35 protein-coding genes and 1 pseudogene are annotated in these 42,680 nt (G+C 46.0%); 31 read left to right on the top strand and 5 right to left on the bottom strand.

Translation table 11 applies throughout. The features are described from left to right. From A6049_RS34245 to A6049_RS26740, 12 genes and pseudogenes are all read left to right on the top strand, one after another. Positions 1-93 (top strand): annotated as a pseudogene (locus A6049_RS34245) (flagellin); the annotation flags it as partial. Positions 94-236: 143 nt separating this feature from the next. Then, complete coding sequence (gene fliB, locus A6049_RS26790) at positions 237-1,466, top strand: flagellin lysine-N-methylase (RefSeq protein WP_063567535.1); 1,230 nt, start codon at positions 237-239, stop codon at positions 1,464-1,466. Positions 1,467-1,564: 98 nt separating this feature from the next. Then, the gene (locus A6049_RS26785; protein ID WP_063567531.1) at positions 1,565-1,942 is read left to right on the top strand and encodes a flagellar protein FlaG; all 378 of its coding nucleotides are present in this window, start codon (positions 1,565-1,567) and stop codon (positions 1,940-1,942) included. Positions 1,943-1,957: 15 nt separating this feature from the next. Then, a complete protein-coding gene (gene fliD / locus A6049_RS26780) occupies positions 1,958-3,493 on the top strand; it encodes a flagellar filament capping protein FliD (RefSeq protein ID WP_063567530.1) in 1,536 nt (511 codons plus the stop codon). Positions 3,494-3,534: 41 nt separating this feature from the next. Further along, on the top strand, positions 3,535-3,939 hold the full coding sequence (fliS, locus tag A6049_RS26775) for a flagellar export chaperone FliS (protein WP_063567529.1): 405 nt from the start codon (positions 3,535-3,537) through the stop codon (positions 3,937-3,939). Beyond that, positions 3,932-4,267, top strand: coding sequence for a flagellar protein FliT (gene fliT / locus A6049_RS26770; protein ID WP_063567528.1), 336 nt, complete (start codon positions 3,932-3,934; stop codon positions 4,265-4,267). Before fliS ends, fliT begins: the two co-directional genes overlap by 8 nt. 944 nt (positions 4,268-5,211) lie before the next feature. Then, positions 5,212-6,453 carry a flagellin lysine-N-methylase gene (fliB, locus tag A6049_RS26765; protein ID WP_063567527.1) on the top strand — a complete coding sequence of 414 codons (1,242 nt, stop codon included), beginning with the start codon at positions 5,212-5,214 and terminating at the stop codon, positions 6,451-6,453. 162 nt (positions 6,454-6,615) lie between these two features. Next, positions 6,616-6,813, top strand: coding sequence for a cold shock domain-containing protein (locus A6049_RS26760; protein ID WP_024631599.1), 198 nt, complete (start codon positions 6,616-6,618; stop codon positions 6,811-6,813). A gap of 417 nt (positions 6,814-7,230) precedes the next feature. Next, positions 7,231-7,794, top strand: coding sequence for a ribosome hibernation-promoting factor, HPF/YfiA family (hpf, locus tag A6049_RS26755; protein ID WP_063567526.1), 564 nt, complete (start codon positions 7,231-7,233; stop codon positions 7,792-7,794). Between the two features lie 973 nt (positions 7,795-8,767). Further along, positions 8,768-11,272 carry a preprotein translocase subunit SecA gene (gene secA, locus A6049_RS26750; RefSeq protein ID WP_063567525.1) on the top strand — a complete coding sequence of 835 codons (2,505 nt, stop codon included), beginning with the start codon at positions 8,768-8,770 and terminating at the stop codon, positions 11,270-11,272. Positions 11,273-11,707: 435 nt separating this feature from the next. Further along, positions 11,708-12,821, top strand: a protein-coding gene (prfB, locus tag A6049_RS26745; RefSeq protein WP_097115779.1) for a peptide chain release factor 2 whose coding sequence is annotated in 2 segments (ribosomal slippage) — positions 11,708-11,779 and positions 11,781-12,821 — 1,113 coding nt in all. Because the reading frame shifts where the segments join, the coding sequence is not laid out codon by codon here. A 99-nt stretch (positions 12,822-12,920) separates the two neighbouring features. Beyond that, the gene (locus A6049_RS26740; RefSeq protein ID WP_063567523.1) at positions 12,921-13,826 is read left to right on the top strand and encodes a YitT family protein; all 906 of its coding nucleotides are present in this window, start codon (positions 12,921-12,923) and stop codon (positions 13,824-13,826) included. Between the two features lie 225 nt (positions 13,827-14,051). On the opposite strand, the gene cls is transcribed toward A6049_RS26740, so the two are convergent. Beyond that, positions 14,052-15,500, bottom strand: coding sequence for a cardiolipin synthase (gene cls, locus A6049_RS26735; protein WP_063567522.1), 1,449 nt, complete (start codon positions 15,498-15,500; stop codon positions 14,052-14,054). A 319-nt stretch (positions 15,501-15,819) separates the two neighbouring features. Here cls and argC point away from each other — a divergent pair, with 319 nt between their 5' ends. The 7 genes from argC (at position 15,820) to argH (ending at position 25,025) form a co-directional block, all read left to right on the top strand. Further along, positions 15,820-16,869, top strand: coding sequence for an N-acetyl-gamma-glutamyl-phosphate reductase (argC, locus tag A6049_RS26730; RefSeq protein ID WP_063567521.1), 1,050 nt, complete (start codon positions 15,820-15,822; stop codon positions 16,867-16,869). Positions 16,870-16,985: 116 nt separating this feature from the next. Next, entirely contained in the window at positions 16,986-18,224 is a 1,239-nt protein-coding gene (argJ, locus tag A6049_RS26725) for a bifunctional glutamate N-acetyltransferase/amino-acid acetyltransferase ArgJ (RefSeq protein ID WP_063567520.1), read from the top strand. A gap of 326 nt (positions 18,225-18,550) precedes the next feature. Continuing rightward, complete coding sequence (gene argB / locus A6049_RS26720; protein WP_063567519.1) at positions 18,551-19,390, top strand: acetylglutamate kinase; 840 nt, start codon at positions 18,551-18,553, stop codon at positions 19,388-19,390. 369 nt (positions 19,391-19,759) lie between these two features. After that, positions 19,760-21,016, top strand: coding sequence for an acetylornithine transaminase (locus A6049_RS26715; protein ID WP_063567518.1), 1,257 nt, complete (start codon positions 19,760-19,762; stop codon positions 21,014-21,016). A gap of 202 nt (positions 21,017-21,218) precedes the next feature. Beyond that, on the top strand, positions 21,219-22,187 hold the full coding sequence (gene argF / locus A6049_RS26710) for an ornithine carbamoyltransferase (RefSeq protein ID WP_063567517.1): 969 nt from the start codon (positions 21,219-21,221) through the stop codon (positions 22,185-22,187). Positions 22,188-22,280: 93 nt separating this feature from the next. Beyond that, positions 22,281-23,516, top strand: coding sequence for an argininosuccinate synthase (locus tag A6049_RS26705; protein ID WP_063567516.1), 1,236 nt, complete (start codon positions 22,281-22,283; stop codon positions 23,514-23,516). Between the two features lie 105 nt (positions 23,517-23,621). Beyond that, positions 23,622-25,025, top strand: a complete 1,404-nt coding sequence (gene argH / locus A6049_RS26700; protein ID WP_063567534.1) for an argininosuccinate lyase — start codon at positions 23,622-23,624, stop codon at positions 25,023-25,025. Between the two features lie 172 nt (positions 25,026-25,197). On the opposite strand, the gene A6049_RS26695 is transcribed toward argH, so the two are convergent. Beyond that, positions 25,198-25,986: an alpha/beta hydrolase gene (locus A6049_RS26695; RefSeq protein WP_063567515.1), complete on the bottom strand. Its 789-nt coding sequence runs from the start codon at positions 25,984-25,986 to the stop codon at positions 25,198-25,200. 221 nt (positions 25,987-26,207) lie between these two features. Here A6049_RS26695 and A6049_RS26690 point away from each other — a divergent pair, with 221 nt between their 5' ends. From A6049_RS26690 to A6049_RS26675, 4 genes are all read left to right on the top strand, one after another. Next, positions 26,208-26,831 (top strand): YhbD family protein, encoded by a 624-nt coding sequence (locus tag A6049_RS26690; RefSeq protein ID WP_063567514.1) that lies wholly within the window; start codon positions 26,208-26,210, stop codon positions 26,829-26,831. Between the two features lie 14 nt (positions 26,832-26,845). Further along, positions 26,846-27,571 (top strand): polymer-forming cytoskeletal protein, encoded by a 726-nt coding sequence (locus A6049_RS26685; protein WP_063567513.1) that lies wholly within the window; start codon positions 26,846-26,848, stop codon positions 27,569-27,571. 33 nt (positions 27,572-27,604) lie between these two features. Next, positions 27,605-28,300, top strand: a complete 696-nt coding sequence (locus tag A6049_RS26680; protein ID WP_143038172.1) for a hypothetical protein — start codon at positions 27,605-27,607, stop codon at positions 28,298-28,300. A 73-nt stretch (positions 28,301-28,373) separates the two neighbouring features. Next, a complete protein-coding gene (locus A6049_RS26675) occupies positions 28,374-29,933 on the top strand; it encodes an MDR family MFS transporter (protein ID WP_063567511.1) in 1,560 nt (519 codons plus the stop codon). 160 nt (positions 29,934-30,093) lie between these two features. Here the strand turns inward: A6049_RS26675 and A6049_RS26670 are convergent, their stop codons facing one another. Then, entirely contained in the window at positions 30,094-31,527 is a 1,434-nt protein-coding gene (locus tag A6049_RS26670) for a VanW family protein (RefSeq protein WP_063567510.1), read from the bottom strand. Positions 31,528-31,779: 252 nt separating this feature from the next. Between A6049_RS26670 and ftsE the strand changes: the two genes are divergently transcribed. The 5 genes from ftsE to A6049_RS26645 all read left to right on the top strand — a co-directional run bounded on the left by ftsE (position 31,780) and on the right by A6049_RS26645 (position 37,798). Next, the gene (gene ftsE, locus A6049_RS26665; RefSeq protein WP_024631580.1) at positions 31,780-32,466 is read left to right on the top strand and encodes a cell division ATP-binding protein FtsE; all 687 of its coding nucleotides are present in this window, start codon (positions 31,780-31,782) and stop codon (positions 32,464-32,466) included. Next, positions 32,456-33,373: a permease-like cell division protein FtsX gene (gene ftsX, locus A6049_RS26660; protein WP_063567509.1), complete on the top strand. Its 918-nt coding sequence runs from the start codon at positions 32,456-32,458 to the stop codon at positions 33,371-33,373. Before ftsE ends, ftsX begins: the two co-directional genes overlap by 11 nt. Before the next feature lie 153 nt (positions 33,374-33,526). Beyond that, positions 33,527-34,804, top strand: coding sequence for a murein hydrolase activator EnvC family protein (locus A6049_RS26655; protein WP_063567508.1), 1,278 nt, complete (start codon positions 33,527-33,529; stop codon positions 34,802-34,804). A gap of 134 nt (positions 34,805-34,938) precedes the next feature. Then, positions 34,939-36,408: a S41 family peptidase gene (locus tag A6049_RS26650; RefSeq protein ID WP_063567507.1), complete on the top strand. Its 1,470-nt coding sequence runs from the start codon at positions 34,939-34,941 to the stop codon at positions 36,406-36,408. Between the two features lie 64 nt (positions 36,409-36,472). Next, positions 36,473-37,798 (top strand): PDZ domain-containing protein, encoded by a 1,326-nt coding sequence (locus A6049_RS26645; protein ID WP_063567506.1) that lies wholly within the window; start codon positions 36,473-36,475, stop codon positions 37,796-37,798. Positions 37,799-37,850: 52 nt separating this feature from the next. Here the strand turns inward: A6049_RS26645 and A6049_RS26640 are convergent, their stop codons facing one another. Then, a complete protein-coding gene (locus tag A6049_RS26640) occupies positions 37,851-38,540 on the bottom strand; it encodes a response regulator transcription factor (RefSeq protein WP_063567505.1) in 690 nt (229 codons plus the stop codon). Between the two features lie 19 nt (positions 38,541-38,559). Then, positions 38,560-39,834, bottom strand: coding sequence for a sensor histidine kinase (locus tag A6049_RS26635; RefSeq protein WP_063567504.1), 1,275 nt, complete (start codon positions 39,832-39,834; stop codon positions 38,560-38,562). Between the two features lie 209 nt (positions 39,835-40,043). Between A6049_RS26635 and A6049_RS26630 the strand changes: the two genes are divergently transcribed. The 3 genes from A6049_RS26630 to A6049_RS34240 form a co-directional block, all read left to right on the top strand. Continuing rightward, the gene (locus tag A6049_RS26630; RefSeq protein ID WP_063567503.1) at positions 40,044-40,979 is read left to right on the top strand and encodes an ABC transporter ATP-binding protein; all 936 of its coding nucleotides are present in this window, start codon (positions 40,044-40,046) and stop codon (positions 40,977-40,979) included. Between the two features lie 11 nt (positions 40,980-40,990). Further along, entirely contained in the window at positions 40,991-42,181 is a 1,191-nt protein-coding gene (locus A6049_RS26625; protein ID WP_063567502.1) for an ABC transporter permease, read from the top strand. Then, on the top strand, positions 42,174-42,680 hold a 507-nt coding region (locus tag A6049_RS34240; protein WP_240321557.1), incomplete at its 3' end, for an ABC transporter permease. The genes A6049_RS26625 and A6049_RS34240, both read left to right, overlap by 8 nt.

Below are 42,680 nucleotides of genomic sequence, written 5' to 3'. Positions count from 1 at the left end.
CAAACCAAGAACAATATCTTGGCACAAGCTTCCCAAGCTATGCTGGCGCAAGCGAACCAACAGCCACAAGGTGTTCTGCAATTGCTTCGTTAATTTTAAAAGCTTGTTTAGAAGAATCAGAGCATCTAGCTCTGGTTCTTTTTTTTGTTTTATTTTCTTATAATAGGTTACGAGCTAGAGTGTTTTTTCCGATAATTATAGTAACGACTCTTCAAAAGAAAGGAAGAAATTTTTACATGACTCAAACTATTCTTTCAGCACAATATATGCAAAAATTTTCTTGTATTGGTTCTGCATGTGAAGATAGCTGCTGTTCCGGCTGGCGCGTAGATATTGATGAAAAGACCTATCAAAAATATCGTAAAGTTAAACACTCGAAATTAACTCCTATGCTCAAAAAATTCGTTTCCAGAAATCGTTCCAATCCGAATAGTCTCAGATACGCTAAACTAAAAATGGATGATCAGAAAAATTGCTCTTTTTTGAATGAAAATAAATTATGTTCGATTCAATTAGAATTAGGAGAATCTTATCTTTCTAAAGTTTGTAGCACATATCCACGAAATATAAATAGAGTGGATGAAGGACTTGAAAAATCAGCTACAGTGTCTTGTCCTGAAATCGCAAGATTAGCCTTACTTAATCCTGATGGAATTGAATTTGATCAAATTATTCAAAGTGGAGAGGCAGAATCTAGCCGTCATAGAGTGCTAAATACCCAAAATGAAAATACGGCTCCTATTGCTGAATATTTCTGGGATTTAAGAATTTTCACCATACAGATTTTGCAGGATCGAAACTATGAGCTTCAGAATCGATTGATTTTCTTGGGGATGTTTTATAAAAAACTTGATGAATATATGAAGGAAAGTCGCTATAAAGAAGTGCCTCATTTGATTTCTAGCTATAAAATTATGTTTAATGATTCAAGTTTGAAAAATTCTTTTGATGCAATCCCCGTGCAACAGGTAGTACAAATGGAGTTGATTAAAAAGATTGCTCAGCAAAGATTTGTTTACGGGATAGGAAGTAAGAGATACCTGGAACTATATGATAAGGTGATAAAAGGATTGGATGCTTCTGGAGATTCACTTTTGGACGAAAAAGCTGCTGCATATGATCGTGCTTTCCACTCTTACTATCGTCCTTTCATGTCAGAACACGAATATATTTTGGAAAATTATCTGGTCAACCATGTTTACCAAAATCTTTTCCCTCTTTCTGGTTTTGATGAGGTCTTCGACAATTACGTCTTGCTTGTAATCCACTATGCGATTATTAAATTGCATCTTATCGGACTTGCTGGTGCGGAAGAAGGTCTTAGTCAAGAGTCGATAATTGCTACAATTCAGGTTTTTTCCAAAGTAGTTGAGCATAATAGTTTGTTTTTAACTGGAATCTTTAATCTCTTAAAAGAGAACGGTTTTACAAGTATGGCTTACATGTCTGTATTGATCAAAAACTAACTTCAAAAAAGCAAATTTTCGGAATTCCTAAACCATTCACTTCTCATTGCCGATAATAAGGAGTAATGAGTGAATTTGAATGTCGGAGGGGTTCGGAGATGAATATTCAGTTTTCACTGTCAGCCAAAACTAAGTCTGAGGTTTCACCTGCGATTGCTGGCTTGGGCACTCTTGGAACAATTGTGTCCGCTTCCCATGGAACTAAGGATTTGAACAATCTTGTACAACAAGGACTTGTTACTGCTTCTTTAGGGCAAGAGCAATTGATTAGCCGCATCGAGAAGGCAGTAAAAGCGTTAGAAGGTCCGCAAACTACCCTGGACATTAGCATTCACGAAAAAACAAATCAAATCATAGTGAAAGTGCTTAACAAAGAGACTGGTGAGTTACTTCGTGAGGTTCCGCCTGAAAAGACATTGGATCTAGTAGCTAACATGATGGAGCTCGCTGGAATTATTGTTGACGAGAGAGTATAAGAGGGAGGGAAATTAATGGTTACAAGAGTTAATGGCTTTTCGGGTATGGATATAGATAGTTTGGTCAAAAGCATGATGGCATCCAAGCGAATTCCTTTGGATAAAATGAATCAAAATAAACAGGCTCTGCAATGGCAACGAGAGACTTACAGAGAAGTAAACAGCCAACTGTTTGATTTCGGGAAAAACAAGTTGACAGCTCAAACTAGTGGTTATCGTAATTCAGCTGCTCTCAACACGCAAATTGCAACTATGAAAGATAGCAGTGGCAAAATGGTTGATTCGGCAAGTTCTGCCGTTAAGGCTGAAGCACTGGCTTCGGCTAATGGTGTTCAGATGGCTGTAACAGTTACGAAGTTGGCTACAGCAGCCAAAATCGAAACACCTCCAAAGTCTGGAATTAAAAATATGGATACTTTAGCAACTCTAAAAGGCTCTACTGATCTTACTGAGCAGTTCAAGGTTACAATCAACGGAAAGACCCTTGATTTTAAGGCTACTGATCAACTTTCTTCTGTTCTTTCCAAAATTAATGCTGACCCGGATATGAAGGTTAAAGCTGCTTTTGATGATTTATCAGGGAAGCTCATACTTACGTCTAAAATAGAAGGCTCAGCTAGCACAATTGAGATTCCTGGGGCTTTAAAACCTGAAGTTAGCGGAGACTTTGCAGTAAACAATAGTTTTTTAACACTGTTCGATACACAGCAAAATTGGACTGACAAGGCAGTTGCAGCAAAGGGGGAGCAAGCCGAGTATTCAATTAATGGTGGGGAAGTATTGAAAAGCGATTCAAATTCTGTCACGCACAATGGAGTTAAATTGACGTTCCAGGGTTTAACTGCTGATAAAGGTCCTATTACTGTAACAACCCAAACGGACCCTACTAAAGCGCTTGAAACAGTCAAAACCTTCATTGATGATTACAATAAATTGATCAATAATTTAAATACGATGATCAGGGAAGAAAAATTCAAGGACTTTCCTCCTCTTACAGAAGAGCAACGTTCTACTATGAGTGAAACCGATATTACAGCTTGGGAGAAAAAAGCTAAAAGTGGTTTACTTAAGAATGATCCATTCTTAAAAACAATTCTTAGTGAGATGCGATCTGCCCTGCAGGTTCCTGGCTTAAGCTCAATGGGAATATCGACTAAATATTATTATGAGAATGGTAAACTCCACCTAGACGAACAGAAATTCAAAGAAGCTATTGAATCGAATCCGCAGCAATTAACTGAGTTATTCCTAGGGACAGGAGAAAACGTATCTCAATCCATATTCGGTAAATTAGCATCTGCTGCAGATAAGGCAATGGATAGTATTTCTAAGAGAGCGGGTACATCAAAGTTTGATGGAAGCACCACGGTTGCTTTTAAACCTGAAAGCATCATGGGTAAACAAATGGAAGACTATAATAGTCGTATTAAAAGAATGACAACTCAAATGAGTGCTGTTGAAGATCGCTATTACAAACAATTTGCAGCTATGGAAGCAGCAATGACCAAATATCAGTCGCAACTCTCACAGTTGACAGGATCAGTCGGTTAATTCAATTCACAATAATAATTATGTAAAGGGTGAATGAGAAGATGATGACTTCCCCACATGAGAAATATCGCCAAAATGCAGTTCAAACTTCTCCTGCACAACTTCTAATCATGACTTACGATGGAGCAATTCGTTTTGTGAAAACAGCGATTCATGGAGTCGAAAATGGAGATATTGAGAAAGCAAATCTCTTTTTCGGAAAGGCTCAGACGATCGTATCTGAACTTATGGCTACTTTAGACCGCTCTTATGAAATATCGAAAAGTTTATTTTCCTTATATGAATATATGAATCATCTTCTAATTCAAGCCAACATCAAAAAATCCAAAGAACTGGCCGAAGAAGCTCTCGGCTACCTGTGTGATCTAAAAGAAACCTGGATCGAAGCCAGCAAACTTGATTCTGCGACTCCGGCGCCTTCCGTAGGGAGTGCGGTTAATGTCTGATTCGATCAGACTTCTCGAAGAGCTGTCGGAAGATATCCAGAGCAGGCTGGGTGCGCTGACTTATGAAGAGCTCTCCGAACTGATGGATCGAAGACAGATCATCGTAGATCAGATCGAACAGAAAGCATCGGAAAGTCCACTAACAGAATCAGAAAAACAGTGCATAAGAGCGGTTATTGGCCGTGATATGACAATTCAAGTTCGCATTAATTTCTTACGCAACGAAGCGGCTCATTGGCTGAAGCAGCGCAATCAGGCTAAAGCACAACGAAGGACCTATGAAACAGCTTATACGCCAGATGCTTATCTGATGGATAGTCGGAAATAGAATGTAACAACAAGGCATCCGGTGCTTTGGAGACAAAGGAGATATGCAGCTTCTGTTTCCACTTGCCGGATGCCTTATTTATTTTGCTGGATATCGGAAGAACTTGATTTAAACTCTTAGATACCTTAGCTCGGATCATGTGTTAAGGTATTCTTGTTATATGGCTCTGCGGTATTCATTCGGAATTATGTAGATGTAAAAGTTTTGTTTTCCTACTGTATTAGTGATTTGCTTTTATGTGATATTTTGTATTGCCCTAATATATCCCTTATCAGATATATCTCAGCTTCATACTCATCGAGATGATGGAAGGAAAGTGTGTTAGACAGTACTTGTAGATCATAACATATCCACCTTCTGCTTCGTTCATATACTCATGCTGCGGCTTCCTGCCATAACTTTGCCGTATCAGGATACAGATATTGTTGCCCGGGAAACAGATTGAACACCATGACTCTTGAACAGTTATCCAGTTCATTCAGATAAGAATCAAAACCGATCGCGTTCTGAGTACAAGACACTGTTATTATAGGTCCTGAACTGTATCCTGGTATCAGACAGCATACGCACACCATTGGCAGGGAAGGAGTTATCAATCGTTTTACCTTTAGTATCTACGAATGTTAGCGGTTGTAATACGCTTGAGCGTACAATGAATGATTTAGCTAATTTGAAGTTAGAGGAACTCTAAACAGTAGTTAGCAGTAGATCTGGATTATCCTTTGATTTGGATCGCCACTACCATTCGTCTAGTGACTTGCTTGAATTGTTGGAAGTGGTTATTTATAGATATGGGCCATACACCGCAAGTTTAGTGAGGAATAAGTTTTTTTATGGAACCTACTATTAAAATGATCGGCAACTAGTAAGTACTCAAAGTAAGAGTGATTTGCAAAAATTAGTTTGCTTGAAAGAGATGAAATTATGAATAGGAGTGAAATATTATGAATGCTCCAAAGGCACTTGTACCAACATATATGCTGGACTTTAAATGTATCGGTTCTGAATGTGAAGATAGCTGCTGTATAGGATGGAAGGTGCGAATTGACAAGAAAACCTATAATAATCTAACAAGTATTCCGCAGAAAGCGTTAAGAGAAAAACTTAAAAATGGTATGGAAAGATTAGAACCCTCTAATAGAACTAATGAACATTTTGCACAAATGGAGATGGATAGGAGAACAGGATGTTGTTCTATGTTAGATGAACAGAAGCTTTGTACAATACAGAGATCTCTTGGAGAGAGGTATTTGGCACCAATATGCGCTACTTATCCACGTAATATATTTTGGGTAAATAACGAACAGGAGATTTCTGCGGTGATGTCCTGTCCAGAAGTGGCCAGATTAGCATTATTAAACCCTGAAAAAATGGAGTTTACGTATACAGAGCCTATGGTGCAAGCTAATGCACAAATAAAGGAAAGGGTTACTACTCAATACAATTCTTCTTTTATGAATTTCTTCTGGGAAATAAGAATTTTTGCTATTGAAATTATCCAAAATAGACAATTCAGTTTTTCACATAGATTGATCTTATTAGGATTGTTTTGTGAACAATTACAACAATTAATAAATCAAAACTTAGAAGATGAAACTAATGTTAAAGGACTTATAGAAAAGTTTAAAGTAATAATGGATGATGATGAAGTATTACAAGATTACGATACTTTCCCCGCCGATCATGAATTTCAATTTATAACGTTGAATAATATCATTTCTAAAAATCTCGGCAATATTGGATCGGACAGTAGGTTTGCGTCGTGTGTACAAGATTATTTAGAGGGCCTTAATGAGCAAAAAGAGTTGGGTAAACTTGTTGATCTAGTGAGTTTCTACCAAAACGGATACCTTGATTACTATAAACCCTTTATGGATGACCATGAATTTATTTTTGAAAACTATGCAGTGAATTATATTTACTCTCACTTATTCCCTAAGAGTGAAAAAAGAAATGTGTATAGAATATACACTATATTAGTAAGTCATTATACGCTTTTGAAACTCCTTCTTATTGGGATTTCTATAAAAAATAAAGGATTGACAAAAGACGAAGTTGTAAAAGTTGTCCAATCATTCACTAAAACAGCGGAACATACAAATGTGTATGTGAAAAATATAATTGAATTTCTGGAAAATGAAAAATATGAAGCAATGGGATATCTATGTTTGCTCATTAAGAATTGATATATTCAATGAAGTGTATTCAACAAAAATCTACAAAAAATTCCAAGAAAACATTTACTTTACCAATTGACAATGGATAACTTTGGATGGTATTATCTGAGTTGTGGGCAAGGGTCTTTGACACAACCTCACTTCATTTGATGACGAAGGGAATGTTAGTGCATGCAAGGTAAAGTAAAATGGTTCAACGCAGAAAAAGGTTACGGTTTCATTGAAACTGAAGACGGCGGCGACGTATTCGTACATTTCTCCGCAATTCAATCCGAAGGATTCAAAACTTTGGAAGAAGGTCAATCCGTAGAATTCGACATCGTCGAAGGCGCGCGTGGACCGCAAGCAGCTAACGTAATCAAATTATAATCATCCGGACAATCCGACCTACATATATGGTTAGATGGTTACCAATTGAATTATCGCTAGCATCAGACTCCGGTTTTTCCGGGGTCTTTTTTTGTTTTAATAGATTCGAAATTTGAGAATCAGCCATAGAACATTATTCATATAAATTTGATAGATTCAAGACATAGTTTGTATTCATTTTACATAATAGATTGAAGGAGCTCAGAAACGGTTAATTACATCATCAAGCGCCTAATAAGACCATCCATGTTAATTAACGATTATGCCTCAAAATGGTGAAATATCGCGAAATATGGCGGTAAGCCTATGTTGGCTGATGTGGCTTGAACAGATGTCATTATTCGGTCACCGGGAGTTTTTACATGGCGCTTACATTCGTGTTATAATGAAGTGGCAAAGGAAAAGGAGGAGTGCCCTATGAATTTAAGTATTCGAGGTCAACAAATCGAGGTTACCGATGCTTTGAAGGATTATGTCGACAAAAAGTTGAGTAGACTCGAGAAGTATTTCGATGCACCCCTTAACTCTGACGGTGCTGTTACCCTGAGCACGACGAGAGGCTTGCATACAGTAGAGGTGACGATCCCTTTGAAAGGCATTGTGCTCCGCGCCGAGGATGAGAGCGACGATATGTACGCTTCCATTGATTCCGTGGTGGACAAGCTGGAACGTCAGATCCGTAAACACAAAACGAAAATTAACCGTAAGTTCCGCCAGGAAGGCAGCCTGAAAACGCTCTTCGTCGAAGATCCGACAGGTACAGTGGCTACCGCTGAACTGGATTCGGAAACCGAAGATGATGACTTGGAAGTGGTGCGGACGAAACGGTTTATGTTGAAACCAATGGACGTGGAAGAGGCTATCCTCCAAATGAACATGGTCGGCCACAATTTCTTCGTATTCTCCAACATTGAGAACGAAGAAGTCAGTGTTGTGTACAAACGGAACGATGGTAAATACGGTTTGATTGAACAAGGTTGAACCAATGAATTGAAATGAAAAATGATTCCTTAATGATAACGAATGAAGACAGGGATACTTTCGATTCCTGTATTGGATTAAACTAACAAGAGCCTCCATCCATTATGGGATGGGGCTCTTTTGTGCGTAGATGGACTGGAAAAAAGTCGCTGAAGCAAGATTGTGAAACTATTTCCCATGTTACTGCGTCTAATAGATAGTAGGAATGAGACCAATCCGTGCAAAGTGAAAGCAAAATTTTTAGTGCTTGCGGAGAAGTCGTTAAAGATGTATTCTTTTTCTCTATATTGAGATTTTCATCCAAATTTACCATCAAAATTCGTTAACATGCCTTATCTAACTGGAAAATGAAACGATAGAATCAAGGGCTTCCGCTAACGACTATGATTTTTTGCACTTAAACTCCGTCGGAAAGGCTTCAGAAGTTCAAAGAAGTGTGCCGTGGCGTGTTGCGGCGACCCTTACAAACTGTTACAATTTATGCAAGAGAATCATTGTCCTGATGAGGAATTGTCAACGAATGATCGCTAATCATAATCAATGACAGGCACAGCACCATGAACATGATTCATAAGGCTCGGTATTCGGCTTATTTCTAATAACCGGATCCGGTTGAATACCGAATCAGCTTCATGAGGAACATTGGCAAGCCTGGAGTTGATTCATCTTATATTATTATTTCTCATATAATTTGAATTTGATTTTTACACGGATGACGAAGAGGGCAGAAATGACCTGTAGAAGCGAAGCGTTCGCCTTTATCCCCAGATTTCTACCTCTGAGAAGGAGATAAAGAAATCAGGGGATAACAGCGATCGGAAGGACATTCTGCTAGCTGAGTAATGGAGTGTAACCTTCAGTAAGCTCAAATTATATCGTTTGTCACCCCCGGGCAAGTGGATGCATATCCATCCGATGGTGTCGCGCGGCGGCAACAGGGGGTCTATTCTGTTTTGCACGAAAGGGGTATACCATGCTAGGACTTGTCAAAAAGATCTTCGGCGACATGAACGAACGTGATGTTAAACGTCTGATGAAGACAGTCGATGTGATCAATAAACTGGAACCACAATTTCAGGCTCTGTCTGATGAACAACTGAAATCCAAAACGGATGAATTCCGTGCCCGCATTGAAAAGGGAGAAACAACAGATGAACTTCTTCCTGAAGCATTTGCAACCGTACGTGAGGCATCTCGCCGTGTACTGGGCAAACGTCACTATGACGTACAGATGCTCGGAGGCATTGCCCTTCATGAAGGCCGGATTTCAGAGATGAAGACGGGTGAAGGTAAGACACTGGTAGGAACACTCCCGGTATACCTGAATGCATTGACGTCCAAAGGTGTACACGTGGTAACGGTCAATGATTATTTGGCTCAACGGGATAGCCAGGAAATGGGACAAATCTATGAATTCATGGGCATGACGGTAGGGGTTAACCTGAGCGGTATGGACCATGCTTTGAAACAACATGCTTATGCATGTGATATTACGTACGGAACGAATAATGAATTTGGCTTTGACTATCTGCGTGACAACATGGTGTTGTACAAAGAGCAGATGGTTCAACGTCCATTGTTCTTCTGTATCATTGATGAAGTGGACTCCATTCTGGTCGATGAGGCACGTACACCTCTGATCATTTCCGGACAAGCTCAGAAATCCACGGACCTGTACTATGCAGCTGACCGTTTCGTGAAACGTCTAGTTCCGGAAGAAGACTTTACGGTGGACATCAAGGTGAAATCCGTAGCTTTGACTGAAGCTGGTGTGGCGAAGGCGGAGAAAGCATTTGGTATCGAAAACTTGTATGATCATGCCAATGTTACGCTCAACCATCACATCGTACAGGGATTGAAAGCTAACGTAATCATGCGTCGTGATGTCGATTATGTGGTGAGTGATGAAGAAGTACTGATCGTCGATGAGTTCACAGGCCGTCTGATGGCAGGACGTCGTTATAGCGATGGATTGCACCAAGCGATCGAAGCCAAAGAAGGCATTGAAGTACAGAACGAGAGCATGACTCTTGCTACAATTACATTCCAGAACTATTTCCGGATGTACCGCAAGCTCGCGGGAATGACGGGTACAGCGAAGACCGAGGAAGAAGAATTCAAAAAAATCTACGGTCTCGAAGTATTGCAGATTCCAACCAACCGTCCAAACAAACGGGATGATATGGCTGATGTGGTGTACAAGAGCATCGATGGCAAGTTCAACGCGGTTGTGGAAGAAATCGTTGCACGTCACAGCAAGAACCAACCGGTTCTGGTTGGTACGGTCTCCATCGAAAACTCCGAGCGTATTTCTGATATGCTGAAACGCCGTGGTGTCCGTCACCAGGTATTGAATGCCAAATATCACGCTGAGGAAGCTGAGATCATCACAGGAGCCGGACAAGCGGGTGCAGTAACAATTGCAACCAACATGGCTGGACGGGGTACAGATATTATCCTGGGCGAAGGTGTAGCTGAAGTGGGCGGCCTTCATATCATCGGTACAGAGCGTCATGAATCTCGCCGGATTGATAACCAGCTGCGTGGACGTGCTGGACGTCAGGGTGACCCGGGTTCTACACAGTTCTACCTGTCACTGGGTGATGAACTGATGAGACGTTTCGGTGCAGACAATGTACTGAACATGATGGAGCGCCTTGGTTTTGAAGAAGACCAACCAATTGAGAGCCGGATGATTACCCGTGCGGTAGAGTCGGCACAAAAACGGGTTGAAGGTAATAACTTTGACGTACGTAAAGTCGTTCTCCAATATGATGATGTTATGAACCAACAACGTGAAATTATATATAAACAGCGCCGCGAAGTGCTTGAGTCCGAGAATATCAAACAGATTGTTATGGATATGATCAAGCCTTCCATTGAACGTATTGTGGAAGCTCATTGCAGTGATGATATTCCGGAAAACTGGGAACTGCAGGAAGTTGCCGACTACATGAACAGCAAATTGCTGGATGAAGGCTCTGTAACGAAAGATGATCTGTGGGGCAAAGAAGCAGAAGAGATTATTGACTACCTGTTTGAGAAAGTTCAGAACAAGTACAATGCACGTGAAGAGCGAATCGGTGAAGAGATGGTTCGTGAATTCGAGAAAGTGGTTGTGCTCCGTGCAGTAGATAGCAAATGGATGGATCATATTGATGCGATGGATCAATTGCGTCAAGGTATCCACCTTCGTGCCTACGGCGGTACAGATCCACTGCGTGAGTACCAATTTGAAGGCTTCGAAATGTTCCATCAGATGATCGCTTCGATTCAGGAAGAAGTGGCAACCTATGTGATGAGAGCACAAATCGAGAGCAATCAGGAGCGTCAAGCGGTTGTTGACGAAAGCCAGATCTCGACAAGCGGCGAGCCTACGGAGAAACGTCCGGTAAAAGTGTCTGACCAAATCGGACGCAACGATGCTTGTCCATGTGGCAGCGGCAAAAAGTTTAAACACTGCCACGGTCAAGAGTAGACTCTCTTATATTACCCTGTGTATAAGTTGGATCTAAATTTTTTACACCATAACGGAGAGTGCGGAAGCAATCTGGAGAAGCTACGCGTTCGCCTTTATCACTGGATTTTTCCCTTGTGAGAGGGAATCGAGAAAATCTGGGGATAAGAGCGATCGGAAGATGCTACTGCAATTGGAGTGGTAAGGTGTAACGAATGCTGGATCAACTTAAATAGAATGACATGAACGGCTCCTTGCAGCCGGGTATTCCAAATGATCAAGTGAAGGATGCATAACCTGTAATTGGTGCATAGTTATAACTATGTGACCATGATCAAGGAGAAGAGGATTGCCGATATAAAGGTAACCGAGACTCCAAGGTGAAGCATCGGATACTTGATCTGGAGGAATGCCCTGGATGCGGGGAGCTTATCTTAATGAAAAGAGGAATTGCACATGATCGATCCAAGCGTGAAGCAGGACCTGCGTGAAATAGGCAAGAAACTAACAAATCTTAGGGGGTCTCTTTGACTTAGATCTCAAGCAAGAGATGATCGAGAACTTCGAAGTGAAGATGTCCGCCCCGGATTTCTGGGATGATAATGATAAGGCACAATCTTTAATTGCTGAGCTGAACGCGGTAAAGGGATCTGTGGATCAATACACCAAGCTGCAGCAAGATTATGACGATGCGGTCATGATGGCAGAACTGGCTGACGAAGAAGGCGATGATGATCTGGCTGTGGAGATCGGCAACAGCGTGACAGCCATCGTAAGCAAGGTAGAAGCGTTCGAGCTACAGCTTCTCCTGAATCAGCCGTATGACAAGATGAATGCGATTCTGGAGCTTCACCCGGGTGCTGGTGGTACCGAGTCACAGGACTGGGGACAGATGCTGATGCGGATGTATACACGCTGGGCTGAGAAACGTGGCTTCAAGGTTGAGGTGCTGGATTATCTGGCAGGAGATGAAGCAGGCATCAAGAGTGTCACGCTATCCATCAAGGGGCATAACGCTTATGGGTATCTGAAAGCCGAAAAGGGTGTCCACCGATTGGTGCGGATCTCACCTTTTGACTCCTCAGGACGCAGACATACTTCCTTCGTATCCTGTGATGTGGTTCCTGAGATTGATGACACCATTGAATTGGACATTCGGACAGAAGACCTCAAAATCGATACGTACCGTGCGAGTGGCGCGGGTGGACAGCATATCAATACCACCGACTCAGCCGTACGGATTACTCACCTTCCAACAGGTGTGGTTGTAACGTGCCAGAATGAACGGTCACAGATCAAGAACCGTGAGCGGGCGATGACGATGCTTCGTTCCAAATTGTATGAGCGTAAAATTGAAGAACAAAAACAACATCTGGACGAAATCCGAGGAGAACAGTCGGATATTGCGTGGGGTAGCCAGATTCGGTCCTATGTGTTCCATCCCTATAGTATGGTAAAGGATCACCGTACGAGCGTGGAGACTGGAAACACAGGAGCAGTAATGGATGGCGACCTCGATGGATTCATCGATGGTTATTTGCGCAGCCAGATTAAAGTAGATACCGATTAATCAAAAGTTCCTGTATAGACCCGATACGTGTAGGCGTATGCTGGGTGTATACAGGGGCTTTTTTTTGAGCATATATACAAAAAAGGAGAGCAAGATGACATGCAACAGCAACAGCAGTTACACAATAACCGCAAGAAGAGGCTAACCACGCTCATTCCCCTGAACGGCCCATGGAGAAACGTTGTAGATACCGTATCCATTATTTTAGGTTCGTTTTTGATTGCCGTGGCCTTTAATTTATTTTTACTTCCGAACCAGATTGCTTCAGGCGGGGTATCCGGGTTATCGATATTAGGCAAACATTGGCTGGGACTTGAGCCGGCATACACCCAGTGGGCTATTAATATTCCACTTCTGATCGCGGGTTTTCTCCTGATTGGCAAGCAGTATGGTATACGTTCTGTACTCGGCAGCGTTGTACTGCCACTGTTTGTATATCTTACGAAAGACTGGGCCATTCCAACAACGAATCCACTGCTCGGTTCTCTCTATGGAGGAATTGGGGTTGGTCTCGGGATTGGAATTGTATACCGAGGTAGAGGTTCAACAGGGGGCATGAGTATTCTGGCCAGAATCGTTCAGAAATACAGCGGACTGAGTTACTCTCTTTGCGTTGTGATGATGGATGCTACGGTCATTATTATGGCAGCCTTTGTATTGTCATTGGAGCAGTCACTCTTTGCTCTGATCGGGTTATACGTTACAGGAAAAGTCATTGATGCCGTCGAGATGGGGCTTGGTAACTCCAAGGTAGCTTATATTATTTCCAACCAGACCGAACCGATTACGAAGGTGATTCTGGATGATCTGGATCGCGGACTGACGAAGCTGGAGGCAAAAGGTGGTTACACCGATGATCAGCGAACCGTACTGATGGTGGTCGTTGGACAGAATGAGGTGCCGAGACTAAAAGCTTTAATTCGGTCAGTGGACCCTGGGGCTTTTGTCATTATTAGCAATGCGCATGAAGTACTGGGCGAAGGCTTTAAGCGTGGGGAATTGTAAGGTACAGCGAGTAGGGCACTCTATAAATCAAATTTAACACATTCACATGATAACGGAGATCAGTGTAGAGGTCATTCGTTTAACTTTAAGCAATTAAAGATATGATCTAAAAAAAGCAGGTGCTCCTCCACCAGAAATAGCTGGAAAGGAAGTACCTGCTTTTTGTTTTGTCTTTTGGAACGAAAATCACTGTACTACTTACTGTATCTGCTATAACTACTGTATCTACAGAATCGGAGACAGCAGACGAGAAATCGCTTCTTTAAATTTGATCTTCACACTGCGTTTATTGTATTCCTCCAGCGTCATCTCACGGGATACAAGAAGATCATGCTCAAACGTCTGCACAAGAGTAGTCGCAATCGCCTCGTCATACATAAAGGCATTTACCTCAAAGTTCAGTCGGAAGCTGCGGTAATCAATATTAGCGGTTCCCACAGATGCGACCATACTGTCGATAATGAGCGTTTTGGCATGAATAAAGCCGTTATCGTAGATGAACACGGTTGCTCCCACTTTTAACAACTCACCGATATAAGATAGCGTAGCCCAATATACAAAGGCATGATCCGGTTTATTTGGAATCATAATGCGAACATCGATTCCTGACAGGCACGCAAGACGAATGGCTTCGAATACACTGGCATCTGGAATAAAATAAGGTGTTTGGATCAGAATCGAATGTTTGGCTCCATTAATCATTTTCAGATAACTGTTCTTGATATGCTCTGTCTCTGCATCCGGTCCGCTGGATACAATCTGCATAGCAGTTGTTCCTGTGCCCTCAATATGAGGGAAATGCGCCGGAACATATGGGGTATCGTGCTGCTTAGACGCTTCATTCCAATCGAGAAGAAAACGGGTCTGAAGAGCATGAACAGCATTACCCTGAATACGCAAATGAGTATCGCGCCAGTAACCGAACTTGGAATTCAAGCCGAGGTATTCATCGCCTACATTAAACCCGCCTGTATATCCAAGGTTGCCATCAATGATGACGATTTTGCGGTGATTTCGGTAGTTCATACGCAGGTTGATCAGACTGAATTTGGATGGGAAAAAGACCTCAACTAAACCGCCTGCTTCGCGCAATTCTTTGAAAAAGCGTTTGGATACCCGCCGTGATCCCAGCGCGTCATACAGCAGACGAACTTTGACACCTTCTTGCGCTTTACGAATAAGTGCATCCCGGATTCTTTTACCGAGTCGGTCGCCTCTATAAATGTAATATTGCACGTGAACATGATCTTTCGCTGCCTCGATATCATCGAGCAACCGCTGGAATTTGTCTGTTCCGTCGGTAATAATCTCGACCGCGTTGTCTTCGGTCAACAGAGCATCGTTTTGCTTCAGGTTCATATAAATCATGTCCTGACTACTCTCTGTCGCTTGATTACGGAAAGGTGTTCTATTGTCTTGCAGCTGTGCAAGCTGGGCAGCAATACGTTCTTCAAGCCCAAGCTTCTTGCGCTCTTTCCACTGGAAAAGTCGGTAGCGCGTCAGGTTTTGCCCTGTTAATAAGTAGAGTACAAACCCGAACACCGGAATAAAGTTCAAGACGAGCAGCCAAGCCCAGGATGCACTGGCATCCTTTCGTTCGAAGAAAACGACCGCTGCAGCGAAAATAATATTCAGGCCCAGGAGTACAACAAGTAAAATGGATTCGATATGCACTGTAGTCCCCCATGTCTCATAATGACCATCATGAATCCAATCATAAACCCTTCATCGTGTAGATTAGATCCTGGTTGTAATGTTTCCTATAATACGTATTTTAGCAGAAGTATACGGGTTCGTCCGCAGATGTTGGAAAGATATGTTCGGAAGTGATGAGAATCCATGTAAAATTGATGATAGAGTGTTGTATTTATATAACTAGAGTCGTATAATAATACACAAATATGCATAGAAGCGACGGAATTGCTGTATGAAAGCTCTTTGGGAGCAGGAGAACAGTATAAGTAGCGCATACGACAAGATTGGGGGAGCGAGAGTGAATAACAAATTAAAAGTGGCAATCGTCGGTTCCACCGGCTACGGCGGGGTGGAACTGATTCGTTTTTTCCAGAACCATCCGCAGGTTGAAATTACTTCGGTAATCTCTTCATCCAGCAGTGGTGAGTCCATCGCAGATGGATTCCCGCATTTGACGGACGTGATTCAGAGGCCACTCGACGGCGTAGACCCGGCTGAGATCGCAAGTCGTGCAGATCTGGTGTTCACAGCAACCCCGTCTGGTGTAAGCGCGAAGCTCGTTCCGAGTCTGCTTGAAGCAGGTCTTAAGGTCATTGATCTGTCTGGAGATTTCAGACTTAAGGATGGAACGGTGTATGAAGAGTGGTATAAACATCCGGCACCATCTGCTTCATTGCTGGAACAGGCGGTATACGGCATGGCAGAGGTGTATGGCGACGAAGTGAAGGGCAAGAACTTTATTTCCAACCCAGGCTGTTACCCAACGGCTACGTTACTCGGATTGATTCCAGCTGTTGAAGCAGGGTGGATTGACCCTTCCAGTATAATCATTGATGCTAAATCCGGCGTATCTGGTGCAGGGCGGGGAACAAGTCTGACGAATCATTATGCAGAAATGAATGAGAATTTCAAAGCATATAAACTGAACAAACATCAGCATATTCCCGAAATCGAGCAAGTGCTGGGAAATATCACTGGCACTCCAGTCACTGTAACATTCACAACTCAACTGGTACCGATGACTCGTGGAATCATGAGTACGATGTATGCCAATCTAACTGGTGAACACAGTGACCGTGAACTCGTTGATCTGTACCGCAAATATTATGAGAATCGGCCGTTCGTGCGTGTACGTGAGCCGGGGATCTGGCCTTCAACGAAGGAAGTGTACGGATCGAACTATTGTGATATCGGATTTGCGGCTGACCCTCGTACAGGTCGTTTGACGATTATTTCGGTCATCGACAACCTGGTAAAAGGTGCATCCGGGCAAGCCATTCAAAATATGAACCTGATGATGGGATGGGAGGAGAACCTCGGGCTGAACATGACACCGGTATATCCATAAGGTTTGAATCATTGGGAGAGTGTCTTGACGCAATTCCGAAACCACGTGGGGAAGACGGATCAGGCAAAGCAAGCGGACAATCGGCATGCAGCCGAACGCATAACGGGGGATAACATATGGGAACAAATGTGGAGCAAAAGGCTTTTACAATAGTTGAGAACGGAACGATTGTAACCCCGCATGGGTTCACTGCTGGTGGACTGCATTGCGGATTGAAAAAAACTTCTCGTAACGATATCGGAGCGATTCGCTGTGACGTGCCGGCAACAGCAGCTGCGGTGTATACAACGAACGTGTTCCAGGCCGCACCTTTGAAAGTCACACGTGAGAGCTTGAGCAATGGACGCCTTCAGGCAGTCATCGTGAACAGCGGGAATGCCAATGCGTGTACTGGACAACAAGGTGAAGAGGATGCCTACGCCATGCGTACGGCGGCTGCACGTGAATTGGGGGTAGCAGAAGAGGATGTTGCTGTCGCTTCCACGGGTGTTATCGGTGAATTACTGAAGATGGACGCTGTACACTCGGGGATTACCGCACTTCCGGCACGTTTGGGCAAGGAAGCAGAAGAAGCGGAGCATTTTTCCCAAGCTATTCTGACAACCGATTTGGTGAAAAAAGAAGCCTGCGTCTCCGTTGAGGTGAACGGCAAAACGATTACGATTGCAGGTGCCGCCAAGGGATCGGGGATGATTCATCCGAATATGGCGACCATGCTGGCCTTCATGACTTCTGATGCGGTCATCGGTGCAGAAGCGTTGCAGCGCCTGCTGCGTCAGGCGACCAATCATACATTTAACATGATTACAGTGGATGGAGACACGAGCACGAATGACATGCTGGTAGCAATGTCCAGTGGTCTGGCAGGTAACGAAGAGCTGACCGTGGAACATCCGGATTGGGAAGCTTTTGCTGCCGGATTTACTTATGTGTGTGAAGTGCTTGCCAAAGCCATTGCGCGCGATGGCGAAGGAGCAACCAAGCTGGTAGAAGTACAGGTAACGGGTGCCGTAAGTGATGAATCTGCGCAAGCTATTGCAAAGACCGTCATTGGGTCCAGCCTGGTGAAATCCGCGATGTTTGGCGCAGATGCCAACTGGGGACGAATTATTGCAGCCGTAGGGCGAGCAGGACAGCCGGTGAACCCGGAAACGGTTGATATCCGTCTTGGAGAAATCGCTGTACTCTCCCAATCCCGTCCAGTCGTATTCGACGAAGAAGCCGCGCTGGCCTACTTGCAGACTGATACCGTAAGGATTGTGGTCGATCTGCACCACGGCGACGGAACAGCCATTGCATGGGGCTGTGACCTGACGTACGACTATGTACGAATCAACGCGGCATACCGCACGTAATAAGCAACTATTTATATTTACACGTTAACGGAGAATGCTGCTTTCCTATGAGTAGCTGCTTCGTAAAGTATGTTGAAAATGTATAAGGATTGAACTTTCTTTGGTGGTTGATAACTGCGAAGTTAGTAGAGAAGGCGGAATCGATTCTGTAGAAGCGCAGCGTTCGCCTTTGTCTCCGGGTTTTCCCCTCAAAAGAGGGGATTCAAAAAAAACCTGGAGACAACAGCGATCGAAAGAACGATCCGGATTCGGAACGTCAGCCGAAGAATATTGCATCAATGAAGTGTTAATCTCGTTAAAACATTTGAATTGAAAGGAGTGCCCTCATGAATTCAACATTGCAAAATGAGAGTATCGGAACAGAGGCAGGTGCCGAGAAGCAGACGTTTGTAATGAAATGCGGAGGAAGCACGCTGGCGGCGTTGCCTGAATCCTTTTTTGCAGATCTGCGTGACTTGCAGTCCCAGGGAACTCAGCCTGTGATCGTACATGGCGGCGGTCCTGCGATCTCGGATAATTTGGCGAAGCTGGGCATTGAGACCGAGTTTGTGAACGGATTGCGCAAAACAACGGAACCCGTGCTGGACGTCGTGGAGATGGTTCTTGCGGGGAGTATTAATAAACAGATCGTACGTCTAATCCAAAGTGTCGGTGGACGTGCGCTGGGATTGTCGGGTGTGGACGGTGGTTTGATCCAGGCGAAACCGGTTAGCAACCATTCAGAGATTGGTTGGGTAGGTGACGTGACGGGCGTTAACGCGGAGATTATTCAAGGTATTGTGGGAATGGGCTATATGCCAGTTATCGCGCCAGTTGGTGTGGATGCATCCGGGCAGCGCTATAACATCAACGCGGATACAGCCGCAGGTGCGGTAGCTTCCCATCTCGGAGTGAGTCGGATGATTGTAGTGACCGATGTCCCTGGGATTATGAAGAATGTAGGTGGCGAGAAAAAAGTACTGTCATCCGTCTCTGTACAGGAGATTGAGGATATGATCCAAACCGGAGAAATCTATGGCGGCATGATTCCAAAGGTGCGTGCAGCGATCGCTTGTATTCACGGCAAAGTGCGTGAGGTCATCATCGTAGATGGCAGCGAACCACAGATTCTGAGCCGTGTACTTGGCGGAGAAACGATAGGAACCCGAATTATCCGTATGCAATAATTATTCTCAGTGCGCTAGTGTCTTCATGGTCTTATAGTAAATAAAAAAATATGTGCATCGCTTTTTTATATAAGAAATCTAATATTACACACACAATAACGTAGGGTGCAGAACCAATCTGAAGAATAAAAATGCATAACGTAGAGGACAGAAATAACCTGAAGAAGCGAAGCGTGCGCCTTTATCCCCGGATTTTCCCCTTTAAGGATCAATCAAAAAAATCCGGGGATAACAGCGATCGAAAGGTTGTTCTGTCATCGAAGTGGAGTATGCGTACGTTCAAAAGATGGTCCTGCAATCGGAGTGGTCTAGTGTAAATTATAGCTCTTATATGATTGCCGTTGCACCAACCAATAGGAGTGATAGGTGATGGCAAAAGGCAATGAACAGCCAGGTTCTGGCACAGCAGTAGCGGGCGTAGCAGCGACAGGTGCAACGGCACAGACGGAAAGCTCTCTTTTCCAAACGTATGCGCGTTATCCAATCAGTTTGGTCAAAGGTAAAGGTAGCTGGCTGTGGGATGATCAGGGCAATCGTTATCTTGATTTCATGTGCGGGTTGGCTGTAACGAGTCTGGGCCATGCACCGGAGAAAGTCGGAGCCAAGCTGAAAGCTCAGATTGATGAGCTGTGGCATGTATCTAACCTGTTCCAGATTCCAGGTCAGGAAAAAGCGGCGGCTTTGTTGACTGCAAATACGTGCGCAGACGCTGTATTCTTTTGTAACAGTGGTGCAGAAGCGAATGAAGCGGCAATCAAACTGGCGCGTCGCTATCACCAGAAGGTAAAAGGCACAGGTCGGTACGAAGTCATTACATTTGCCCAATCCTTCCACGGACGGACACTCGCAACCTTGACAGCAACTGGGCAGGATAAGGTGAAAGAAGGATTTTTGCCATTGCCAGCCGGATTCGTAACCGTACCATTGCATGACACAGCGGCTCTCGAAGCGGCGATCGGACCCAATACAGCAGCGATTATGCTGGAGATGGTGCAAGCCGAGGGTGGCGTGCATCCGGTCAAACCAGATTTTGTCCACCACGTTCGCAAACTGTGTGAAGAGCACGGACTGCTGTTGATTGTAGACGAAGTACAGACCGGAATGGGACGTACAGGCAAACTGTTCGCGCATGAGCATTATGGCATTGAGCCGGACATTTTCACGGTAGCCAAAGGTATTGGTAGTGGATTCCCTGTAGGTGCGATGCTGGGTAAAGGTTATTTGAAGGATGCGTTTACTGCGGGCAGTCATGCAACAACGTTTGGCGGTACACCGCTTGCTTCTTCTGTGGTCATTGCAACGATTGAAACCATGCTCGAAGATCATTTGCCAGAGCGTGCAGCTGAAATGGGCGAATACCTGATGAACTCTCTGCGGGAGCGTTTGGCTGGTAATTCGTTTGTAAAAGAAGTTCGGGGTTTGGGTCTGCTTGTTGGAATCGAATGTGCTGAAGCGGTAGGCGACATCGTGCTTGCTGGTCAGAAACGAGGCATTCTCTTTGTTTCCGCAGGACCGAATGTCATTCGTCTGCTTCCAAACTTGTATGTGAGCAAGGAAGAGATCGATGAGGCGGTATCCTTGGTAGCTACGTTGATTGAAGAGCATGTGGCGGCGAAGAACGCCTAAAAAGACTTTATACAACCTTTCTGACTCGGGGCCTTCGCGGGCCTCGAAGCGGAACAAAATGATGAATCATGAATCCCTGTAGCCGCGCGGTAACTTGCGGAAGTTGAACATAACCAGCAAGCAGGCTGGTCTCAACCCATTTGTACTCATTCTTCTGCCCATGCGGGTGCAGGGAACCGGAAATAAGGAGGACAACACTAACATGACACAAGTGCAACAGACGGAAAAGGTACAGAAGGTCGATCTTAGAGGCCGAGATTTCATTGAATTTACAGATTATACAGCGGAGGAAATCCGCTATTTGCTGGACCTTGCGATTGAGATTAAAGGCAAACAAAAAAACGGTGTGCCGTATCAGCCACTCCAAGGCAAAACGATCGGACTCATTTTTGAAAAATCATCTACACGTACGCGTGTATCTTTTGAAGTCGGTATGTTCCAACTGGGCGGACACGCGCTCTTCCTGAGCAAAAATGATATCCAACTCGGTCGCGGGGAAACGACACATGATACAGCCAAAGTCCTTTCACGTTACCTGGACGGCATCATGATTCGTACCTTTGGACACCATAATGTGACTGAACTGGCACAACATGCGGATATTCCGGTTATTAACGGCCTGAGCGATGCAGCACATCCGTGCCAAGTACTCGCAGACTTCCAAACTGTGCTGGAGCACAAAGGCAAGCTGGAAGGTCTGAAAATGGCTTATGTCGGAGACGGCAATAACATGGCTCATTCCCTTATGCTTGGTGCAGCGAAGATGGGTATGCATGTTGCAGTAGCGACTCCGGAAGGCTATGAGCCTGACAGCGCAGTTGTAGAGCAGGCGCGCAGCATTGCACAGGAGAGCGGCTCACAGGTGACTGTAACGTACAGTGCTCAGGAAGCTGTGAAAGATGCGGATATCGTGTATACGGATGTATGGGCGAGCATGGGTTTTGAAGAGGAACAGAAGATTCGTGAACAAGCATTCGCTGCGTATCAGGTCGATGAGGAACTGATGAAAGGCGCGAAGCCGGATTATATGTTCCTGCATTGCCTGCCAGCTCACCGCGGAGAAGAAGTGAGTGCTGGGGTAATTGACGGACCTAACTCCCTGATCTTTGATCAGGCGGAGAACCGACTGCATGCGCAGAAAGCATTGATGGCTGCGTTAATGAGCGAATAGATGCTGTTTGCCTGAATGGGTTGATTTTAGGCGCAGATTTCGCGATGATAGATAAAAGTTTATAGCAACTGATCTTGGGGAGGACCATTGAACATGGCTAAAGAAAAAATTGTACTCGCGTATTCCGGCGGGTTGGACACATCTGTAATTTTGAAATGGTTGAAAGAAACATATGATGCGGAGATTATCGCATTTACGGCGGATATCGGACAAAAGGATGAATTGGACGGCCTTGAGGAAAAAGCTCTCGCTACAGGCGCTTCCAAAGTGTATATTGATGATCTGCGCGACGAGTTCGCCAAAGATTTCATCTATCCAATGTTCCAGGCAGGCGCCCTTTATGAAGGACAATACCTGCTTGGCACAAGTATCGCACGTCCACTGATCGCTAAACGTATGGTGGATATCGCTCGTGCAGAAGGCGCTACAGCAATTGCTCACGGCGCTACGGGTAAAGGGAATGACCAGGTTCGTTTTGAGCTGAACGCAGCTGCGTTGACACCAGACATTCAAGTCATCGCGCCTTGGCGTCTGGAAGAATTCCGCAATCAGTTCCCGGGACGTGCAGAGATGATCGCTTACGCTGAAAAACATGGCATTCCGGTAACCGCATCGGCGGCTAAACCGTACTCCACAGACCGTAACCTGCTGCATATCAGCTATGAGAGCGGCGTGCTGGAAGATCCTTGGTTCGATCCAAGTGCGGACGAGAACAAAGATATGTTCCTGCTCAGCAGTGCACCTGAAGATGCGCCGGATCAAGCGGAATATGTTGAACTTGAATTCGAACAAGGTGACTGTGTTGCACTGAATGGTGAGCGCTTGAGCCCACTGCAAGTGATGGAGCAACTGAACGAACTTGGTGGCAAACATGGTATCGGCCGTGTGGACATGGTAGAGAACCGCTTCGTTGGCATGAAGAGCCGTGGCGTATACGAGACACCAGGTGGAACAATTCTGTTCACTGCTCACCGCAAAATGGAATCCATCACGATGGATCGCGAAGTCATGAATTTGCGTGATAGCCTGATCACACGTTACAGCACACTCGTTTACAACGGCTTCTGGTTCGCACCAGAACGTCTGGCGTTGCAAGCGCTGGTGACTGAAAGCCAGAAAAATGTAACAGGTACCGTTCGTGTGAAACTGTATAAAGGCAACATCATCGGCGCAGGTGTGAAAAGCCCTGTCAGCCTGTACAACCCGGACATTGCCACGATGGAAGCTGATCCAACACAAGCATACGATCAAGGAGATGCAACGGGCTTTATCCGCCTGAATGCATTGCGTTTGAAAGTAAATTCCGGTGTGGAACAAAACAAAAACTAATTTCATTATGCATATAAAGCATCACGATAATAACTGACAAGGCGGGCCGTTCTTGCACATCTGGCAGGAGCGGCTTTGTCCATGAGCGAAAGGGGAGTACTCACTGTGAGCAAGCTGTGGGGAGGACGTTTTACCAAACAAACCAATCACCTGGTTGAGGAATATACAGCGTCAATCAACTTTGACAAAGCGTTGGCCGAGGAAGATATTCAAGGAAGTCTGGCTCATGTAACAATGCTGGGCAAATGTGGAATTCTGCCAGTAGAGGATGTAGAGACGATTAAAGAAGGTTTGATCACTGTTCTGCACAAAATCCGTGCAGGCGAAGTGGAATTCTCCGTATCGGATGAAGACATCCACATGAATATTGAGAAAAACCTGATCGATACCATCGGCCCTGTAGGCGGCAAATTACATACAGGACGTAGCCGGAATGACCAAGTGGCGACGGATATGCACTTGTACTTGCGTGAGCGCGTAGTTGGATTTGTTGGCATGCTGCACTCGTTGCAGGAAGCGCTGATCGGACAAGCCAAAGATAATCTTGATACGATTGCACCGGGATATACGCATCTTCAACGTGCACAACCGATTCTGTTCGCTCATCACCTCATGGCGTATGTATCGATGTTCCAACGGGATGCAGAGCGTCTTATGGACAGCTACAAACGCATTAACGTTTTGCCACTGGGTGCAGGTGCGCTTGCAGGCACAACGTTCCCAATTGACCGTCATTTTGTGGCGGAACAACTGGGCTTCGATGGTGTATATGAGAACAGTCTGGACGCGGTCAGCGACCGTGACTTTATCGTAGAGTTCCTGGCAGCCGCTTCGCTGATCATGACTCACTTGTCCCGTCTGAGCGAAGAGTTGGTACTTTGGAGCAGCACGGAGTTTGGATTTGTTGAATTGGATGATGCATTCTGCACGGGCAGCAGCATTATGCCACAGAAGAAAAATCCAGACGTTCCGGAACTCGTTCGTGGTAAAACAGGACGTGTGTACGGCAACCTGATCGGTTTGCTGACCGTGTTGAAATCTCTTCCGCTCGCTTACAACAAAGACATGCAGGAAGACAAGGAAGGCATGTTTGACACGGTAGCGACGCTGGAAGGTGCACTTCAATTGTTCGCTCCGATGATTGCAACGATGACGGTCAACAAGGTTCGGATGCGTCAAGCAGTCAATCAGGATTTCTCCAACGCTACAGATATTGCGGACTTCCTCGTGGGCGAAGGTTTGCCATTCCGCCAAGCGCATGAAGTTATCGGTAAGACGGTATTGTATTGTATCCAGAACGGTAAGTATCTGTTGGATCTGACCATCGATGAATTCCGTCAGTTCTCTCCGTTGTTCGATGAGCGTATTTACGACGTGCTGCAACCAGAAGCGGTTGTAAATGCTCGTAATGTTTACGGCGGAACAGCTTCCAATCAGGTGGCTGAGGCGATTGGACGGAGTGAAAAGGTGCTGGAAATTACAGAGCAATGGATCACCAATCGGGGATAATGCCACAGTTACTAGAATGAAATAAAGATATATAACGAAAAAAGCAGGCCGAGAATTTCTTCTCAACGGCCTGCTTTTCTTGTGTGTTACAACGATTTAGATATGTTCAACTCAACATTTACTGGATAACAGCGATCGGAAGGTTGTCCTGTCATTGGAGTGCCAGTGTCGACTACTTACGTTCACGCAAAGGCAACCATTTCAGCACATTCTGGATCTTCTCGTCCCAATATCCCCAGTCATGTCCACCGGGTTCTTCCTCGTACGTCAGCTGGAAATCGGTCTGTGCACAAGCTTGACGGAACGTTTGATTCTCGTCATACAGGAAGTCCTCTGTCCCACAGCATTGGTAGAGAAAAGGTTTTGGACCCTGACTTGCTTTGCTTTCTTCGAGCAGATGCAGCAAGTCATTCTCCGAACCTTTAATTTCTGCTCCGAAAATCCGTTTGAACTCAGCATCACTTAATGCCTTAACAATTCGGTTATCCATATGCGCTACCATGTCGAGTGCTCCGGACAAACTTGCCGCAGCGGCGTATTGCTCCGGTTTGTGAAGTGCCAGCTTGAATGCTCCGTAGCCACCCATGGACAAGCCAGCAACAAAGTTGTCCTCACGTTTGTGTGATAGCGGGAAGAAGGAACGTGCAAGTGCAGGCAGCTCTTCACTGATGAATGTCCAGTAGCGTCCGCCTTCCGCCATATCCGTATAGAAGCTGCGATGTACCTGAGGCATCACAACGGCAATACCAAGGTCCGCAACATATCGTTCGATGGATGTACGGCGCAGCCAGATGGAGTCATCATCCGATAGCCCGTGCAGCAGATACAGCGTGGGATGTAACCCCAGACCGGATACGTTCTCCATTCCAATCTGATTGTGGGTCTGTTGTGGCAGGATGACATGCATGCTGGTGCTTAGACCAAGCGTGTCAGAGTAAAAGTCGCATTTAATAAGTGCCATGTATAGGAGAAACCCCTTTCATAAGTCCATTAACGATGTGTCCTGACCCGATTCAATAGGATGGGATCAGAATCCATAATGGTTCCATAGTATCTATAATAAACAGGTTATACGCAAAGTCTTTTCATTGCAATAATAAGAAATTCAACACTAGTTATTCACCTTCTTTACAGCGTAACAATGTTATGTTACACTCTTTTCAACACAAAGGGGGACCATATATGACGGATGATTTGATCTCCAAAAAAGATTTGCTGGACCTGACGGGTATCTCCTACGGCCAGTTGTACCGCTGGAAACGGAAGAATCTCATTCCGGAGGAATGGTTTATTCGGAAGTCGTCCTATACGGGACAAGAAACTTTTTTTCCAAAACAACAGATTTTACTGCGGATTGACAAGATTCTCAATATGAAAGACGGCTTGTCACTGGATGAACTGGCAGACGTGTTTTCACCAACGCTGGGTGAAGTGGAAATGTCCGCTCAGGAGCTGTTAGAGCAAAACATTGTTTCGAACATTTCGCTTGAGCTGTTGAAAGAAGCGGGTCGGGAGCGGCCGCTGTATGCTTTGGAGCAGATCATGATGCTTTATGTACTCGATAAGCTGCTAATGAGCGGAGATATTACCCGGCAGGAGGGTACGCTGCTAATCGATGTCATGTCCGAGCATTATTATCGTTTCACAGGCAAACCAAGCGAGCTGGTGCTTATTCGCAAGATGGGTGTCCCTTCATTCATGCTGGTAACAGCAGGAACAGAGCTTTATTTTGATAATGGTGTGAAGGTCGTTCTCAGGCAGTCGATGGGGACGTTCATGGAAGAGTTAAAACTCAAATTGGGATAAGGAGAGGATCATATATGGAGGAACGTAATTTGCGCAATGATCTGAACGTAGCGGGCATGAGCCAAACGGCAGGCGGGAATTTTCACCGGGTATCTATCGATGGCATGGCTAAAGTAAACGGTAACCTGGACTGTACCTCCATGAATGTGAATGGAACATTGAAGATGCACGGTGCTTTGAGCTCAGAGAGTGCAACGATCAACGGCATGTGCACGCTGAACGGCCCCTTGATTAGTTCTCGTGTTCGTGTGGATGGCTTAACAACCATTAACGGAGACCTCCGAAGCCCTGAGCTTGAAGTCAACGGGAAGTGTACTGTTCGCGGACGGGTAGATGGGGAACGCATCGATATTGGTGGCGTGATTGATATTGAGGGCGATGTACAATGTGAGTCTTTGAACGTACAGGGCAATATTAAAATTAGTGGCTTTCTGAATGCGGGAACGGTAGAGATCAGGCTGCATACATCTTCTTCGGCGAGAGAGATTGGCGGGGAACGCATTGATATTCGGCGTAAGGAACAGACTGGTTTTTGGAAAAGTATTGGCCTAGGCGGTACTCCGTCCTTCAAGTCATCCTTGATTGAGGGGGATGAAATCGTGCTGGAAGATACCGAGGCTGATATTGTTCGTGGTAGCAAGGTTCATATCGGTCGTGGCTGTAACATCAGGTTGGTCGAATATTCGGGTGAACTAGAGGTTGATCCAGATGCCAAGGTGGGCAGCAGTCAGCGGATTTAAATTTTGATATGAAAAGAAAGGGATGTGATGGATTTGAATAACCATTTTGCTGGTTCATTGGATAAAAAACATGACATTAGCATCATCGGCGACGGCAGTTCTTCTGGCGGTGTGTACGGCAAGGTCAAGGTAGTGGGGGATTCCTCATTTAATGATAATCTGATCTGTGATCAATTCAAATGCACTGGCACATCCGTCATATACGGATCTCTGGAATCAACGGATATCAAAATTACGGGAACCCTTACCCTGAAAGAGCGGGCTGCTGCCCGCGACGAAGATCAGGAGGGCAATTATACTTCTAACCTGTATGCAAAAGCTGAACATATGAAAGTAGTAGGCGAGCTTCATGTGTCAGGCGATTGTCAGGTGGAGAATATGAAGTTGAATGGCCGTTTTACGATAACGGGTATGCTCAGTGCCGAAAGTATGACACTTAAAATTATGGGTCCATCCGAGGTCAAGGAAATGGGCGGTTCCATCATATCAGTAAAGAATTCGCGGGGAAAACTGCTGGAGGGTTTGTTCACTGGTAACAAGTCTATTCTCAAGGCCAATCTAATCGAAGGCGACGAAATTGAACTTGAGAACACGGAGGCCGAGGTTGTACGAGGAGATAAAATAAAAATTGGCCCTGGGTGCCGAATTGGTACTGTGGAATACCGCTCTTCTCTGCAAATTCATCCGCAATCGGAAGTTTTGGTGCAAAGCAATCGGTCCTTGGACTGATTATCCGCCGTAACTTTTCGGATATACTAATTCAGTCATATGAATCGGATGTGAATGGGAGAGATTGAGTAGAATGGCTACACGTAAAAATAATATTGGATTGGTGCTGGCAGGGTTACTGCTAAGCATACTGATGGCTTCGATGGACAATACCATCGTGGCAACAGCTATGGGCGACATTGTCGGGAAGCTAGGTGGGCTCGACAAGTTCGTATGGGTGACCTCCGCTTACATGGTGGCCGAGATGGCCGGTATGCCAATATTTGGTAAGTTATCCGACATGTACGGACGGAAGAAGTTTTTTGTTTTCGGAATACTGGTATTTATGCTCGGATCCGCATTATGTGGAACGGCAACATCAATCGTTGAGCTGACGATGTACAGAGCTATTCAAGGTATTGGTGCAGGTGCTCTGGTGCCGATTGCCTTTACGATCATGTTTGATGTGGTCGCACCGGAATCACGGGGTAAATTGGGCGGTTTGTTCGGAGCTGTGTTTGGTTTATCCAGCGTATTTGGTCCGCTGCTGGGTGCTTACATCACGCAGTATGCGACATGGGAATGGGTATTTTATATCAACCTGCCGCTTGGTTTGATTGCGTTTGTGTTTATTGCATTTTTCTACAAGGAATCTCATCAGCATCAATCCCAACAGATTGACTGGCTGGGTGCTATCACACTGATTGGTGCGGTAGTCTGTCTCATCTTCGGGCTTGAACTGGGTGGCAAAACGTATGCCTGGGGCTCATGGCAGATCCTTGGTTTGTTTGCCGGATTCGTGGTGCTAGCGCTGCTCTTCCTGTTTGCAGAAACGAGAGCCAAGGAGCCCATTATCTCCTTCGGCATGTTCCGCAATCGGGTGTACTGGTCCAGTAACGTTATTGGCATGTTCAGTGGTGCGGCGTTTATTACCGCATCCGTGTACATTCCCATCTTCATCCAGGGGGTACTCGGTGGCAAAGCGACCAACTCTGGTCTCGTGTTATTGCCCATGATGTTGGGGTCCGTTGTGACGGCTTCCATGGGTGGGGTACTGATGACCAAAATCAAGTATCGCAACATTATGATTCCTACACTGGCCTTGCTTGTGGTTGGTCTTGGATTGCTGACGACACTGGATGAAACTTCATCTCTATGGACGATACGTATATTCATGGTGATGATTGGTCTCGGTGTCGGGGCGTCATTCTCGGTACTCAGCAATGCAGCCATGAACGCGTTTGAACCGCAACGACGCGGAGCAGCAAGCTCTACACTTAACTTCCTGCGTTCACTTGGGATGACGATGGGCATTACGATCTTTGGTATCGTGCAGAGCCAGGTATTTACGCGCAAAATGAATGATGCCCTCGCCGGATCAGCGGCGGAAGCAGGGGGCGCTGGTGCTCCAGCAGGAGGCGTGCCTCAGGGAGTGGATCTGAGTGATCCACATGCGCTGCTGTCGCCAGAGCTGAGAAAAGCGATTCCGCCTCAGGTGCTGGATACCATTACGCATGCGTTGTCTTCATCTATCGTGCAACTCTTTGCCTGGGCTGCGATCCCGGCTGCACTCGCGTTGATTGCTGCCTTCTTTATGGGTAATGAGAAGATGGTTATCGGTGAGGAGCAGAAAGAGTACACAGGCGGACATTAAAAGGTTTCAGTCTAATCAATACACAATATGTATCTGTAAAACAAACGAAAGACACATCTCTCGAAGGACCCCGAATGGGGAACAGGAGATGTGTCTTTTTCTATTTGTTATTACTTTTGCTCAATTGAGCGTATCTATTTGCACTCATGTGAAAGTAAGATTAAGGCTGCTTCGTGTCGCTGATGCCATCCTCTACAACTGATGGCTCTTTGGGATCAGGCAGGTTAGTATGACCAGAGCGGGCAATCAGGCGATTCTGGGCTTTGTATGTGTCACGTGTAATGGTTTTGGATTCGACAATTTTACCATTTACCTTTTTGGTGCGCAGCGTCTCCACAATATATCCGGGTTGACCGTTTTGGAGCACCTGTTGAGCGCCGTCAGGCAGCACATTACTCGATACATATTTGACGGGAGCACTTAATGTCTCAATTGTACGGGATTCCAGGGCATAACTGACGTTCTCCGGGAAGGTCCCGAAAAATTTGACGGTTAAGCTTCCACCTTCCACTTTGGCATGAATGAGCAGAGACTTGCCGGTATTGTTTTTGAACCGAAAATTGATGGAACCTGAGGCGAACGTGGCATCCAGCCCCTTCGGCAAATATTTGACGGGCAGGGAGTGGTTGCGGCGTTCTACAATGTCCAGTCCGGTCAACAGGGCTGCGTTGTAAACGGTGCTCGATACCTGGCAGATGCCGCCTCCAATGCCGGGGGTCAGCTGTCCATTCACGATAACCGGGGCTTCCCGGAAACCATAGTCTTCCTCGGCCTTCCTAATGACCTTCTCATAATCAAAAGTACCATTTGGCGGCAAAATCATGCCGTTAACGGCTTGCGCTGCTGCGCTGACGTTATGTATCCGGCCTGCACTGCTGTTTCCAAGGCCAGTGGAGAACTGAATGATCTTCCGGTCAATTCCCTCTTGGCGCAGCGAATCGAGAGTCACTTCCGGTTGCAGTGTATACAACGGCAGCTGAATCAACAGCGGGTTGGGCTTCGCATCATGGTCCAGTGGAGCGAAATCCCGGTGCAGCTTAGCCTGCATCTGGCTCGCGAGTTCATCCCAGGCGATCCGGCGGACGCCTTTTTCCGGGATGTACTGGACCTTGTCACTTGCGGTAATGCGGCGAACAGCGTTCGCGGGTGTACCGAAGGTTTCCTTTTCCCAGGCAGGGGTAAGCTGCTCTTTCAACGATTTTGAATTGTAAGTCAGCTTCAGAGACCATTCCTTGATGAAATGATATCGGGCATACGCGCGCTCCCACAGATTGCCTTCATCCAATTGCTGCACAGCTGTCCGGAAGTCATCAGCACTGTAGCTTGCGCCTGTCTGGGCGGCGGTGAACATCATTGTTTTTGGTGTAGGATCGTCAACCTCCAGGGTGATCGGCCATGCTTCCATTTGTTTTAATCGTTCATCCAGCGCCGGTAGAACTTCCTTGCGATTCACGCCCTCAACCGACCACTCCGCAACACGTACCCCTTCCGGTAGGGCGGGTTGGTTCACGTACATATACAGCAATCCATAGGACGCGGAACCGATTAATAGGATGGAGAACAGTGCAATGACCATCAAATGTATTTTTTTCATATCCGTACGCTCCTTTGTACTTCTGTTGTTCCGCATTTCGTAACACTTTCCATATATATGATCCAATGATGGAAAACTTTCGGGTACTCAATAGGTAACAAATTTGTTACAATAAAATTCATATGAATCCATGCTTCACCATCGAAAAAGGGACGAAATGGATTTTCCCTGATGAAATTCAGGTCTTTTTAAAGGAAATGCCAAGATTGTGTCGAAATGATAATGGCTAACTATGCAACGGGAAGTGATGATGTGATAGAAATGCAGGACGTGTGGAAGACCTACGCCAATGGTACCCACGCATTACAAGGGGTGTCGGTGAAGATCGACCGCAATGAATTTGTCTATATCGTCGGTCCGTCCGGCGCAGGCAAATCGACATTTATGAAATTGATGTACAGGGAAGAAGTTCCGACCAAAGGACAAATATCCATTAACGGATTTAATATCGGAAAGTTAAAGCCACGCAAAATTCCTTACGTACGCCGGAATATCGGCGTTGTGTTCCAGGATTTCAGGTTGCTGCCACGCATGACGGCATTTGAGAATGTGGCATTTGCCATGGAAGTTATTGAAGCACCGAAGCGTCACATTAAGAAACGAGTGATGGAAGTGCTTGATCTGGTTGGATTGCGCAGCAAGGCGAATCGTGAACCTTCACAGTTGTCGGGTGGGGAACAGCAGCGTATTGCCATCGCACGTGCCATCGTGAACAATCCGTCTGTTATTATTGCGGACGAGCCTACGGGCAACCTTGATCCGGAGACGTCATGGGGCATTATGCAACTGCTGGATGAAATTAATTTCCGCGGGACAACCATTGTCATGGCAACCCACAACAAGGATATCGTTAATACGATGCGTAAACGGGTTATTGCGATTGAACGGGGACAGATTGTACGGGATCAGATGAGAGGGGAATACGGTTATGAATTTTAGTACTCTCTTGCGCCATTTACGGGAGGGATTCAAGAACGTATTCCGCAACGGCTGGATGTCCGTGGCCTCCATCATGTCCATTATCGTGTCTCTGCTCATTCTGGGCGTGTTCATGCTGCTGGTGCTCAATGTGAATTCCATGGCCAACCAGGTGGACAGCCAGGTCGAGATTAGTACGTTTCTCGAGCTGAACGTGGATGAGAACCTGCGTAACACGCTGGAGCAGGAAATCAGTGCGATGCCTGAAGTCAGTGAAATTCGTTTTGTCTCCAAAGAGGAGGGACTCAAAGAGTTCCGTGAACGTCTCGGAGAAAGTGCAGACAATGTGCTAAGCGGTTTCGATGTGGATAACAATCCACTGCCGGAGACCATTGAAGTAGAGGTTATTGAACCGGAAACCGTCACTTTTGTGGCGCAAAAAATCGAAGCATTGAACGATAAACACCCGGAGAAGCCGATCATGAAAGTGAACTACGGCAAGGAAACAGTGGAAGTGTTGTTCAAATTTACGAAGCTTGTCCGGAATATCGGATTTATTTTTGTTGGGGGACTGGGATTAATGTCCATGTTCCTGATCTCGAATACGATTCGCGTAACGATTCTGGCCCGGCGCCGGGAGATCGGTATTATGAAACTGGTTGGAGCAACCAACACGTTCATTCGCTGGCCTTTCTTTGTCGAAGGGGCATTGATTGGATTGATCGGTTCGGCGATTACGGTAGCGGTACTGTTCTTCGGTTACAGCCGCCTGATGGCCACAATCGGTCAGGATGTATTCATGCAGATGCTTAATTTGATTCCACTCGGTGATATTTGGCTGCTGTTTGGAACATTGTTGATCGGACTGGGTGTGCTGGTTGGTATTTTGGGAAGTACATTGTCCATCCGTAAGTCTCTTAACGTTTAATCGAAAAAGAATGGCAAAGCAGGTTCATATATGAACGCTGTTTGACGATATGTAGTAAAGACGGAGTCTTTAGTGTAAAGAAAGCAAAGAACATGCTGTTCACCACCTGTGCAGGTTGCTTTCTTGTGAATTCATAGGATGGGGGATCACATTTTGAAAAAAACAGCTTCGCTGCTGGCTCTAACGTTATTGGCCAGTTTGACGCTTCAGCCTTCTGACGGATATGCCAAGAGTAGCATTAGCGACATTGATCAGCAGATTCAGCAACTGGAGAGCAAGGCGGCTTCGGCCAAAAAGGAGCAGCAAAAGGCTGCCAGCAACAAAAAGGAAGCCCAGCATTACAAGAACAAGACCAATGCTTACTTGAAAGTCGTCATGGAGCAGATCAATGTGGTTAGTGATGAGCTGGCAAACGTATCCTTGCAGATTGAAAATACGGAAGAGGATCTCCGGACAACGAAAAAAGATCTGCAAGCTGCAGAAGAACGTATCGTTGCAAGAGAGAAATTACTTGAATCACGTGTACGGCTGATGTATACAGATGGTGCCGTTTCTTATCTCGATGTGTTGTTAACTTCCACAAGCTTCACTGATTTCCTGACTCGTGCCGATTCACTGAAAACGATTGTGGATCAGGATCAGCATCTGCTGGATGAACACAAAAAGGACAAGCAGCTCGTCGTGGACAAAAAAGCAGAACTCGATGTGCAATATGCAGAAGCCAAGAGTCTGTATGCGCAGAAGAAACAACGTAAGTCCCAATTGAATGAGAAGGAACAGGAGAAGCAAGTGCTTCTCGCTTCCTATGATGCTAAAATTGAAGAGTCTGAAGAGCTGACGCAAGAACAGGAAGATGTATTGATGCAGATTGCCAGCAAGCGTTCGGCCCTTCTGCAAGAGAAAAATAAATTGCGTGAGCAACAAGCGGCGGCGGCCGCCAAAGCAAAAGCAGCAGCTGCTGCACGTGCCGCGGCTGCTGCGAAGGCGCCGACCAAGGTCAGCTCCAACAGCAGTAGTAGCACATACTCCAGTGGTAACGGCATCTTTGGGATGCCAGTATCAGGTGCGCGTGTATCTTCCGGTTTTGGGCCTCGTATTCACCCGATCACGGGCGAAGTAGGTAAAATGCATGCAGGTGTAGACTTTGCTGTTGCTCAAGGAACGTCCGTTCATGCCGCTTCAGGCGGGATCGTCATCATGGCTGAATGGTATAGTGGATATGGTTACACCGTCATTGTTGACCACGGAGGCGGATTATGGACGCTATACGGTCATTTACGTGAAGGCGGATTTAAGGTTAGCAAGGGTGACACGGTAAGCCGTGGCGATATAATTGCTGAATCAGGCAGTACAGGCAACTCCACTGGACCGCATTTGCATTTTGAAGTACGTGATAATGGAACAGCAGTGAATCCATTTAACTATTTGTAGTTTTTAGCCAACAGTTGGAATGGAACAAACATATTCCGTACAAGCTAGGCATATACTAAGCTGGCATGTTCAGGGAATGATTCACGGAACAATTGAATTTGACACGCTTCAATACTAAAGGCGGTGACAAACGGATGATGAAGAAAAGATCGGCCCTGCTGCTTGTCATTGTAGCCCTTCTCGGAGGCAGCCTGCTTACGCTGGTGCTGATGAGCTCTCCTGGCCTGGCACAGACGACACCTGGGGAAGGATTGCTCGCAAGCGTTACTGGCAGTTCGCAGCAGAAGAACGATTTGAAGAAGATTGAAACCGCGATGGATTTGATCTCAAGCAACTACTATAAAGACGTGGATCAAACCAAACTGATTGATGGTGCGATCAACGGCATGATGGAATCCCTTGGTGATCCGTACTCCAACTATATGGGGCAGGAAACAGCAGCCCAGTTCGAGGAGTCGATTGAAGGTTCATTTACCGGAATCGGCGCAGAGGTATCCTCACAGGACGGGAATGTCGTAGTGGTATCACCGATCAAAGGATCACCTGCCGAGAAAGCGGGTATTCGCGCGAAAGACATGATCATGTCCGTGAATGGTGAATCTCTGCAAGGTTTGGAACTGAACAAAGCCGTTAACAAAATCAGAGGTCCAAAAGGCAGTGAAGCGAAGGTACAGGTTAAACGTGCCGGATCTTCCGAACTGATTGACTTTGTCATTGTACGTGATGACATTGATCTGGAGACGGTGTACGCCCACATGGAGGATAACGGTGTTGGTGTTATTACGATCACCCAATTCTCGCTGAACACAGGAGATCGCTTCAAAGAAGAACTGGCGAAGCTGGAGAAGCAGAACATGAAGGGCCTGATCATTGATGTTCGTAATGACCCGGGTGGTGTTTTGCAGGTCGTTATTGATATTGCAGAGCAATTTGTTCCGAAAGGCAAAGTTATTGTTCAAGTCGAAGACAAGAACGGTAAAAAGGAACAAAGCAAATCGAACGGATCAGGTAAATCGTACCCAATTACGGTATTGATGAACAAAGGAAGCGCGAGTGCTTCGGAAATTTTGGCTGGTGCATTGCAACAGTCGGCAGGCGCAACGCTGGTTGGAGAAAACTCCTTTGGTAAAGGAACCGTACAAACGAGTTATGACAAGCAGATGGGTGATGGCAGTCTGCTGAAAATCACCATCGCGAAATGGCTGACTCCGAACGGAGACTGGATTCACGAAAAAGGGATCAAACCGGATATTGCGGTGAACCAGCCGGATTACTTCTCGGTGGCACCAATCAACAAAGAAAAATTACCTTTGAAATATGACAGCAATAGCACGGATGTGAAAAGTGCGCAGACGATGCTGAGAGGACTTGACTTTAAGCCGGATCGTGTAGATGGATACTATGACCAGAAGACAGAAGAAGCGGTCAAAGCATTCCAGAAACAAAAAGGCATTCAGGCAACTGGCCAGATTGACGAGAAAACCGCGGAATCACTGGAAGCGGCTCTGATTGAACGCATTGCCAATCCTCAATATGATGCACAGCTGAAGCGCGCGATCGAAAATGTCTCAAAGGATATTTCGTCCGCAGTGTCGAAGCCATAAAGAAGGCTGATTTTCAGCCTTCTTTTTTTCTGAACCGGCTGAAGGAGAGGGGTGACCGTCCACAATGGAATGGGCTTGGCCATGGTTGACCACATTAGGAGAAGCATTGTTGCAGTTGTTTATTCAGCCGTTTTATTATATTGCGGTAATCTTGATTGCTCTCGTTTATCATCGTCAACTCTTACAGGAACGTAAATTGTTCCACGTTCGTCTGCAAAGCTCGATAACACAGACCATTCGTGCAATACTTGGAGGTATTGTGATTGGTGCAATGGTCTCAATCGTGTCGCTGTTTCTTGGGGCACATCTTACACTGAGCAGCCTGATCTGTATATGGGCAGCTACGTTATTTCTGGCATTATTCCGTATCCGATACTTATGTTTTGCTTATGCTGCAGGTTTGCTTGGCGTGTTGCAGTTTGGTTTAAATCTGGCTTCGGGCTGGCAGCCGGCAGGATGGATGGGAAGTGTCACTGAAGCATTACGTGCGCTGGATATGCCTGCACTTCTTGTGCTCGCAGCAGTATTACATATCGGTGAAGCACTGATGGTACGTATGCAAGGGGTATCCATGGCATCGCCTTTGCTCTTCGAAGGTAAACGCGGCAAGCTCGTTGGAGGATACCAGTTGCAGCATTTCTGGCCGATTCCGTTACTGATTCTTGTTCCAGTTACGGGCGGGGCCGAATTGCCATGGACCGCTTTGATCAGCGGAGGAAATGGCTACATGTTGGTTGCGCTACCGATTATGCTGGGATTCGGAGAAGTTACGCAAAGTATGCTCCCCGGGGAAAAAGTCCAGATTTCCGCAAAACGATTGCTGCTATATGGGACAGGGCTACTTGTGCTCAGTCTCTTGGCTGCATGGTGGTCTCCACTCATGGTTGTTGCAGCCTTGGCTGCTTTCATTGGGCATGAGTTCTTGGTGTGGTACAGTGGCTTCGAGGAGCAAAACCGCAGCCCGCTGTTTGTACACCCTGAGCACGGCCTGAAGGTGCTGGGTGTCATTCCTGATAGTCCCGCGGAAGAACTGGGGATTGAGGCTGGGGAGACCTTGTACAAGGTGAATGGCGTATTGGTGCATTCGCCGGAGCAATTACATCGCGCTTTGCGTATGAATCCGGCCTTTTGTAAGCTAGAGGTACGCAATCATCAGGGTGAGAGCAAGTTCATGCAACGGGCGATCTATGAAGGAGAGCATCATCAGCTCGGGGTGCTCATGGCCCCGGACAATCATGAAGCCTGGGCGCTCCGCTTACGTCCGCTAACTCTATTTCATATCGTAAGTCTCAAGTTGTTCGCACGACGTCGGAAAGATCAGCTTGATGTTGAGGCTCCACTAGCATTGCCACCCGCCCCGGCGGGGGAGCAAAGATCTGTAGAGATGTAATGAAGAAAGGGTATTTCCTCCGCCATATCAGGCGAGGGAAATACCCTTTTTGCTACTTTTTTAACATGAAAATAGCGATTTGAGTCCGATCACGTAAACTAAGCTTGCCAAGAATATCGGTAACATAGTTTTTGACCGTGCCTTCACTCAAGAATAGTTTTGCGGCAATTTCTTTATTGGACAGCCCTTCTGATATAGCCTCTGCAACAGCCAGTTCCATACGGGTTAGCCCGTAAGAGTCAATGGGTTCATGTGTCTGAGGCGCTGCAGCAGGACGGAGTAGACTCGCGAGCTTACGAGCAATATCGGGATGAATCAACATATCCCCGTTATGTACAGTCTTGATGCCCTGAATGATCCGGTCAGGTGGCACATTTTTGAGCAAATAACCGCTGGCTCCGTTTTGCAAAGCCTGGATAATATATTCATCATCGTCAAACGTGGTAAGCATCAGTACACGCACGTCAGGGAAACGTGTTTTAATGATTCGGGTACCTTCAACTCCGTCACAATCTGGCATGCGAATATCCATAAGTACAACGTCGGCAGGTGTTCCTGACTCCAACAGTTCCAAAGCTTCTCGTCCGTTTGAAGCTGTACCTGTAACGTTAATACCGGGATCGAGTCCAAGCAGGACTTTGAGACTTTCACGGATAAAGGAATCATCATCCGCAAGCATCAGCCGAATGGACTGAGGGTGAACAGAATGGCTCGAGTTATTTAATTCATTCAGGTCAGACATGAGCAAATCACTTCCTTTTTCAGATCAGTTCAGCTTTGTTTGCCATGGGTAGGCGTGTAATCACCGTATAGGGATAGTCCGACTTGATCTCAAGTTTCCCACCAACCAACTGTGTGCGTAGGCGCATTCCTTCGAGCCCCATGCCGAGTCCTGTAGACTCTATCTTTACGCCCGGGTTAGCACGAGATCTTTCATGTCTTGCTTTCGTTTGTTCCTTGGTGGAAAGGGTATGGATCTTCCCATCGTTGCTGATAGACATACAGATTTCTCTTTCTCCAAATTCCAGTTCCACTGTAATCGTAGTGGCATTTCCATGACGGAGGGCATTGGTCAGGGCCTCTTTTGCATTTTTATACAAAACGATTTGCATACTGGGATAGAGTACATGTGAATGCCCACGCACTTCGTAACGCGTTTTAACACCCGTTTCCCTTCCAACGTCTTCAAGCAGACGATCTAACGCGTAGGCATCGGATATATAAGAGTCAGGCCGCAATTTGTGAAGCGTGGTTCGCATGTCATCCATACTGGCGGCCAATTGATCCCGAATCTGTCTCACCATTTCTGTGCCCTGTACTGGGTGTATAGGTAGGGTGAGGAGGGCTGCCTCAGACATCATTTTGGTGCGAATTAGGCGATGACCAATATCATCATGAAGCTGTCTGGATATCCGGGTACGTTCCTCAACCTGTGCCGCTCCTTCAAGTTGCTTCGTGAATTGCAGCAATTGTTCGCGTGCCTCCTGAAGCTCGTAATGTTTACTGCGCAGCTCATCGTATACCTGTTCAAGCTGCCCACGGCTGCTGGCGCTTCTAGAACCCTGCCAAGAGAGTGTTGCGGTGATGAGCAGAAGCAAGTTACCTGCAACCCGAGCCATTGTCTCTTGGGTGAAGCTAAAAGGAATGGCCGTGTTGGTGTGAAGTGTAAGCCATGCATGAAGCTCCTGTGGTGGGGCGTAATACCAATGTAACGCAGTATTGCTGGCGATAAGCTGAATGGCGAGCATTAACCACCGTTGGGTCCTATCCAGTCTGTACATGTACACATAAAGCGCAGATAAGGAGAGGAAAAACATAAATGGGCCATATAGAGCGATCAGCCAGCAGCTGAAGAGGATTTCGGCCGCAAGCAGCAAACGCTGCATACCTGAACGGGAGAAGTCTTTCCACACCGCGAGTCCTAGCGCAATGATAATATACAGAGTATAGCTATCTTCTTGTTCCAGGGGTAGCACCAGAATGTACAGGACCGCAGGAACTATGAGTAAACCGTATTGCAGCAACCGCATCGGCATATGTCAGAGACATCCTTTATTTTAGAAGTGAAGGTATACCTTCCGGTTATCTATGTCGATTATATCATAGGCAGTTTTCCCATCCGAAGATGACTTAAGTCACCTTTGTTTCATGACCTTTCGTACCTTCGCAGAAGATCACAATTCGTTACAATACAGATATGAAAATCCAGTCGCAGGAAGCTGGACGGAAGAGGAGTGTATAATCTATGGCTATGCTTGAAGTGGATCATGTCGTGAAACGATACGGTAGCAAGCTGTCAGTGGATCATTTAAATCTGAGTGTCGGTAAAGGTGAAATTTTTGGATTGCTTGGACCCAATGGTGCAGGGAAAAGTACCACCATTAGCATGATTGCCGGTCTTTTAAATATGGATCAGGGTGAAATTCGGTTGGATGGCATATCGGTCAAGGAACGGCCGCTTGAAGTGAAACGCAAAATCGGACTGGTACCACAGGATCTGGCTCTATATGAAACGATGACCGCTGCAGAGAATGTAACTTTTTTTGCCCGACTATATGGACTCCGTGGAAAAATGCTTAAAGAAAGAGTGCAGGAATCCCTCGAATTTGTAGGTTTGCAGGACAAAGCAAAGGATGCCCCGTCCACTTTCTCTGGCGGTATGAAACGCAGGCTGAACATTGCGTGTGCCATTATGCATCGACCGGATTTAATCATTATGGATGAACCAACAGTGGGCATTGACCCGCAATCACGGAATCATATTTTGGAGTCGGTTCGTACGCTTAATCAGATGGGGTCAACCATTATTTATACAAGTCATTACATGGAGGAAGTTGCTGCAATCAGTCACCGGGTAGCGATTATGGATCAGGGGCATATCATCGCCTGCGGCACCGAAGCAGAACTGAGAGAACGGGTTGCATCTGAGGAAAAAATAGTGCTCACCACTTCGGGCATTGGTCACGACGTTGTGGAGGAGTTAAAACTTCATCCCCGTGTGCGTGCGGTAGAAGTATCAGACAATACATTGACCATTACGCTGCCTTCTGCACAGCAGGACCTACAGGATATGCTCTTCATTTGCAGCAAACATGAAATCTCCATTCAATCGCTCAAGGTCGAAGAGCCTGATCTGGAAACGCTCTTCCTTAATCTGACCGGACGTACGCTTCGGGACTAGGAGGATGTCAGATGAACATATGGCATATTTGCATCTTTGAATTGAGACGAATTCTGAGAATTCGTTCCGTTCTGCTGAATCTGTTTATTCTGCCGCTGCTGCTCATCTTTATATTGGGTACTGCTCTTTCCAGTACAATGGGTACCGCAAAAGAAGCCATTCCTGATCCGGTGAGAGTAGGGATCATTCAAATAGGAGATAATTCCGGTTCTGGAGCGATCAGCGAAGCTTTAAATACATTTGTGACATCCCCGGCGGTAGCCGACATGATGAAGGTACAGAACATACCTACGGAAGAAGAGGCTGTAAGTGCACTGCGACGTGGTGATCTGGATTTTGCCGTAATTGTCCCATCGGATCTGGAAGAGCAGATCATGAAGGGGGAAGAGGCAAGGTTGCAATGGATACTGGGGAAGGATGGCACGCTCAATGTTGTGGGTGAGACTTTGTTTACGCGGTTCACGGATGAACTGAACAGACAGGTCGCTGCGGCGAAAGTGTTAGGTCCTGACGCAGTAGCTGCAATGGCTGAGCATTCACAGACCAATAGAACGAGCTCTTCATATATAGCCGTCAGCAGTCCCGGAGAAGTGGGTACCTCTTATAGTGCTTCACAATATTATGCAGCTTCCATGCTCGCCATGTTCATGCTTTACTCAGGCATGACAACCAGCAACAGTCTGTTTGGTGAGAGAGATAAAAAAACGCTAACTCGCTTACAAACAGCTCCAATCGGCAATGGGGTCATTTTTGCAGGGAAAATTGCAGGCAATAGCTTAATTGCTTTCTTGCAGGCCATCATCATCGTACTGGCGACACATTGGTTATATGGTGTGAACTGGGGCACACATCCCTGGCTAATTGTTCTAATCTGTGTGCTGATTACGCTGGCTTCCATGACTCTCGGCGTGATTGTTGCCCTGCTTTTCAAGAATTCCGCATCCGCAAGCGCCGCTCTTCAAGGCATCATTATTGCCATGACGTTTATTAGCGGTGGATTTACACCCATTGCCGTTGGTTTTGTACAGCGAATAAGCGAATTTACGGTAAACCACTGGGCTTTGCAAAGTTTTCTGCGGATGATGCTGAACGCTCCCTTAAGTGAGATTATGTACAGCATCATGATGCTTGGTTCGGTATGTGCGGTAATGGTGGCGGCAGCGGGACTGATCTATAGAAAGGCGGGATATCGCTATGAATAGCCTGAATATTGCCTGGCTGATGATCCGGCGCACGATATTGCGCAAACGTGGTTTCATCACATTCTTTCTTCTTCCTTGCCTTGTCGTCACAGGAACAATTGCGCTGTTTGGGAGCGAGGAGGGAACACGTGCAGTCATTCCTTATGTAAACGAGGATCAGGGTGAAGCAGGTAGATGGATCTTGGATGAGCTTGGCCGCAAAGAGGAATATTTGCTCAAACCCATGAAAACCGTTGGGGAAGTTAATGAAGCCATCGGGCAGCAAAGGGGGAGTTCGGGACTCGTCATCCCGGCGCATTACACGGACAATTTACTGCAAGACAAACAGCCTGAAATCCAGCTGGTAGAACTTCGTGTCAGTGAAAGCTCTTATACGCTTAGAGCTGCTGTTGAAGGTTTGGCGGCGGGATTGAATCAATCTGCTTCGGCAGTATTGGCAGCAACAGATGCGGCATCGGGTGAGACTCCTGATCCAGCTCTGGCCCAAGCAAAATTTAAA

It is taken from the genome of Paenibacillus sp. O199 (assembly GCF_001636635.1).
In the GTDB taxonomy this organism is placed as follows: domain Bacteria; phylum Bacillota; class Bacilli; order Paenibacillales; family Paenibacillaceae; genus Paenibacillus; species Paenibacillus marchantiae.
This window is presented reverse-complemented; position numbering and strand designations above follow the sequence as displayed.

Excerpts from the sequence above, each read along its gene's own strand:
- fliB (WP_063567535.1), top strand. The coding sequence starts at position 237 with ATGACTCAAACTATTCTTTCAGCACAATATATGCAAAAATTTTCTTGT.
- A6049_RS26650 (WP_063567507.1), top strand. The coding sequence starts at position 34,939 with ATGATGAAGAAAAGATCGGCCCTGCTGCTTGTCATTGTAGCCCTTCTC.
- A6049_RS26705 (WP_063567516.1), top strand. The coding sequence starts at position 22,281 with ATGGCTAAAGAAAAAATTGTACTCGCGTATTCCGGCGGGTTGGACACA.
- A6049_RS26760 (WP_024631599.1), top strand. The coding sequence starts at position 6,616 with ATGCAAGGTAAAGTAAAATGGTTCAACGCAGAAAAAGGTTACGGTTTC.
- argF (WP_063567517.1), top strand. The coding sequence starts at position 21,219 with ATGACACAAGTGCAACAGACGGAAAAGGTACAGAAGGTCGATCTTAGA.
- A6049_RS26685 (WP_063567513.1), top strand. The coding sequence starts at position 26,846 with ATGGAGGAACGTAATTTGCGCAATGATCTGAACGTAGCGGGCATGAGC.
- A6049_RS26695 (WP_063567515.1), bottom strand. The coding sequence starts at position 25,986 with ATGGCACTTATTAAATGCGACTTTTACTCTGACACGCTTGGTCTAAGC.
- argB (WP_063567519.1), top strand. The coding sequence starts at position 18,551 with ATGAATTCAACATTGCAAAATGAGAGTATCGGAACAGAGGCAGGTGCC.
- A6049_RS26675 (WP_063567511.1), top strand. The coding sequence starts at position 28,374 with ATGGCTACACGTAAAAATAATATTGGATTGGTGCTGGCAGGGTTACTG.
- A6049_RS26645 (WP_063567506.1), top strand. The coding sequence starts at position 36,473 with ATGGAATGGGCTTGGCCATGGTTGACCACATTAGGAGAAGCATTGTTG.
- A6049_RS26740 (WP_063567523.1), top strand. The coding sequence starts at position 12,921 with ATGCAACAGCAACAGCAGTTACACAATAACCGCAAGAAGAGGCTAACC.
- A6049_RS26785 (WP_063567531.1), top strand. The coding sequence starts at position 1,565 with ATGAATATTCAGTTTTCACTGTCAGCCAAAACTAAGTCTGAGGTTTCA.
- secA (WP_063567525.1), top strand. The coding sequence starts at position 8,768 with ATGCTAGGACTTGTCAAAAAGATCTTCGGCGACATGAACGAACGTGAT.
- A6049_RS26640 (WP_063567505.1), bottom strand. The coding sequence starts at position 38,540 with ATGTCTGACCTGAATGAATTAAATAACTCGAGCCATTCTGTTCACCCT.
- fliT (WP_063567528.1), top strand. The coding sequence starts at position 3,932 with ATGTCTGATTCGATCAGACTTCTCGAAGAGCTGTCGGAAGATATCCAG.
- A6049_RS26690 (WP_063567514.1), top strand. The coding sequence starts at position 26,208 with ATGACGGATGATTTGATCTCCAAAAAAGATTTGCTGGACCTGACGGGT.
- fliS (WP_063567529.1), top strand. The coding sequence starts at position 3,535 with ATGATGACTTCCCCACATGAGAAATATCGCCAAAATGCAGTTCAAACT.
- fliB (WP_063567527.1), top strand. The coding sequence starts at position 5,212 with ATGAATGCTCCAAAGGCACTTGTACCAACATATATGCTGGACTTTAAA.
- A6049_RS26670 (WP_063567510.1), bottom strand. The coding sequence starts at position 31,527 with ATGAAAAAAATACATTTGATGGTCATTGCACTGTTCTCCATCCTATTA.
- A6049_RS26625 (WP_063567502.1), top strand. The coding sequence starts at position 40,991 with ATGAACATATGGCATATTTGCATCTTTGAATTGAGACGAATTCTGAGA.
- argJ (WP_063567520.1), top strand. The coding sequence starts at position 16,986 with ATGGGAACAAATGTGGAGCAAAAGGCTTTTACAATAGTTGAGAACGGA.
- fliD (WP_063567530.1), top strand. The coding sequence starts at position 1,958 with ATGGTTACAAGAGTTAATGGCTTTTCGGGTATGGATATAGATAGTTTG.
- A6049_RS26630 (WP_063567503.1), top strand. The coding sequence starts at position 40,044 with ATGGCTATGCTTGAAGTGGATCATGTCGTGAAACGATACGGTAGCAAG.
- A6049_RS26635 (WP_063567504.1), bottom strand. The coding sequence starts at position 39,834 with ATGCCGATGCGGTTGCTGCAATACGGTTTACTCATAGTTCCTGCGGTC.
- A6049_RS26715 (WP_063567518.1), top strand. The coding sequence starts at position 19,760 with ATGGCAAAAGGCAATGAACAGCCAGGTTCTGGCACAGCAGTAGCGGGC.
- hpf (WP_063567526.1), top strand. The coding sequence starts at position 7,231 with ATGAATTTAAGTATTCGAGGTCAACAAATCGAGGTTACCGATGCTTTG.
- ftsX (WP_063567509.1), top strand. The coding sequence starts at position 32,456 with ATGAATTTTAGTACTCTCTTGCGCCATTTACGGGAGGGATTCAAGAAC.